Annotated in this window: 41 protein-coding genes and 1 pseudogene; 17 read left to right on the forward strand and 25 right to left on the reverse strand. The window is 41.3% G+C overall.

The genetic code is table 11. From position 1 onward, the window contains the following. Positions 1-240 precede the first annotated feature (240 nt). Positions 241-972 carry a RadC family protein gene (gene radC, locus HWQ23_RS15850; protein ID WP_292829793.1) on the forward strand — a complete coding sequence of 244 codons (732 nt, stop codon included), beginning with the start codon at positions 241-243 and terminating at the stop codon, positions 970-972. Between the two features lie 68 nt (positions 973-1,040). Here the strand turns inward: radC and HWQ23_RS15855 are convergent, their stop codons facing one another. Beyond that, entirely contained in the window at positions 1,041-2,585 is a 1,545-nt protein-coding gene (locus HWQ23_RS15855; protein WP_292829794.1) for a hypothetical protein, read from the reverse strand. A 599-nt stretch (positions 2,586-3,184) separates the two neighbouring features. Between HWQ23_RS15855 and HWQ23_RS15860 the strand changes: the two genes are divergently transcribed. Both HWQ23_RS15860 and HWQ23_RS15865 read left to right on the forward strand, forming a co-directional pair. Next, positions 3,185-3,532, forward strand: coding sequence for a DUF389 domain-containing protein (locus HWQ23_RS15860; RefSeq protein WP_292829864.1), 348 nt, complete (start codon positions 3,185-3,187; stop codon positions 3,530-3,532). A 71-nt stretch (positions 3,533-3,603) separates the two neighbouring features. Continuing rightward, positions 3,604-5,157 (forward strand): cation:proton antiporter, encoded by a 1,554-nt coding sequence (locus tag HWQ23_RS15865; protein WP_292829795.1) that lies wholly within the window; start codon positions 3,604-3,606, stop codon positions 5,155-5,157. A 164-nt stretch (positions 5,158-5,321) separates the two neighbouring features. Here the strand turns inward: HWQ23_RS15865 and HWQ23_RS15870 are convergent, their stop codons facing one another. The 4 genes from HWQ23_RS15870 to infC all read right to left on the reverse strand — a co-directional run bounded on the left by HWQ23_RS15870 (position 5,322) and on the right by infC (position 10,772). Then, positions 5,322-5,885, reverse strand: coding sequence for a DUF3124 domain-containing protein (locus HWQ23_RS15870; RefSeq protein ID WP_292829796.1), 564 nt, complete (start codon positions 5,883-5,885; stop codon positions 5,322-5,324). Positions 5,886-5,960: 75 nt separating this feature from the next. Continuing rightward, a complete protein-coding gene (locus HWQ23_RS15875; RefSeq protein ID WP_292829798.1) occupies positions 5,961-6,638 on the reverse strand; it encodes a potassium channel family protein in 678 nt (225 codons plus the stop codon). A 176-nt stretch (positions 6,639-6,814) separates the two neighbouring features. Then, on the reverse strand, positions 6,815-9,814 hold the full coding sequence (locus HWQ23_RS15880; protein ID WP_292829800.1) for an MFS transporter: 3,000 nt from the start codon (positions 9,812-9,814) through the stop codon (positions 6,815-6,817). Positions 9,815-10,238: 424 nt separating this feature from the next. Next, positions 10,239-10,772: a translation initiation factor IF-3 gene (infC, locus tag HWQ23_RS15885; RefSeq protein ID WP_292829866.1), complete on the reverse strand. Its 534-nt coding sequence runs from the start codon at positions 10,770-10,772 to the stop codon at positions 10,239-10,241. 1,134 nt (positions 10,773-11,906) lie between these two features. Here infC and HWQ23_RS15890 point away from each other — a divergent pair. After that, positions 11,907-12,548, forward strand: coding sequence for a tetratricopeptide repeat protein (locus HWQ23_RS15890; RefSeq protein WP_292829802.1), 642 nt, complete (start codon positions 11,907-11,909; stop codon positions 12,546-12,548). Between the two features lie 256 nt (positions 12,549-12,804). Here HWQ23_RS15890 and HWQ23_RS15895 read toward each other — a convergent pair whose 3' ends face one another. After that, a complete protein-coding gene (locus HWQ23_RS15895; protein ID WP_292829804.1) occupies positions 12,805-12,954 on the reverse strand; it encodes a hypothetical protein in 150 nt (49 codons plus the stop codon). Between the two features lie 263 nt (positions 12,955-13,217). Between HWQ23_RS15895 and HWQ23_RS15900 the strand changes: the two genes are divergently transcribed. Then, entirely contained in the window at positions 13,218-14,150 is a 933-nt protein-coding gene (locus tag HWQ23_RS15900; protein ID WP_292829806.1) for an alpha/beta fold hydrolase, read from the forward strand. 60 nt (positions 14,151-14,210) lie between these two features. Here HWQ23_RS15900 and HWQ23_RS15905 read toward each other — a convergent pair whose 3' ends face one another. Further along, complete coding sequence (locus HWQ23_RS15905; RefSeq protein WP_292829808.1) at positions 14,211-14,579, reverse strand: BON domain-containing protein; 369 nt, start codon at positions 14,577-14,579, stop codon at positions 14,211-14,213. Positions 14,580-14,848: 269 nt separating this feature from the next. On the opposite strand from HWQ23_RS15905, the gene ilvN reads away from it, so the two are divergent. The 3 genes from ilvN (at position 14,849) to HWQ23_RS15920 (ending at position 16,263) form a co-directional block, all read left to right on the forward strand. Beyond that, on the forward strand, positions 14,849-15,367 hold the full coding sequence (ilvN, locus tag HWQ23_RS15910; protein WP_292829810.1) for an acetolactate synthase small subunit: 519 nt from the start codon (positions 14,849-14,851) through the stop codon (positions 15,365-15,367). Positions 15,368-15,416: 49 nt separating this feature from the next. Beyond that, positions 15,417-15,569, forward strand: a complete 153-nt coding sequence (locus HWQ23_RS15915; protein WP_292829812.1) for a hypothetical protein — start codon at positions 15,417-15,419, stop codon at positions 15,567-15,569. Between the two features lie 493 nt (positions 15,570-16,062). Next, complete coding sequence (locus HWQ23_RS15920; protein ID WP_292829814.1) at positions 16,063-16,263, forward strand: heavy-metal-associated domain-containing protein; 201 nt, start codon at positions 16,063-16,065, stop codon at positions 16,261-16,263. A gap of 791 nt (positions 16,264-17,054) precedes the next feature. Here HWQ23_RS15920 and HWQ23_RS15925 read toward each other — a convergent pair. Next, the gene (locus tag HWQ23_RS15925; protein ID WP_375466565.1) at positions 17,055-19,103 is read right to left on the reverse strand and encodes a pentapeptide repeat-containing protein; all 2,049 of its coding nucleotides are present in this window, start codon (positions 19,101-19,103) and stop codon (positions 17,055-17,057) included. A gap of 225 nt (positions 19,104-19,328) precedes the next feature. After that, a complete protein-coding gene (locus HWQ23_RS15930; protein WP_292829818.1) occupies positions 19,329-20,336 on the reverse strand; it encodes a zinc-dependent alcohol dehydrogenase family protein in 1,008 nt (335 codons plus the stop codon). Between the two features lie 212 nt (positions 20,337-20,548). Between HWQ23_RS15930 and HWQ23_RS15935 the strand changes: the two genes are divergently transcribed. The 4 genes from HWQ23_RS15935 to HWQ23_RS15950 all read left to right on the forward strand — a co-directional run bounded on the left by HWQ23_RS15935 (position 20,549) and on the right by HWQ23_RS15950 (position 23,828). Next, positions 20,549-20,812, forward strand: a complete 264-nt coding sequence (locus HWQ23_RS15935) for a type II toxin-antitoxin system Phd/YefM family antitoxin (RefSeq protein WP_292829820.1) — start codon at positions 20,549-20,551, stop codon at positions 20,810-20,812. After that, positions 20,802-21,137 (forward strand): type II toxin-antitoxin system RelE family toxin, encoded by a 336-nt coding sequence (locus tag HWQ23_RS15940; protein WP_292829822.1) that lies wholly within the window; start codon positions 20,802-20,804, stop codon positions 21,135-21,137. Before HWQ23_RS15935 ends, HWQ23_RS15940 begins: the two co-directional genes overlap by 11 nt. Positions 21,138-21,521: 384 nt before the next feature. After that, entirely contained in the window at positions 21,522-22,076 is a 555-nt protein-coding gene (locus HWQ23_RS15945) for a hypothetical protein (RefSeq protein ID WP_292829824.1), read from the forward strand. A 3-nt stretch (positions 22,077-22,079) separates the two neighbouring features. After that, entirely contained in the window at positions 22,080-23,828 is a 1,749-nt protein-coding gene (locus tag HWQ23_RS15950) for a hypothetical protein (RefSeq protein WP_292829826.1), read from the forward strand. A gap of 347 nt (positions 23,829-24,175) precedes the next feature. Here HWQ23_RS15950 and arsS read toward each other — a convergent pair whose 3' ends face one another. From arsS to HWQ23_RS15975, 5 genes are all read right to left on the reverse strand, one after another. Beyond that, the gene (gene arsS, locus HWQ23_RS15955) at positions 24,176-25,189 is read right to left on the reverse strand and encodes an arsenosugar biosynthesis radical SAM (seleno)protein ArsS (RefSeq protein ID WP_292829828.1); all 1,014 of its coding nucleotides are present in this window, start codon (positions 25,187-25,189) and stop codon (positions 24,176-24,178) included. A 46-nt stretch (positions 25,190-25,235) separates the two neighbouring features. Then, the gene (locus HWQ23_RS15960; RefSeq protein ID WP_292829830.1) at positions 25,236-26,195 is read right to left on the reverse strand and encodes an inorganic phosphate transporter; all 960 of its coding nucleotides are present in this window, start codon (positions 26,193-26,195) and stop codon (positions 25,236-25,238) included. A 228-nt stretch (positions 26,196-26,423) separates the two neighbouring features. After that, positions 26,424-27,392, reverse strand: a complete 969-nt coding sequence (gene arsM / locus HWQ23_RS15965; RefSeq protein WP_292829832.1) for an arsenosugar biosynthesis arsenite methyltransferase ArsM — start codon at positions 27,390-27,392, stop codon at positions 26,424-26,426. A gap of 165 nt (positions 27,393-27,557) precedes the next feature. Continuing rightward, positions 27,558-28,232, reverse strand: a complete 675-nt coding sequence (locus tag HWQ23_RS15970; protein ID WP_292829834.1) for a response regulator transcription factor — start codon at positions 28,230-28,232, stop codon at positions 27,558-27,560. Between the two features lie 195 nt (positions 28,233-28,427). Beyond that, positions 28,428-28,715 (reverse strand): Mo-dependent nitrogenase C-terminal domain-containing protein, encoded by a 288-nt coding sequence (locus HWQ23_RS15975; protein WP_292829836.1) that lies wholly within the window; start codon positions 28,713-28,715, stop codon positions 28,428-28,430. A gap of 403 nt (positions 28,716-29,118) precedes the next feature. Here HWQ23_RS15975 and HWQ23_RS15980 point away from each other — a divergent pair, with 403 nt between their 5' ends. Further along, positions 29,119-29,742: a class I SAM-dependent methyltransferase gene (locus tag HWQ23_RS15980; protein WP_292829868.1), complete on the forward strand. Its 624-nt coding sequence runs from the start codon at positions 29,119-29,121 to the stop codon at positions 29,740-29,742. An 89-nt stretch (positions 29,743-29,831) separates the two neighbouring features. On the opposite strand, the gene HWQ23_RS15985 is transcribed toward HWQ23_RS15980, so the two are convergent. Beyond that, complete coding sequence (locus HWQ23_RS15985; protein ID WP_292829838.1) at positions 29,832-30,344, reverse strand: GNAT family N-acetyltransferase; 513 nt, start codon at positions 30,342-30,344, stop codon at positions 29,832-29,834. 267 nt (positions 30,345-30,611) lie between these two features. Here HWQ23_RS15985 and HWQ23_RS15990 point away from each other — a divergent pair, with 267 nt between their 5' ends. The 3 genes from HWQ23_RS15990 (at position 30,612) to HWQ23_RS16000 (ending at position 32,549) form a co-directional block, all read left to right on the forward strand. Then, a complete protein-coding gene (locus HWQ23_RS15990) occupies positions 30,612-30,806 on the forward strand; it encodes a hypothetical protein (RefSeq protein WP_292829840.1) in 195 nt (64 codons plus the stop codon). A 653-nt stretch (positions 30,807-31,459) separates the two neighbouring features. Continuing rightward, positions 31,460-31,789: a hypothetical protein gene (locus HWQ23_RS15995; RefSeq protein WP_292829842.1), complete on the forward strand. Its 330-nt coding sequence runs from the start codon at positions 31,460-31,462 to the stop codon at positions 31,787-31,789. A 211-nt stretch (positions 31,790-32,000) separates the two neighbouring features. Continuing rightward, entirely contained in the window at positions 32,001-32,549 is a 549-nt protein-coding gene (locus HWQ23_RS16000) for a GIY-YIG nuclease family protein (RefSeq protein ID WP_292829844.1), read from the forward strand. Between the two features lie 100 nt (positions 32,550-32,649). Here the strand turns inward: HWQ23_RS16000 and HWQ23_RS16005 are convergent, their stop codons facing one another. The 10 genes and pseudogenes from HWQ23_RS16005 to HWQ23_RS16050 form a co-directional block, all read right to left on the reverse strand. After that, on the reverse strand, positions 32,650-32,946 hold the full coding sequence (locus tag HWQ23_RS16005) for a hypothetical protein (RefSeq protein WP_292829846.1): 297 nt from the start codon (positions 32,944-32,946) through the stop codon (positions 32,650-32,652). Positions 32,947-33,183: 237 nt separating this feature from the next. After that, complete coding sequence (locus HWQ23_RS16010) at positions 33,184-35,277, reverse strand: TonB-dependent receptor plug domain-containing protein (RefSeq protein WP_292829848.1); 2,094 nt, start codon at positions 35,275-35,277, stop codon at positions 33,184-33,186. Positions 35,278-35,998: 721 nt separating this feature from the next. Next, positions 35,999-36,403, reverse strand: a complete 405-nt coding sequence (locus tag HWQ23_RS16015; RefSeq protein WP_292829850.1) for a hypothetical protein — start codon at positions 36,401-36,403, stop codon at positions 35,999-36,001. A gap of 386 nt (positions 36,404-36,789) precedes the next feature. Continuing rightward, positions 36,790-36,954: pseudogene (locus HWQ23_RS16020) on the reverse strand (Uma2 family endonuclease); the annotation flags it as partial. 128 nt (positions 36,955-37,082) lie between these two features. Beyond that, entirely contained in the window at positions 37,083-37,280 is a 198-nt protein-coding gene (locus HWQ23_RS16025; protein ID WP_292829852.1) for a hypothetical protein, read from the reverse strand. A gap of 60 nt (positions 37,281-37,340) precedes the next feature. Continuing rightward, positions 37,341-37,751, reverse strand: coding sequence for a type II toxin-antitoxin system VapC family toxin (locus HWQ23_RS16030; protein ID WP_292829854.1), 411 nt, complete (start codon positions 37,749-37,751; stop codon positions 37,341-37,343). 3 nt (positions 37,752-37,754) lie between these two features. Continuing rightward, positions 37,755-38,048, reverse strand: coding sequence for a hypothetical protein (locus tag HWQ23_RS16035; RefSeq protein ID WP_292829856.1), 294 nt, complete (start codon positions 38,046-38,048; stop codon positions 37,755-37,757). Between the two features lie 29 nt (positions 38,049-38,077). Next, positions 38,078-38,236 (reverse strand): hypothetical protein, encoded by a 159-nt coding sequence (locus HWQ23_RS33670; RefSeq protein WP_472850402.1) that lies wholly within the window; start codon positions 38,234-38,236, stop codon positions 38,078-38,080. Positions 38,237-38,282: 46 nt separating this feature from the next. Beyond that, entirely contained in the window at positions 38,283-39,674 is a 1,392-nt protein-coding gene (gene asnS / locus HWQ23_RS16045; RefSeq protein WP_292829858.1) for an asparagine--tRNA ligase, read from the reverse strand. A 95-nt stretch (positions 39,675-39,769) separates the two neighbouring features. Then, positions 39,770-40,132: a sll0565 family protein gene (locus tag HWQ23_RS16050; protein ID WP_292829860.1), complete on the reverse strand. Its 363-nt coding sequence runs from the start codon at positions 40,130-40,132 to the stop codon at positions 39,770-39,772. Positions 40,133-40,176: 44 nt separating this feature from the next. On the opposite strand from HWQ23_RS16050, the gene HWQ23_RS16055 reads away from it, so the two are divergent. Further along, positions 40,177-40,452, forward strand: coding sequence for a DUF6439 family protein (locus HWQ23_RS16055; RefSeq protein ID WP_292829862.1), 276 nt, complete (start codon positions 40,177-40,179; stop codon positions 40,450-40,452). Positions 40,453-40,504: the final 52 nt, after the last annotated feature.

Consider the following 40,504-nt stretch of genomic DNA (forward strand, 5'->3'; position numbering starts at 1 on the left):
GATCTATTTACGTAGTTTACCGCCGTAGGCATCGCAGGATAATTAAGAAAAGCCTGAAAACTTCCTCAATAGAATTTATTGCACATCACGATGCATTTGTACAGTGCGTAAGTCCTGAATGTACAGAAATAGAGAAAATTTCCTAAAATTAAAGATTTTATCAAATAAAGATGATTTTGAGAGCAAACAAGGGATAACTAAAGATAGTTCCATCTAGGGTGAGTATTCTCTTAGTTTCCTATGACCTATTGCCTCAGAATTGCCGACTTACCTACAAATGAACGTCCGCGTGAACGACTAATGACGCATGGTGCCAAAATTTTAGCCACAGCAGAGTTAATCGCAATTCTTCTAGGCACTGGACAAGGGCCGGGAAAACTCTCTGCTGTAGGTTTGGGACAATATATCTTGAGCGAATTAAGCAAACACCAACGTGATCCTTTGGCAGTTATGCGAGAAGTTAGCCCTGCTGAGTTGATGCAAATTTCTGGTGTTGGCCCGGCGAAGGCGACAAGTATCTTAGCAGCAATTGAATTGGGTAAACGCGCCTTTCAATCTCGTCCCAACGATGGCACATTAATTGATAGCCCACTTGCTGCTGCTGCTACCCTCAGTCAAGATTTGATGTGGCAGATACAAGAACGTTTTGCAGTGGTGCTATTAGATGTTAAAAATCGCTTATTGGGTACGCAAGTAATTACCATTGGCACAGCAACCGAAACCCTAGCCTCTCCCCGTGATATTTTTCGAGAAGTTATTCGTCAAGGTGCAACGCGGGTAATAGTTGCCCACAACCATCCTTCTGGAAACCTTGAACCTAGCCAGGAAGATATAGAATTGACGCGTCAGTTGTTAGCAGGGGCGCAGCTTTTGGGCATTCCGGTACTAGATCATCTGATTTTGGGTAATGGCAATCATCAAAGTTTACGGGAACTGACAACCTTGTGGGATGAGCATCCACAGGGGGATTAAATCAGCAGGAAGCAGGGATGCAGAGAAATTTAACAATTCAACATTCAAAATTTTTGAATTGTTAATTGTTAAGCTTCATTTACCCAATAAACATAATATCGTTCACTATCCACCCAGCCTCTCTGAAAATCCTTGATCGGAACAATCTTTAAATCATTGCGGTTGACATTCAGTTTTTTATTTAAAATAAGTAAAATTTTCTTTTGCTCATCTTGATTTTTGAGTAGAGAACTTATTTGGCTTAATATTTCAGGTTGTTCGACATCTTGACGACCTTTTTTAAATAGGGTAAAGCTTCCCAGTTTTTGAAGCTCAGGATAGTAAAACTTTCGATTGAGATAACCCGATAAAGGAGCCATATTTGCATCTCGACTGGCAACAATAAATTCATTATTTAACCCAGCTTTTTGAATATATTGAGCCGTTTCCCGACTGGCAGAAAATGGTACAACTAAATCTCTTGAGAAACTATAAATACCTCCCCCAAACTGGACATAAAGAATTAGCATCAAAGCGATATGATGCCATTTATTCACAAATGTAATTGAATTTGGACGAACAGAAAACTTGTTGAGCAAAACTGTAGAGTCTTGATAATAACTTCCCAGCCATAAAGCCGCTATCAGAACTAAATAGAAATGTCCAAAATGCCGAGGCATACCGATAAATCTCAAGTATGTAAACGCAAATATTATAGAATTACCTATAATGTAGAAAAAGAAAGCAACTGGCTTTTTAGATAATTTAATCAAGCTTAAAATTACAATTGATAGAGCAATTATCGCACAAACAATTAAATCCAGCCATTTTTTGTGTGCAGGAATAATTAATAAATAACTACCAAATATTCTACCTATGCTTCTCAAAAAATGACGGATATCTAATTGTATTATCCAACCATTCTTTAACCCACCATAAAGATAACTATCTGTCGGAGGAGTAAGAATATAAAGGGATAAAAGAAAACAAAATATGATAAGTACAATACTTAAAAATAAGTCGTATTTTTGGCTTTGATTAAAATACTGCTGGCGATGGTCGCTATCAAAAGAAAATTCAGCTAGCAAAGTCAATGATAAAGAAAATGATACCAATAAACCATAAGCACTACTATTAGCTAGTAAACCCAATAAAATTGCTAAATAAGCATAAGTTATTTTTCTGGATGAAAAAACCGTACAGAATGCAAAAATGAACAACATGCTAAAGGCATAATTTCGAGAAATTAAAAGATATTCATAAAAAGGAAAAAAACCAAAGGAAAACAGAAATTTTTGTTGGTAATTAAAAGGGCTATATAGGCAAAAAACAGCAACAGAAACAACTGTAATTCCCAAATGAAATATTTGCATAATCACAGGATTATCGACTATCCTTCTGAGAATCGCCAGAGAAAAATACCAGAGGACAGGATGACCTTCATAATGAATATTTGCAATTAAATCGCCGAAAGATTCACTATCTCTGACAATCAGCCAGGGATTTAGTTCATCTCGCCACATGGAATGGTTGAGAATACCTATTAAACCAAGAACAGAAAAAATAATGATAATAAACCAAGGAGAACGAAAAGGTAATTTTGAAGTATATTTGATGATTTTTTTGTTTAGCATTGTTAGTTCAGAATGAAATTTATCAGGAAAAACTTTTTTCGGATTATTCTACAAAATATCCTCAAACATAGACACTAATTCTTTATTTAATCGGTCAAATTTAACAAATGATCCAGAAGTATCTGCCTCAATTGCCAAACAGTTATCCTCAGAATTGTTCCGTTGTCAAGCTCTGAAGATTGGGGTACTCATCCTGTAATTTGTCAATTTTCGATTATTTTACCGTTTCTAGGTGGAGTTTCCTAGTCAACCTCGAATCAGAAGAAGCGTAAGCACTCTTGTAAGGACGTTTTAAACTTACACCGTAGAGTTAAATTAGGAAAACCCTAGATTTTTAGAAGCGGTTCGCAGCCGGAGCAAATTCAACAGCTACAAACAGATTTGCTGGCAGAATCAACCTTACGACTCAGCTTACATAATTTTGATTATTAGCTCCTGTGCCTTAGCGAAGTTCCTCTGAAGGAGATCGCTACTTTAGGTTTATTGTCCAACAGTACGGCCGTAATTATTGGCGCGATGATTATTGCTCTAATGTTGCCGATCGCGGGTTAGCTTTTGGCGCTTTAAGACCAGATATTACTTTTTTTAGCAAGGGCATAATTGCTGTAGCATTGGGCACAGTATTGGCAATAGCGATCGCCTTGACTCTGGGTTGGCTGGTGGGATTGCCTACCTATCGTAGCGACATACTGGCTCGCTCCAAACCAACGCTGTTAGATTTGGGAATTGCGGTAGCGGTTGGTGGTATCACTGGCTACGCGAAAGTTGAGACGAAAATCTCTGGTAGTTTAGAACTGCAATGTCTGAGGACAAGCCCCTCCGCGTCTACGCTCATCTGTGTCATTGGCTTAGGTTTGGCACAAGGAAATTCGCACTCAGTTTCGGGGCAAGCATTGACTCTAATTTTTGAAGTGGAGGAAATTAGAAGTTGTGAACCCACACCCTAAAGTTGCGAATTTGGCATGAATCAGGAGACAATCTACTCAGTCAAGTCAAAATAATTTTCCAAAACGTAATAGTGGATGTTACAGAATTAGTCAAAGTTTCAATTATTCTCCTGCTGCTTGCTACAGGTGTAGCTTTGCTATCCCGGCGATTGCGAATCCCTTATGTTATGGGTTTAGTATTAGCAGGTTTGCCCATCACTGAGCTATTATCTCGTCCGATTGGTTTAAATCCAACCCTTGTTTTGGATCTTTTCCTGCCAATTCTCCTCTTTGAAGCTGGTATTAATACAGATGTCAGCCGCCTACGCAGCACCTTTAAACCAATTGCTCTACTAGCTGGGCCAGGGGCTTTGCTTTCTAGCGCTATTATTGCCGTACTACTGAAATTTGGGCTGGGACTGAGTTGGATACCTGCCTTATTTGTAGGAGTTATGCTGGCAAACACTGATACAGTTTCAATGATTGCCGTCTTTAAGGAAATACCGGTTCCCGCCCGGCTTTCCACCATCGTTGAAGGAGAAACCCTATTCAATGATGCAGCTGCTCTAGTTTCGTTCAACCTGATTTTGCAAGTATATTCAACAGGCTCACTCACATTTATAGAGGGAATCCAACAACTGCTATTTATCTCTCTAGGAGGCTGCCTTGTGGGGTTAGTCTTGGGCTACTTGAGTATACCTATATTCCCCCGTTTAGATGATCCTCTTAGCAGTCTCTTACTGACGGTTGCAGTTGCATTAGGAACTTTTCAGGTTGGGCAATTTCTCGGTGTATCAGGCCCTGTGGCTGTAGTTGTAGCTGGATTAATTTTCGGGAATTTAGGGCTTTCTGGCAATACTTCTGCTTCTAATCGCATTACCTTGTTGAGTTTCTGGGAATATGCCGGTTTTACCGTCAACACCTTTATTTTTCTATTAATTGGTGTAGAAATAGACTTGGTAACGCTGTGGAGGACTTTACCTGCAATTCTACTTGCAGTTTTAGCTTATCAAATCGGGCGAGTTCTAACAGTCTATCCGCTACTAGCAGTGGTTCGTTGGATTGACCGCCCAATTCCGCTACGCTGGCAACATTTACTGTTTTTAGGCAACATCAAAGGTTCACTCTCAATGGCTCTAGCATTGAGCTTACCCGCTACATTACCAGGGCGAGAAGTCCTTATAGCTATAGTCTTCGGCAGTGTGCTGGTGTCGTTAGTGGGACAGGGCTTAAGTTTACCTTGGGTGGTAAAACGCTTAAAATTATCTAAATTTTCAGAAGCTCAACAACAGGTTGAAGAATTACAAGCCCAGTTGATGACGGGTAAGGCGGCACAAGATGAGTTAGATAGCCTGTTGAAATCAGGGGTGTTACCAAAAGCCGTTTATGAAGAGATGCGTTCAGCTTATCAGGTACGAATTGCCGGTGCAGAAAAGACACTGCGGGAACTTTATAATCGTCGCCCTGATCAGTTGGAAGGCAAAAGTGACAATAGCGGTAAACTTGATGCTATTCGCCGCCGTTTACTGCTGGCAGAAAAAGGAGCGCTGAATGAGGCAATGCGAAAGCGAATTCTCTCAGAAGAAATTGTGCGGGGGCGGATACAAACTCTTGATGAACAATTGCTGAAATTAGAAGATGATTAGTTTGTTGGGGATTGGCCAAACAGGGCATTGGAGATGGGGGATAGTCTGAGCTTTGTGAATGAACCTTTGAGCTTTGGCTGATTAGGGAGAGTCAGAGACTCAATGAATGCATTCCCATGCTCCGCATGGGAACGAGGAAATGATAAATTAGTTTTTTAAGATTTCTATTTTAAAGGCGATCGCTTATCGTTATTTTGATTTTTAATTACCCTACCAGGACTGATAAAAGAAATTCCTTGTTGAAAGTCAGTACCAATCATAACTGCCTCCACTATCGGTTCAGATATTTCTGTTTGGGCTACCCACTCTACAATAAAGTTTGCGCCTAAACCTCCAGTGGTATCATTTCTATTTATAAAAAAATCTGTAGAAGCTAGCGCATCAAGTTGAATAGGGCGCTCCAAATATTGTTTAACTAATTTCCCATCTGAGTTATAGTAGCGCACAGAAGTAATAACGATCGGATTGGTTAAATCTGTATTCCGAATACTGAGCGTAGCTGCTAACTCGAAAATCTCCTGCCGATTGTGATGATAGATATGAGAATAGACAGGAACATAAACAGTTTGACCGCTTGCTATCTTAAAGTTCTTATCCAGCGTCACTATTTTTTGCAATGGGGTTGCTTGAGTGGCATCGGGTTGTGACTTGGGTGGAATATTTATTGATTTACAAGATGCAAGAAAAATAACAGCGATCGCTAAATAAATATGTGGATACGGCTTCATCAAAACTATTTACACCAATTTTTTATGCATGTGTTGCTAACCCCACCTAATAAAGAGTTTAGGTAGGAAATGCCCTCAACATCTTTGTTCAATAAAATCAATGACTTGATGTAAACATCCTGGTTTAGTCACAATCAGCACAGTTGAATAAGGTTCCAGTATTGTACCGCCGTTAGGAATCATCAAATCTTCGTGAGGATGGGGTTGATAGCCAATAATTAGCGAACCAGTAGGGAATCGGGAATCCTGAGCAATTTCGGCAAGGCTACGACCAGCAACATAGCAATTGTTTGGGATGGAAAGTTTCAGAACCTCAATCTGTCCCTGCTCAAAATGCATCATTGAGTCCACTTGCGGATACTCAATAGCATTCACCATTGTTGAAACTGCTAGTTCAACAGTACTGATGATGTGGTTGGCTCCAGCTATACGCAGTGGTTCGGCAAAATCGGGGTGGCGCATCCGACTCAAAATATGAGGGGCACCGTAGTGTTTAGCAAGAGTTACCATTGCCAAGTTTAAGGCATCACTTCTGAGAACAGCTGCCAAGGAGCCGGCTTTGCGAATCCCAGCTTCTAACAATACTTCTGTACTCACAGCACTGCCTTCAAAAGCCATTGCTCCCACTTGTTCACGGGCGTAGCGGCAAGCGATAGGGTCAATGTCAATTACGGCAACAGTATGCCCTAGCTCTATCAGTTTTTGCGCCAAACTAAGCCCTACTAAGCCGGCTCCACCTATCAGTACGTACATGACTGTTCTTAATATACTTTGAATTTTTACTTCACTTTACAGGTTAACAAACAGATACATTGGTAAGAGTGTACATCTGTACGCCCTTATTATTCATTTGTTGTCAAGATTTTTGAACTAGTATGTCTTAGCAGCAATGGAAATAACAAAATAATTCCAGTACAGGTATTTCAATTCTAATTTTTAACCTGGTATTTTTCGAGCAACTCTTTAACTTGAGTAGCCACCAAAGGATGTGGATCTTTTTCTAACTGGGGTAGAATTTGCAGGAGAACACGATGTGAAACCATATTCAAGTATGCGATCGCAGCTTCCCTAACAAAGCCGGTTGGATGACGCAAACTCACTAAAATCTCAGAACTTGTCAGTCGGATGCGATTCACTTGAGCAAAATGAAAACAGCAAGCTAGACACCAGTCAGAAAGCAAAGTACCCAACTTCAGCAATCTGTGGAGGCGATCGCTAACTATCATATTCTCATATTCTATGATCTTGGCTTCTACAAGATGTTGCAATTTTTCTGAGTGCGGTCGGTTATCTAAAATATTCAGCAATAAAGACTTTGAAGACAAAGTTACGGTATGCTCTAAGATTTCTAACCCCCGCGCTAAGTTTATCACTGAGAGCGATCGCAGATTAAACGCTGCTGCCTGCATCTTTTCTGGTGAGTAAAGCAGTTTTAGTAGCAGTAGTAGCCGCTCTTTGACATCCAATTCTAATTCTAAAAGGGCGCGTTCCAGTAATTCACAAACAATCACAATCCTCTGACTGGATTGATGATTTTCTTTTTGGTCTAATGTTTTAAAGTCAATGTATGCAGCGTAAATCTCACCTAAAAACTTTAATTCCTGCTTGATTAAATTTTCTACCCGACTTTCATAAAACCGATCAACTAAACCTGTAATTCCTGGTTGTTTATGTATTTTTACTAAGCTACGAAGAATATGATCCCTGCTAGTACCCCAAGAGGTTTCCAAGTTTTCCCATAAAGTCTCTAATGCTTCTTGGGTGCCAATTTGAGCAATGGTTCGCCAAGCGTACATCCGCACTACTTCCGGTTTGTAAATATTCGTAGCCAACCGCAATAGCATTTCTAAAGCTTCATTTTCTAGTCCCACTAGGGCTGACATTGCTGTAGTGCGGGTTGATTTGTAATAAAGTGCTGCAATCAGCGCCGAATAGTACTCTTCTAAATGGGTTGCTGCGATCATTTCTAATACGGCACAGCGCACCCGTAAAGACTCATCTTGTAATAAATTCGGGATGTGAATCCGCAACGCCTGCAAATAAACTGCTTCTCTGAGCGCCCTGACTCCATTCACCCGTTCCCGTTCTAGCTTATGAGTCAACATCCGGCGCATGGTTTGGGTAGCTGCTACCTTTTGCATGGGCGTTCCCTGACGTAAGACTAAAGCGGCGGCGGTGGCGCGGATAAGCGAGTTTTGCCGGGGGTTCAGGTATTCTTCTAGGAGGCTTAAATTCGGATTTGGTTCAGCCAGCCAAACGTAGCGCAGCGCTAGGGCAAAAACTTCGGGGTTAGTTTCTTGGGATTGTTCTAACAAAGGACGGATGGCGGCTAGATAAACAGGATTTACACCTGCTATTAGCATCACTTCCAAACTTTGGCGCTGCAAATCTGGGGTTAACTTGATTAGTAGAGGCGCTAAAACTTCCGCAGCTCCAAGGGAATCCATTTGGGCTAAAAGTTCAATGCAAGACCGTTTATCAGCCTCGCTGCCTTTTTCTGCTAAAGCTTTGACTACCCCCTGTTTGAAAAATCGTAAGCCCACATTGGTTGCACTCAATTGACCCCGCGCTACACTCAAGACTAACAGTTCAACATAGCGCGATCGCAATTCCCAAACTACTGCTAAACAGGTGCCAGCTATCAGCATTGTTTCTGATACCAACACCCATTTTTGCATTGGTACAGGTACAAACCGCCCACAAAACAATAGAGTTACAAAAATTAGCGCTCCTGTCAAACCTGTAGCGATCGCTTCGGCAGTTCCGCCAGATAAAGTCTGCATCCGGCTGCGAATTCCCTCTGGAATCGGTTGGTACAGGATGGGGCCGCTACTCATGACAAAGGTGTAGCGCAGAAGTTCATCGCAGAATTTGACAATTATCAGACCCCAGAAAAAGCTTTGCGATTGCATGGCTGGAATTAAATGCAGCAATACCAGCACTCCTGGTAGGGAAAAGCCGACGGTGATTGGTAAAAGCGTGGCTGTGAAAAATACTCCCATCCGTTCGATGAGTCGGCTGGAAACAAACCACTGCAACGACAACTCACACAGTCCCAACATTCCCCCAAAAAGACCCAAGAAACTGGCGAGTTCTCGGTCGCTCAAATTCGATTGGAGTTCACGCAGATATTGAAAATCTACTAACAACCCAATGACTTGCAACAGACCCACAAAAGCAAACAACGAAAAGACATACCGTTTGAGCGGACTTTTAATGAAACGCTCTCGTGAGGCTTGGTGTTCAGGAATTAGTCTTTGGGGGGTTTCAGGAAAAGCTGCTCGATAGTGATTAGTTAAATAGAATAGAATCCCTGATCCTAATAAAATCACTACACAAGCGATGAGGATGATCTTATTTAGCGTGGTGTATTGTACTAGCCAAGGCAAACTAAAGCCACTGATTACATCTGCTACCAAAAGACCACTACTCACCAGTGGGTAAGTCCGCTTAATCTCCCGAATGTTAAATAGTTGGTTGGCGACGATGGAGGTGTTGAGGTCATTGACCACATAAAGTGCATCTACCCATAGCCGCAGCAGAAATACCGAAATCACTGCCAGGTAGGAAAAATGCGATCCCCAACGTAATAAAATTAATAAAACTAATGGCATCAACATGCAAGGTGCGATCGCCACAATCACCCGGCGTAAAGGAAAAATCCTTTGCAGCCAAGAGTATAAAAAAACCAGTCCTGCACTCATCGCGGCACTGGCAATATACATCCACGGCAGTAGGTTAGTCCCATATTCATCCAAAAACAGCGCCACCGTACTGTCCTCTGCCCACCGCAATCCTACAGATACAGTTGTGTAAAAAAGGAACATCAACTGAGTTCGTTCGCTCTCCTCTGGTCGGAGATTCACCCACTGTAGTAGTCGTGGTAAAGCAACTTTATTTGCAGCTAACCAGTGATTTTTCAGTTCCATGCAGTTTTATTTTCTGGTAGTATCACCGTGTAATGGGGAGCAGGGGAGCAGGGGAGCAGGGGGAGATGAGGGAGCAGGGGGAGAAAATACTTCCTCATCCTCCTCATCCCCCTCATCCCCTGGAAATAGCAAAAGTCCTGAGCAACTGAATACTATGTTTCCCATTCAGCCTTCAGGACTATCGATTTTAGATAAATTTAAACGACATCAGAGGTAGGGGCCCACAGATGTGCGCCCAAAGCCGATGTTGCATCCAAAAGACATACGAGTGAAAAAGAATTGTTTTGACGTAGCACTGCTACGTCTCTACAAGGGTTCTGGGTAACGCATATTTAATTTATGGAGATGTCTAAAGAAAAATGAAAAAATCCCCTAGCTAGAAGTCAGGGGATTTTCAAACTCGATCTATTAAACAGTTAGAGGATTATTTTTTAGGTGAGATCAGCATCATCATGTTTCGCCCTTCTTTTTTTGGCGCTTGTTGAAGCTCACCAAACGGCTCCAAATCCGTTGCCATTCGCTTGAGCAAATCTTCTGCTAGGTCACTGTGTTGAATTTCTCGACCCCGGAACATCACAGTAGCTTTGACTTTATCACCATCTTTCAAAAAGCGCTCTGCTTGCTTAACACGCACGTTATAGTCGTGTTCTTCTATTTTGTAGCGCATCTTAACTTCTTTGACATCAGCCGTGTGCTGCTTTTTCCGGGCTTCCCGCGCCTTTTTTTCCTGCTCAAACTTGTATTTCCCGTAGTCCATAACCCGGCAAACTGGCGGGTCAGCTTTGTCACTGATTAGCACCAAATCTAGCTCTTTTTCTTCTGCTAGTTGTAATGCTTCCTGTGGGGTCATAATTCCCAGTTGGGCACCGTCAGTGTCAATGACCCGAATTTTTGGGAAGCGAATTCGTTCGTTAATTTGGGGCAGATCGCGAGTTCTTTTCTTCTCAATCACAAGCATCATGATTTGTGGGAGCTAATGAAGGATTTAGTGTGGTCTAGATTGGTATGCCTCAGAGGCAAAATACTGAATTGACTTAAGACTGAAAAAATAGTCTACACTTCTAGGGTAGCTAATTCATAAAAGAGTTGTGTCGTTGTATTTGTCATTCTACTCACTCTGAGAGAATTTCTCTGCAAGAGTTAATCTAAATTACACAACTTAGACTCATGTTAAATATTATTACAGTTATCGAAACAGAATTCAGGAGTCAGGAGTCAGGACTTATAGGAATCGTAAATTGTTTTTGAAAAAACCTCAATAGTCTTGTAGGGTCGCCAGTTGCTACAAGGGATAGCGTCCCTTGCGCCTCTGGTAGAGAAGCGGTAGCGAGTCATATCATGTGCGTTTGATTACTTATTAAACCCAAAGAACCCCAAACAGCCAAAGCTACGCTTCGTCTCCCCTCCCGAAGAGCGGGGAGGGGATTAAGCAAAGGGAGTGCGTCAGTCTTGGTGTAGAGTACGAAACGCAGTCTAGTGAACGCGAATGTGTCTCGTAGGGAAAGTAATAGGCTGCGATCGCAATGACGAAAATAGTCTAGTTTGCGTAAGTCTTGCAATTGAGACAACCAAACCGAAAATTCTCGGAAATATTCACCTGAAATGCTGTAATTAACTTTATCCTAGTGATCAGGGTTGGGGTGAGGTTTTACAAGGCTTTTTACACTCATTGAGATGCTCCCAAAATAATTTCAGAACAGGAGAAAATATGAAAATAATCCAAGAGTTAAAGACTCGTATTCAAGAACTCAGTAAATAAGCTGTTGAATTTAGTAGAAAAGCATCCCAAGTGTGTTTAAATGACCGTCAGCAAGCCAAGTATTTTAGACAACAAGTAAGAGAAGCTAGCAAACGCACTCAAGTATTGATACACGAGTTAAAACGCCAGGAAGTTTAATTTTGTAGTCAACTTAGAACCCCGGCGAATGGAATTGCCTGCGGCACACTGCGTGTAGCTTGCTTCTCCGTAGGAGTACGCGGCTATACAAACTCTCATCCACCTCCGTGGAAATCATGAAAAATTGAGTGTTTATAACCCACGGAGGTGGGTTTTGCCTCGTGTAGACGCGGTTTCTAACTGCCCTTTTAACTTATGACAGACTCGCATTCACCAGAAGATGACCATGTAAACAGTGATCGCTCTGTTGCACAATTAGCATGGGCGATCGAATCCTCGGTGGGTAGTTCACTTCAAGAAGGTGAAAAGGAAGCCAGAACTGGCAATATTGATAATGCAGTTGCGACTTTTCACACAGCCTTCAAATGGAAGCCCAGTTTAAAATTTGACCCCAAGGTAAAAGCCCAAGAGTTTGCTAACAAAGGAAAGGCGGAACGTTTGATTGGTGAAGGAGAGAGAATTGTGAAAGGGGGTAATGTCAAGGAAGCGCTAGCAGATTATACCGAAGCTCTAAAGTTAGATCCAAAAGTTGAAATCTCCGCCGACTCTTGGAACTCACTTTGCCGATACGGTAGCTTACACAAACAAGCCACTGATGTCATGTTTGCCTGTGACAAAGCGGTTGCCCTTGCTCGTGAAAATGCCAGTATTTTTGACAGTCGGGGGCTGGCGAGGGCGCTGACAGGCAATACCCAAGGAGCGATTACTGACTTTGAGGCATACATCGCTCAGACTCAGGATAAAGATAGTAAAGCACGACGGCAGCGCTGGGTGAAAGATTTACGGGCGGGGAAGAATCCGTTTACAGATGCAGAGCTTGAAAAGTTACGGAAGTAGTTTTAACCTCTCTTCCATTCCTCTCCACTCTTAGGCTACGGTGTACGCACAAGTCGAAAAAGCCTCTACCCACACTTTTGTGAAAGTGAAACTGTAACGCTCACCGACATCCCGCCCAGAACTGAAGTTCAGGGCTGATAGCCCAAGTCCTACTTAAGTGGACTAAATGACGAGCAATTCAGTCCACTTGAGTGGACTTAGGCTATAAGACTCGGAATTCATTCCGAGGCGGGATAGAAATGCAGTGCGAGATTTATTAATAAAGATATGGCTGCGACAATACTTGTGGGATATAAGTAATCGGACAAAAATATTTACAGTCATTGCGAGCGATCGCGGAGCGTCTGGTAGAGAAGCGTTCGCGGCGGTTCTCGGTTGGGTGCAGTACACTTTGACCTCTCTCCAAACCTCTCCCCTAAGAGGGGAGAGGCTTTGAACGAACTTTGGGGGTTTAAGTCCCCTGCCTAATGACGGCAGCGCGTTTTGTGTCGGGGTCTAAATCCCCGTCACAAAACGTAATTGCGAATTGCGAATTGCGAATTGTTTTAATCTTACTCCCCTTCCCTTGCTCTTAAGGGGCTGGGGGTTAGGTTTCGCTTGATTTTTCCACATAACGTGAAAAATCAAAGTTTTATAATAGAATTTCACGCTGATGAATTAAAGGAGACTGTGACGACTACACTACACTGGCAGGAACGGGTTGGTAATCAAAGAGATTGGGTATGGCGCGGCTGGCAAACCCGCTACACTTACATTCGCCCTAGCCAAAATCACCACAAGACAACACCCCTGATATTGCTACATGGCTTTGGCGCTTCCATTGGTCATTGGCGACATAATTTAGAGGTGTTGGGTGCACATCACACAGTTTACGCCATAGATATGTTGGGTTTTGGCGCTTCTGAAAAAGCCGCAGCTAATTACAGCATTGAATTCTGGGTAGAGCAGGTTTACGACTTCTGGAAAACATTTATCCGTGAACCAGCGATATTAATCGGCAATTCCAACGGTTCACTGATTTCTATGGCCGCCGCCGCCACTCACCCCGACATGGTGCGGGGTATGGTGATGATGAGTTTACCCGACCCGTCACTAGAACAAGAAGCAATTCCCCCTGTGCTGCAACCAGTGGTCAGAGCAATTAAAAATATTGTTGCTTCGCCGTTGATACTTAAACCTGTGTTTAACTTCGTGCGCCGTCCTGGGGTGCTGCGTCGCTGGGCTAGTCTCGCCTACGCTAACCCAGAGGCGATTACCGATGAACTCATAGAGATTTTAGCACAGCCTGCCCAAGATAGAGGTTCCGCAAGAGCTTTTAGTGCTTTGTTCAAAGCGGCGATCGGAATTAATTTTAGTCCCAGTGTCAAGACAGTATTACCAACCTTAACAATTCCGATGCTTTTAATTTGGGGACAAAAGGATCGGTTTGTTCCCCCAGCCCTGGCTAGCCAATTTGCCCAGTACAACGAGAAATTGGAAGTGCTGAATTTAGAAAATGTGGGTCATTGTCCCCATGATGAATGTCCAGAACAAGTCAACCAAGCTATTTTAGATTGGATTGAGAGATGGGTTAGCAATCGCCAACCCTTGGTTATTCCCTAAATATTATCCAATGGGTGCGATCGCCACGCTTGAATTTCTTAATTTTTAATTCCTTAACACCTAGCCAATCGTGGCTTGGTTAGTGTCAACATCTGTAGCACCATTCACAGAATTGGCTACAGAAATCATTTTGTTGAGAATTTCTTGACTGGGAACTTTACCTTTCAATACTACAGTGCTGCCTGTCTGAGCAACCCAAAGGGTATCAACATCGTCGAGTTGGGGGTCTTGATCAAATGCCAACGCTACCCGCTTTGCTAAACCACTTTGGTCGTATTCTCCGTTTAATCCCAGACGTTCTGGCGGTGTTGATTGCGTATCAGTAGATGCAACGCTAGTACTCGGATCTTGCGCTGTTGCCTGTGCAGTCGGATTTATTTCTGCATTTTCAGGTTTTTCCATTCCAAATAGTCTTTTTAACCAACCCATATAAACTTTTCTCCGATTAGAGGCTCATCAAATCTGAGTATAGAAGCTTTACAAAAATGCCGCATCTGCCAATGAAAAGATATGCATCAATGAAATTCCTGCTTGCAGTATGATTTGGGCGAAATTTCTCTCTAGAAAATGCAATGAGTGTAACTATTAAGTTTAAAATAGAAGGTCGCACTAACTTTTTGAGTGCGGTAGTACGTCTAGCGTAGACCTTAACTAGTGTCTGCGTTCCTCAATTCCTGCTCTAGCCTCTATTGGCGAAGATGAAACATACCCTTTCAGTTCTCGTAGAAGATGAGGCGGGTGTTCTTTCCCGCATCTCTGGTTTATTTGCCCGTCGCGGCTTTAATATTGAAAGCCTTGCTGTTGGCCCTGCTGAACAAGGAGGAGTCTCCCGAATTACGATGGTTATACCTGGTGACGATCGCGTCATCGAGCAGCTCACCAAGCAACTGTACAAATTAGTCAATGTCCTGAAAGTACAGGACATTACCGAAACTCCTTGCGTCGAGCGGGAATTGATGCTTTTGAAGGTGAATGCTAGTACCAGCAATCGCTCAGAAGTAATCGAACTGTCTCAGATTTTCCGGGCGCGAGTCGTGGACGTGGCGGAAGATTCTCTCACCTTAGAAGTTGTGGGAGATCCAGGTAAAATGGTAGCGATCGTGCAGGTGTTGCAAAAATTTGGTTTGAGAGAAATCGCCCGCACTGGCAAAGTTGCCCTGACTCGTGAGTCGGGTGTGAATACCGAGTTACTCAAGTCTTTGGAAGCAAAAGTTTAGTTGCGAACTTAACTTTTGCTTAAGTGAAAAACCTGTCTATTATAGTTGGATGGGTCAAACCTTTCTATTCGGCTTTGAGTTAAAAGCCCTGAAAGTCCATCCCGCTTTTCAGGTAAAAATCAACCGTGATGCCTTAGCAGTCTCTCTCCGAATCCAGTCGATTGCAGAAATTTTGGCAGTTTCTGATGCCACTATTGCCTAACTCAAGGCTTTTGTTGCAAAGTCCACAGCATATCTATGCCATAAGATAGCTGCTTTTTGAATGTATATATGCTTTAAAAGTTGAATATAAGTATCTATAGCATAGCAATAAGTTAAAAACTACAGATAAAAGGTTTTATGACTTACGTATAGACACTTGTATGTTCAGGCAGCGCTTCGAGAACAACTATGTCGAACAAAAACGCCTATAGAAGAATCTGAAATGTCTGGTGGAATCCTCAGAACAAACTAAAAAAGCGGCTTTTTATAAATTAGTAGTACTAGGTGTATTTTCATAAATTACTTTATATATTTTGCCATATTAATTCGTTTTACTGCCAGCAAATTCTATTAATAACGATTTATGCACAGCTATTATTTACTGCTATTACTGTGATGCCCAATTACCTTACTTCAGCAAGATGTACGCTCCCTATCTCAACTGTTATTATATTTATTAAATGGAAATTCCAGTTGACGTAATGAGGTAAGTAATGGCAACTAAATTGAAAGTTACAAATATTAAAGGTGATGAGTGTGTCGAGAAAATAACTAAATCTATTCAGACTATGGTAGCTGATGCCAAAGTAGATGTGGACGTTAAGGGCAAAACCATAACTGTAGATGGTTCGGCTTCTGAAGAAACCATTAAACAGATAGTTCAATCTGCTGGTTATACTATAGAGGGCTATTAATTACATTTCTAAATTTCTCAGGAGATTTAGAAATGTAATTTAATTAGCACAATTCCTTGATCATAATATATTCGCCCGTTTTGCGGGCGGAATATTATTAGCAAATTACTTTATTTAATCAAGAATATCTTCCTCCTCAGACAGACTTGAAATACTTGGCTTTCTGCCTGACTTATAAGCCAATACGCTTGGCTTTGTGAAAAATAGCTTTGTTGGGTAACGCATTGCCTCAACCCAACCTACGAATATTCTTAACCGAACCGTATTGCAAGTGTATTGGTTTATAAGCTGTAACAGATACAGCTAAAGATCGTGGGATTTGAAAGTATAGCGTTTACTAATCACATGAGGTACATCGCACGCCCTCTTTTCGCAAGCGAGTAGGGGGTTGGGGGTGGGGTTCTTGTACCTCAATACGGTTCGGTTAAGGCAAGAGACGCGATAAATCGCCGTCTCTTGCATTGGACTGATTATTGTAAAGACGGCGATTTATCGCGTCTTTGCGATTAGCGGCGTGTGATCAAAAAACCTTATCCGAACCGTATTGTCTTGTACCTCACAAGGGCCGAGAAGCGCTATACTGCTGTATATTTATTTGCTATCACAAAATTGTGAAATTTTCCGATACTCCTTTTTCCTAACAGAGCTAGGAAAAAAATGGGTAAAATAAATTTAACTTTGTAGTGCGATGCCTGCGGCGGGCGTAGCCATCGCAAACCTTCTCCATAAGAATCGCTAGCCGCAGACAGAATCAATTGTTGCTAATTACTGATATTTAATCGCGTGGTCAGCTACTTCAGATAAATCAGCAAATTCAATCCTGGAATTGTGCGGGAAAGTGTCCACAAAACTAGGGTGATGTAAATTACACCCAAACTCCATTGATACCAAGCTAGTGCAGAGATGATACCTGGTAAGTGTTCGTCTCGCAAGCGAATATCGTTAAATCCTAATTTAAGTAGGTTATTGAGGCTAAAATCATAGTAGTTGAACCAGTTCCAACGGCGATCGCCCAACAGAGGCATATATCGTTCCCGAAATGTCTGATTCCTTGGTATCACTGGCAAACGTCCAATCAATAATCGTAACTGGCGAAATGTGCCGTCTTCTGTGAAGTAAGAAACGTCCATTAAATCGTGATAACGTCCTTGTTGGTAAAGTCGGATCAATAAAGCCACTGGGACGGGGACAATAATTATGAAAAGACACCCCAATGTCAGCCAAGGTTGTTCAGCATTGCGAAAGATAGCTAGTAAGCTGAAGAATTCTAAAACGCTAAAACTGACTAATATCGAAATGGTTTCGTAGGATGTAGGAATAATTGGTACGGGGTGCAGCCGACGATAGCGATCTACTAGCCAAAATAGTAAGCCGAAATAAGCGATCGCTAATCCTCCCACGCCAAAGACTAACCAAAAATTCGTACCATAGCCACTCAACAACAACAGTACACTTAATGCTAACCAACTCCAAGCTTGCAGTAACCATTCACCGATAGAAAGTGGTTCACCTACAATTAAGTAATCGCTCAATTGTGTATATTTTTCTAAATCGATGTCTGCTAAGGAGAGTAACTCACTGCTGTTGCGAAATGGTTTTATTAGACGATGTTGGGCGATCGCTTCGGCTTGAGGTGCAGAAAAACCCAGGTTAATCAAACTTGCAACGGAGGCACTATTAATATTTGTAGCCGTCAAACGGCGGCTCATTTCTACTAATCGCAGTTGCTGTTTTGTGTACTCCAGTTCATTAGCATCGCTAACTTGCTGTTGCTGACGAAAATTTTGCCCCAAATTCCGCAAGATATTTTGATTACCTTGCAATGTCGGGATGCAAAACATCTTACCAATCTGACCGGGATTTCCTAAAATTTTTGCTTGGTTGGAGTTAAAAGTTAAACCAGGTACGCTTAAACAAGCCTCTGTACTAAACCTCGCATCGCTAAAATCTGCTTGGTTAAGAATGTTCGCACCTTGCATATTTACGAATTGGTTAAACTCCGCTTCCCGGAAGCTCACAGCTTGCTCAAAAATCACTTCTGTTAAAAGGAGAAACTGATTAAAATTCGCTTTAGTAAACTGTACTTGATTCGCAAAGCGCACATCAGAAAAATCAGCATTTTCTTGCCACTGCACACTATTGAATTTAGCTAACTGTTTAAAATTTGCCTGGTTGAAATTGGCAGTTTTTTCAAAGATACTGCTTTGAAAATCAGCGATTTCCTGAAATCTGATTTTTTTAAAATTAGCTTTTTCAAAAAAAATACTGCCCTGAAAATTGCTTGGTTGGTAGAAGGTAGCGCTGGTGAAACTAACGGAACGGCCAAATCTAGTTTCAGTCCAGTTAGTGGGTTGGAGAAAAGTTGCACCTTGGGCATCTACAGACTGAAGAAAGAACGTATTAGGGAACTTTACTTCGCCATTGAAGCGAGTTTGCACCAGTGTCAATGCACCACGAAAGACGGCGATTTCACTCGATGGAGTTGACTGTGTTCCTAATAGCGATCGGCAATCTTTCGAGTTGGGTAAAGCGTAGGCGTAGCCCGTCGTAGATATAGCGAGTGACTGCAAGCAAACAAAGCGCAAACGTTCTAGTTCTTCTTGTTCAGTGGCGGTGAAAATGGGAGCGATCGCTTGCGAGTACAAGGGTGTTCTTAAACCCAAATCACTACCCACAAAATCCCCCAGAATCAGGGCATAGCTGAGGTCTAAACCCAGAGGTTTTGCACCTAACTCTTTTCGCAGCAGTTGGTAAAAAGCATCACGGAAGCTGGCATTTTCTGACCGTAAATCAATCACCATCTTCTGCAAATCTACGGTCAAATTGCCTTCACGGAGCATTGGTGTGCGTAGTCGTTCTTGTAATAATTCTAGAGTTAAGGGTGTGCGTTCTGGTTGCGTTTGTGTTGCCGAAGCAGGGAGGGGGAAGAAGAGGAGAAGAATTGATAAAACGCAAAGGAACGCAAAGGGAAGCGCAGAGGTACGCAGAGAGAGCTTTCTGGGTATCTTTGCGTTTAATTTCTGCGTGCCTATGCGTTTAAAAAATAAATTATGCAAATTGTTCGATCATTCGTCGCTAATAAGTAGAACAATTTTACCTGTCACAGAACCGCTTTCAATTAATTGGTGCGCCTTAGCCGCTTCTTTCAAGGGAAATTTCTGGCTAACATGGATTTTTAATTTGCTTTCATCGATCCAGGTGGCACATTGTTCGAGAATTTCTGCATGGTGCTGGAGGCTGTCTTCCAATCCTAGCAACGCTGGTGTCAACATTAATTCTAAACCAATGCGGAGATTACGTAGTCTAGCAGTTTTCCAAACAGTATTGGCATCTGGTTCGAGAATCGTCACAATATCACCATATACTCGCACTGCGGGGAAGGTTTTGTGAAAGGTTTCGCCGCCTATGGTATCAAAAGCTAAGTCAACGCCTTCGCGGTTAGTCCAATCTAATACCGCTTGCACAAAGTCTGTTTGTTTGTAAAAAATTACATGATCAGCACCGAGTTGTTTGACGAAATTAGCTTTTTCCTCAGAACCGACTGTGGTGGAAACAGTTGCACCTTTGAGTTTCGCCAATTGAATTGCTACATGACCGACACCACCAGCACCTGCATGAATCAAAACCCGTTCCCCAGGTTCCAATCGTCCCCGTTCATATAAAGCTTCCCAGGCGGTGATTAACACCAAAGGCGCTGCTGCTGCTTCCGCAAAGGAGATAGAAGCAGGTTTACGTGCCACAAACCGCTCATCCACAACGGTATATTCAGCATAATTTCCTTGGTGTGCGCCCAAGCCGCCGTAGCAAAAATATACTTCATCGCCTGGGCGAAAACGCTGAACGCCAGCACCTACCGCTTCGACAATACCTGCACCATCACATCCTAAAATTGTCGGCGTGCGATCGGGGTAGAAAGTGCCTCGGCTACGAAGTTTTGTGTCAATGGGGTTAATGCCAGCCGCCACTAAACGCACTAAAAGTTGATTATTATCTACAGGAACAGCAGGGTTTGGCACTTCCTGTTCTTGCAAAACTTCGGGACTGCCAGATGCTGTCATCAAGACTGCTTTCACGAATCTTTCCTCCTGGCTTTAGATGCACGTTCATTTGCAACTTTAGCGCAAAAGGGTGGACACAGAGCTATGTCTGAGGGAAAACTGTGTCACCGATAGCGTAGCGGTAGCGAGTCCGCGTTTGCGCAGCGTCTCGTAGAGAGCGTCATAGCCCGTCGTAGACATCGCGCTAACGCTATAATAAACGTACATTTAAATGTACACTTATCTAGATGCCAAAATACCTAAGCATAACGGAAGCTCGACGACAATTGTTAGATTTGCCGGATGAATTGAAAGATGAACCAGTGATCATCACCAAGCATGGTAAACCTGTGATGGCAGCACTTAGTTTTGATCAATTTGAATCTCTGTTGGAAACTCTAGCAATCTTATCTGATCGGGAGTTTGCCCATCAGCTACGGGAGAGTATAGATCAGGGAGAACGAGGAGAAACCATTAACTGGAAGGAAGCAAAAGCCCAACTTGGACTCTGATATACCACAACCCGCCAATATAGAGTATGAAATTGAACTGACACCACTAGCTTTAGAAATGTTGGCTGGTGTTAAAGATCAGCGTCATCAGAAATCTTTGAGCGATCGCATCGATAAACTCAAAATAGATCCAGAAAAGCAGGGAAAACCTCTAATTGACAAGCTTAAGGGATATCGCAGTGTCAGGGCTGTCGGTCAACGGTACAGAATTATTTATAAAGTAGAGCTAGAGAAAGTCGTGGTTTTAGTGGTTGGGGTAGGACTACAGAAAGAGGGTAGCAAAGGAGATATTTATACACTCTTGCAGAAATTGTTGGAGGAATGAGTAATGTATGACGATAAGCTTCTTTGCATATAAGCACTTGTAGAAAAGTGGTTTCGGATTTGAAGCGCGTCCCTTGCGCGTCTCCAAGAGTTGGGCACGAAGTAAGAAGGAAGGGGCGATGCCTGCGGCGGTAAACTACGCGCTTTTGATTAGCAAATTATACAAGGGCCGATTACTTTTGGTAATGTTATTTGTATCCCCAAGATTAGTAATTTGGGGAGTTCTGTATATTTACTCCTCGGTAAACTGACGCAATGTAACAAATACTATTTACATTTAAGTATTATATGTTACTGTGGTCATACTATTTATGTTTATCAAAGGAGTCTAAGTAAAATTGTTTAAAAGGAAGAGTAATTTATGACTAAACTCTCCATAGAGCAAATGCTTTACTTGCTTTATACAGTTGCCTACTCAGATGAGGGTACGGTAACTCAAGGTACTGTCAAAGAGCATTTGTCTAAAGAACTCAGAAAAAATGCTGATGATATATACAACAGTTTATCTCAGCAATATTTACTAGAATCTCCCAAGAGAAGGCGGATTTCAGTCACAGAAGAGGGCAGAAAAGCGCTTGTCGCTAATCTACAAACTACAGACTACAAATTTGACTCTTCAAAAGGGCAAAAAGTTCTAAACACTCTTCTGCATTGCCTTAAGCTGACATCTTTGAAAGACTATGTTTCTTCTGTGCCTATAGAAGACATGGACTTTGACACATTTGTAGAAAAGTTTAAAGAACTATATTTTGCAGAAAGAAAGCAACAAGAATTGCGTGGTGTTGTTGCTATTTACAGTCGAGATATTGTCCTTAAATTTAGGGATAATCACCCTATTTCTGAATCTAGATTGGATAATTACTTCAATACACTTAAATTAACTGGGAAAGTTTTTGCTGTTACCGAAAAAGAAGAAGAAATAATTCAATGGGTGGAGTAAATAATGCCAGAAGATGCAGGTAAGAAAAAATTTATAAAAGACTTTTTGCAACAAGTTAAAGGAGGTGAAGGTTTCATAGAAGATATTTGGATTGAGCGTGTTGTTAGACCTCCAGGGTCAGATGGTGAGGGATCTACCGCTCTCAGTCTTTCTATGCGATCAATATCTAATATAACTCAGTTACTGGAAGACGATCTAAGATATACCTTTGATGAGGGCTACTTTGCCTTTAGATTTGTTGCAGCTGCGCTTGGTAGTGGTAAGACTTCACTTCTAACTTATTTACATGAATTAACCAAGACTCAACGTAATTACAGAAGTCTTTCTTTAGTAGTTCGCTTCCCACTTTCTGACTTGCTAAGGGTGGGTGGAGATCATAACTTTGGGATCAAATTGTACTGTTATATATTAGCTCACACTTTTTGGGAGTTATTACACAACCAAAACTTATCTCCATCAGTTAAAGAAGTAGCGAAACGTATTCTTAGCGATTTATTAGAAAGAAGCCGAGTTGCTGAACTTGAATCGGCAAAAAATTTCAAAATCCAATTTTATCCTAAGTTTAACAAGTATCTTGTTGACAGTGGAGTTAGTTTTGAAGATTTTTTCTTTTATGTTATCTCTGAGGTCGCAGCTTTAGAGCCAGCTTTTACCTTTGTATACCTTACAGATGAGCTAGATCATCTCCAAGAATATCCCAATTATATTCTAGACACTAGATCACTTTTTAAGGCATTAATTAAGGGAGTGCGCCAGCAGTTTAACTCAAAAGTAAATCTCCTAATCTATCTGGTAGGCACTACAGACAATGTAAAAGGTTTTATTGCTGGAGATATTATATTAGAAAGCATCGTAGATAGAGCGGTTATCAATCTACATAAGGGCTATAGCAACGAGCTTGAGATGATTAGAGCTAAGATTGATGAGCGGATTCAAGGTGCTTATCAGGGATATAATAATTTTGCAAAAGCATGGGAAGAAATTAAAAATATCCCCTTGAACCCTACTAATAATTTAAGGAAGTTTTGCCAGGACTACGCATCATCAGTACTGGAAATACACGAAAGATATTTTAGCGAAGCACCTGAGCAGTTATTTGAAGGCAATGCCCGCGAGTTAGTGGAAGCGCAATCTAGAACAAAGTGGGCAAGTTATTTGAGTAAATCTGCATATACTTTATCGGCAGTTTCAACTACAACTGTGCTATCGGGTCATGCATTTGACTGCTACGTGGAATTGTTGCATAACGGTACAAGTGTAGCTAGAGCTTTTGGTGAAGCAAAGAACTATGAGCTTTTGAGTGGACACTTGCAGACGTTTGAGAAATGGTTAAGTGATGTTAATTTCAAGTCAAACGCAAACCCACCTGAGCTAGCTTTTATGATTGCCCCTTCATGCCCATCTTTGTTACACCGAAAGTTAGAGCTTAAAAATATTCAATTTATTGAATCTAAAAAAGTATCTCCAATATCGGCATCAGCCTCAACGCCTACACCAACGCCTACACCCACACCAGACTCAACATCAGCATCACCACCTACTGCTATCAATATTAATAAGGCTGACAAAGATAGACTTATTGTTGCTTTCAAAGGTACAGGTGTAAAACAAACAACTATCGATAAGCTAATAAACCTTAGACAACGTAAAAGCTATATTCGCTTAGAAAGTCTGGCATCTGATCTGAAATTTACCGATGCAGTCAGAAAAAAACTTCAGGAAAAATTGAATAAAGCGGAGATTTGCTTTTGAAAGGAGTGATAATTTTTTAGAAGGGGTAGAAAGATGCGAACGTCTCACTGTCTACGCCCCTAGGCCAGTTTTGAAAAAGGAAAAAACCGCGAAACATTATGTTTCACGGCTTTCGGTGTGGTGTGAGGAGCTTAACTAAATATCATGATAAAGTAACTGCCTAACAACAATGCACTCGTAACAATTTTGGTAACAGACTTTTTTTAGCGATCGCACTCTCAGATATAAATCCGGTGAGTCAAAAACTCCCAATCGTTTGACCAGCTTTGAATGTGCAGGTTTGGTGGAAACAAGTGAGTCTCAAGGATGAGTTCAAAATCTGACTGCTTCTAACTTTAATCCTTTACCTAACTTTCAAGCAAAGCACCACCACAACTAGAACCACACCCAGCAGTACAACCATAGCAATAAGCAGCAGTTTGTATCTCACTAATCAGGTCTAAACTGCCAGCTTCTAAAAGTTTGCTAACTGTCAAGGTTTTACCATTGCGATTTTTCGCAGGTAAATTCATCATTTGGTTAAAGTCACAATCATATACATTGCCCAGATAGTCAATCGAAAGTTCATCACGACACATTAAATGTTCAATCGTGCTGGGATTAAAATGTGACTCTAAAAACTGCAAATAGCTAGTGTACAGTTTTCTCCGCTCTAAATACATTTTGGTTCTACCAACTGGTAAGTTGGTAATGGTGAACAGGTTGTTAAACACAATATTAAAATGTTCTTGTAAGAACATTTTGTAATCTCGTTCTAGGTTGGTCTGTTCAGGAGCTAAGGAAAATTTTTCACCCGTGGGTAGCAGGGGGTTAAATACCAAGTCCAAAGTTAAATTTGGCTCTTTACCATAGCCGAGTTGATTAAGCCACTGCAAAGCTTTGACTGAACTATCAAAAACACCAGCACCGCGCATTTTATCAACATTATCTGCTAGGTAGCAGGGTAGGGAAGCCACAACTCTTACTTGGTGTTTAGCAAAGTATTCTGGTAAATCAGCAAATCCATCTTCAAAATAAATGGTCAAATTAGACCGGACAATCACTTGTTTGCCAGTTGCTCTTGCTGCTTCTACCAACGGCTTAAATCCATAATTCATTTCTGGTGCGCCACCAGTCAAATCCACAATTTGAATTTCGGGAAATTTATGGATTAGCGAAATCAATTGTTCACAAATTTCAGGAGAAAGTTCTTCTGTACGTTTTGGCCCAGCTTCCACATGACAGTGTATACAGGCAAGATTACAACGCTTACCTAGATTAATTTGTAAAACAGAGATTCCTTTTTTTGTCAAAGGGGAATTGAGTTTGCTTTTAAATGGTGTGACTGTTGAATCTAATGTAACTTTTGATTGAGTTTGCATTAGTTACTACTCCTTTAACATAGCAGAAATATATTCAATCAATTTTTTACCCTTGCAATAATCTGTAGGTTATTGCACTAATAATTGCAGCAGTTGGTAAAGTTAAAATCCACGATAAGAGGATTTGATAAAAAACACGCATATTGGCTTTTTTGCCAGTCAACCCTACTCCAAAAATAGAGCCAACTGAAACGTGAGTGGTGGAAACTGGAAGCCCAAAGCAACTAGCTGCAATCACCAGAAATCCAGTTACTATATTTGCTGATAAGCCTTGAGTATGATTCATTGAGGTAATCTTTTGACTCATGGTGACAGCAACTTTTTGGGAGTTAAGTAAACCGCCAAGTGCCATTGCGATCGCAATCGTAATCATTCCTCCCTGAATCGAAAAATACTCAATAACTAGAATCATTGAGAAAATCTTGGGAGTATCATTTAATCCTCTAGCAAAACTAACAATTCCAGCGCTGAGAAAATGGCAAGTATCAATTATTTTCTGATTGACTGATAGATTCCATTTTGAATTGATATAGCCAGATAAACTGTAAATTCCTGCTCCCAAAGGAATAGCAATGATTGGACTGAGTAATAGAGGCAAAATAAAAGAACTTCCCAAAGCTGCAAAATTAACTTTGAGTCCGATCGCAACTAATCCAGCGCCAACCAGCGCACCTGTTAAACTATGAGTTGTGGAAATGGGAAACCCCATGAAGGTAGCTATTAGCACTGTTAAACCAGCTGCGATCGCTACTGCCAGATGAAACTCTGGGGCATTAGCGATCGCATCAGGCACTAGTCCTTTTCCAGAGAAGTTTTTAATTAGTGTACTTGCCAAAAAAGTCGCAGCTACTGCACCAGCAAAAGTTGTAAAAGTTGCCCATAAAATTGCTGTTTGATAGCTACTAGTTCGGCTACCAAACAACGTTGCTACCCCTTTAAAGTTGTCATTTGCACCATTGGAATATGCTAAAAAAAGCGTGGCGATAAATAGACTAATTAACAACATTTTGGGGTTTTTGAAGAAGAATGCAGAATCCAGAATTCAGAATTCAGCAATCTTTCAGTCGGGGATTCAGACCCGCTACTGAATTGTTGCATCACCAAATCGTAGATTTGGTGGGGGTCTAAAAAGAGGTTATTCATCCGCCAGTCGTACAAAATTCATTCTGAATTCTGAATTCTGACTCCTGACTCCTGACTCCTGACTCCTGACTCCTGAATTCTGTTCGATAAATTAACAGCAACCACCACCGCTATAGTGCCAGGTTGAATTGGTAACAATTATTTCTGCTGGCTTGATAGCCGCAAGTTTAGCAGCAGTTTTATCACACACTGCTGCGGGAATTCCTCGCTGGAGTAGATGACCGGCTGAGTCGTCGAAGAAGGGTTCCAAGCCAGCATAAACTGCTGTTTTTCCTGTAAAGATACAAGCACCATCTTCTGGAATAGCAACTTTAAAGGAAACAGAATCGAGGCTTTCTAAAAGTAGATGTTCTTCTAAATTATAAGTGTGGGAATCTAGTAGACGATAAGGACGACGGGCGCGAATTTCAACTTGACCAAAGCCAGCATTTGTAATCCGTTCAGTATACTCTTCATAGGTGAGTGCGCCTGATAAACACATGGCTCTGAGTCGTTCATCTTGTTGGAGATGTGCTGGAATTTGACTAGTGGCAATTGGATCGCTCATCTGCAACCGTCCGCCTGGTTTTAATACCCGATAGGCTTCTTTTAAAGCACGGGTTAAATCTTCTGGCTCAAAGATGTTGAAAAGGCAATTTTGCGCCACAATATCGACGTGAAGATCAGCAACGGGTAAGTTAAAAGCATCACCTTCGCGGATTTCTACAAAGCTGGTGTCAAACCACGGGTTTTCTTGAGCAGCAATTTCCAGATTGCGTGCGGCTGCTTCCCGCATCGCCCCAACTGGTTCAACGGCAATTACAGCACCTGCATGGCGGGAAAAATAAGCGAATTGCAACGCTTCTAAGCCCCCGCCAACACCGACATACAGCACAGTCGGTTGATTTCCTAGTTCGGTGGGGTGAACGGTAGTGCCACAACCATAGTTCATTTCCTGCATTGGTAAAGGAATTTTCAATCCTGGTAGTTGCAGGGGTGTACTTTGCACACAACAAAGTCCAACTTGCGGGGTTTCGGCAGCTTCGCGGTAGAATTGCGCTGCTGTTTCTAGATAGGTCATGCAGTTTTAGATTTTAGATGATGACAGCTTTGTGCATCCTAATATAATTAGCTCTGAGTTGGATGAGTCTTTGCTGAGATTGCCAAAAACCCGGAATTCTCATATAATCAGACGCTTTGGAGCATCTGCATTAGTGTGAACTACCTACACTGCCCCATCCCAAATTCAATCATGCAATGTGTAGCCAACACCACTCACAGTTTGAATGAGGCACTTTTCGTTATTGGCTTCAAGTTTCAGCCGCAGGTAACGAATGTAAGCTTCGATAATGTTGGCATCGCCCATGAAGCTGTAACCCCAGACATCCTCTAAAATGCGATCGCAGCTAATTACCTGTCGCGGATGGGCTAGTAAATATTCTAGTAAATCAAATTCCTTAGCAGTTAACTCAATTAACCGTTGATCTCGGTATACTTGGCGCGTGCGACGATTTAAACTCAGGTCTTCAAATTCTAAAACATCTGCTTTGTCTGCTTGCTGGCTTCTTCGCAGGTGAGCGCCGACTCTGGCTAATAATTCATCAACGCTGAAGGGTTTGACGAGGTAATCATCAGCACCAGCGTCTAAGCCTGCAATGCGATCGCTCACTTGATCTTTGACGGTTAATAAGATTATCGGCACTTTATCACCAATACTTCGCAGGCGGCGGCAAATTTCCAATCCCGACAAACCTGGCAACATCGAGTCTAAAATTACTAAATCTAGATGTAACTCACGCGCTGCGGTGAGTGCAGTTAATCCATCGTAGGCAATACTGACTTGATAGCCTTCATAATTCAATTCCAATTCCACAAATCGTGCCAGTTTGACTTCATCTTCAACCAGTAAGATGTGCGTCATGATGATGTTAATGATTTCAGCAGGGTACGGTAAGCAACAATACGGTCTGGAAACACTGTCTTCGATGTGCCAGCTACTTAAATAGCCAAACATCTAAATTAGGTGTACGTTAGCTTAGTATAAACCTGAGTAAGTAACAACCGTAAATCTACAATTACCGATCGCTGCTCGATCAAAGAACGATCCAACTGGCTATTAGCAATAGACTGTGACATCTTCACCGCATTCATCGGCAAGATAACAGAGCGCTTTAAAACGTAAACCAACCACTTCCTCGTATAGGGGATTTAATTTACACATCGGAGGAATGTGAAATAGCTTCCGGCTAAAGAGCGTGATGTCTCGCTCAAAGGGACACTGAGCAGGAATAGCTTTGCACAGGAAATGAGCCAATTTGGAGTTATGAATTTCTCTCGTTTCCAACCACTTGCGGACTGGATGCAGTAGATCATTGTGTAACCGGGTTTGAATAAAACTTGTCATAATTTTTCACCTTGATAATTTTAAACTAGATTGAGTTTGTTGTATTTGAACCTCTATAAATACATACAGTCAAGTTCTATAGTTTTATGCAGCGATTACTCGTTGTTTAGTTCTCTACAGAGATAGAATGAGTCTTTAGGCACACTGTTAACTACAGATTAAATTGCCAAAATTCCGGATGATTTATACCATTGCCAAAAATTTTTGCAATAAATGAATCGCTTGTAGGGGCGTAAAGCTATAAGCCCCTAGCAACGTATTTTTAACAAGAATTCCGTGAAATGGTATTGTGCCAAACGCTAGGCTAGATATTGCCGAACTGCAAAGCTATAACCAACTTCTTGGAGGCGCAGTTAAACTTCCCCAAAAAAAGCATCAAGCTTCAGGGAAGCTGCGGAAACTAATGACCAATGACTTTTTTAGTCACAAAAAGTTCCTTTTTGACCTATGGGCACCAAGTTACGACTGGCTCTTTCCTTCAGTGTTTTATCGAGCCGTTCACAAACGGTTGCTGGAGTACGTCGATTTACCAGACTCAGCAAATGTACTTGATATCGGCTGTGGTACTGGACGCTTACTTGAGCGCCTTGCTACTCATTTTCCCGACCTGCGAGCCACCGGATTGGATTTATCTGCTAATATGTTGCGGGTAGCAAGACAGAGCGATCGCCACCGTCCACGTTTAATTTATATTGAGGGCAAAGCTGAGTCTCTTCCCTTTGCTGATGGTCAATTTGACGCTGTTTTCAGCACTATCAGCTTCTTGCACTATTTGGAACCTAAACAGGTGGTTACTGAGATAGCGCGAGTACTTTCTCCCGGTGGACGCTTCTACTTGGTTGATATTACTTCCACAAAAGAGACAGAACCTCAATTATTGCCAGTCCCTCCCCGTGGAATTAGACTCTACAGCCCTAATCAACGTCAACTTCTTGGCTCCTCTGCTGGGTTATTGTGTTTGAATCACCACTATTTATTAGGGCCTGTCTTACTAACGATTTTTGCTAAACCTCCGATTTCAAAATAGGGAGTGGGGAGTGGGGAATGGGGAATAGGGAAGGGGGAAAGTAAAGGGTTGGAAACAGTTTATATCAATCCTTTTCCTGCATATCTTAATTACGAATTACCTCGATGTTCCATGAACACCACAGGAACTCTGAGCAGCCTTTTAGCTAATTGCGAGAATCTAAATTTCTCCTTGAGCGTAGACAAGGCTCTTGTCCTGGGAAATTGTGGCAAGTCTTCAAAAGATATTGGCACAAAACCAAAGCGACTGTAAAACTGCGCCAATCGTTCACCTAAACATTCAAGATAAAGTGGTTGCGTTGCTGTATTAATCAAATGCTGCGTTAGCAAAGTACCCAAACCGCGACCTCTCCAAGCTGATGCAACGACCAAACTACCAAGTTCTTGTGCACCTGAGAAATTACGTAGCTGTCCACAAGCTACCAGATTGTGTAGGCTTTGCCCGCCGTAGGCATCGCATTCAATTACCCAAAATTGCTGCCAATTTAATTGGGTTGGGTCGAGTTTCGCTGAAAACACCAGCAATCGAATCGACCACTGATCCGCAGAGGTTGCCTTGCGAAGGACACATCCAGATGGTAACGATAGATTGCTCTGGTTCATTAATCACACTTTGATAGTTTGTATCACAATCATCACATCGTATTATTCACCTAGTACAGGCAGGCGGAAATAAACCTCCCTTAACCATAGAAAGCGCTGTAAGGTTAAAAAACTCTACATTTCTGGATTTTTTCAGCATACATGAGTAGTACTAAATAATACTTCCGATAGAGGTAGAAATCAGCCATAACTATATCTGGATAGATGCACTTACACTCCTAATCTTCTTAAGATAATACCAACAATAAAATTATTAGGAATGTAATAATGTCTGAACCACAAAAAGCTGGTAGCCAAGAAAATACACCCGATTCTTCTGGTAATTACGAAACCACTGTTGACGAAAGTAAGCGCAAAACTGGCGATGATGAAAAGAGCGATGCTAAACCCACTGCTACACCAGAAGCACCAGAAAATGATTCTGTAGCAGGTAGCCCCAATCAGGGAACTGAGTCACGTTAATTGGTTTGAAGTTTGCCAAGTTTCAATAATCTACTTGGGTTTTTCTAGTGACCCCGATTTACTAAACTTTGAGTGGATAATTGTGGTTTATATCACGATTATCCACTCATTTGTCTTGTGTGAGGATCGTTTTTAGGGAGGGTGGGCGCTGTGGTAAGTCCGTAGGCGCAGCCCGCCTTCTCTACGCTGGGTTTCAGTGCCGTATCCCTACAATACAAGCAAGCTATAACCCAACCTATATTGATAGATTTTATGATAAGTAATCACCCGAACTTGATACTATTTTAGTGCCATATTATACTTTTATGTTTTATTTTACTCCACACTGAAGAAATGATTTTCCTTACACTTTGTTATTTAATTGACATTAATTTTCTTAAGTATAATATCTAAAGTTTGTCAGCACAGCGTTAAGCAGAAATCACCTATCCCTGAAAATCTGCTAAACTTCACGATTCTTAATCATGTCAGCTTCCTTCTGTGGCTGACAGAAGTCCCACAATCCAATAGGCTGATCTTAAAGTGGTGATTTTTCACAAAGCTCATCTGCACAAAAAGGTAGGCTTTGTTGACTAGCATTTTTTGATCAGCATGTGCAACATGTTGCCTATCCTCTATCATCACTTAGTTGTTAATAACTACCTATACAGAAAATGCCCCTTAAAATCGTCCAGAACTTTGATGGCAGTTTCACTCTTGAAGCACAAGCTCAAGAAGCTCTATTCAATTTATTGACAAGCGTTGCTTTCTTAAACCAAATTTGTCAGCAGTTGCGGTGTGAGCAAGTTAAATTTACGGAATTAGTTTTCCAACCAGTTCCTTACAGCTTAACTACCACTAAAGGAATGCCAGCAGAATTTGAGAAGTATCATGAATCTGATGAATATGCCATCATCAACGTCCCACCAAATTTCATGTTTAGTGCTAAGATTTTTAAACCCAGTCGCCTTTGTGCAATTTACCAAAAATTTGGTAATGGCTAATTTCAAAGAGAATTTTTTCCTAATTATAGCCTTTGCCAATATAGTAAGGTACAGCTTAACTTCCCCCTGATAAAGCTGTGCATTATCTCCCCTCTTTGAACTCACAAAGAGGGGTTGGGGTGAGGTTTTGATATGATGTACTTTATGCACCTGGGAACCGCTATAGCAATTCTCAATTCTGAAGGCAAATAGTAAGTTTAATATTTGATGTATGACTCTTGAAACAAATCTTTCTTCTTTGGCATCACTAGAATACATTCCTTACATTGACGATCGCGGCCAATTACCCGAACAATTTCAAAGTAAAATCGGGGTATATGCTATTTTTGACCAAGAAAAAGTACTCCAATTTGTCGGATACTCTCGTGATGTTTACCTTAGCCTCAAGCAGCATTTAGTCCGTCAGCCACAGCAATGCTATTGGGTCAAAGTTGAAACTATTGAACGCCCTAGTCGCACAATTTTAGAAAATACTGAAAATGCTTGGATTGCTGAAAATGGCAGTGTGCCTTGGGGAAATGGGGATAACAAGGAAAAATGGACTCATCCCATTGATGTCAAAGTGGTAATGACACCTGAAGAACAGGCAAAATATCAAAATCCGGCTAATGATGAATTAGCACAAATAAAAATTATTAAAAATGTGGCACGGAGAGTAGAAGCAGAAATTTCAACGCAATTGCTAGAAGGGCGTGGTTTGCAAATGCAAATTCGCTTCAATCCTAAATTGAAAGAAGAAGGTCTACTAGATTTGAAATGAAGGTAGTTATGGGGAAAATTCGCTACTACACAAAGCTTAGTCCACCTCCGTGGATTAATCCAAAATCAAGGGTTTTTCTAACCCTGACAGCTATGCATCCCTACTCCCAAGTGGACACATCTCGCAGCAAATTAGGAATTTCCCCTTGAGATAAAGGAAACTCCAGCAAGGTTTCTCTAAGACCCAAATACCCAGATTCAGCAAACGACAAAAGCATTCGTGAAAGCGCTAGCCAAACCTCCGGTTCGTATTCCCAATCACGATAACGCGAAGCTTTACCAGCAATTGAACGTAGCGCCCAGAAATATGAATTTCTCACCACAGAGCCACCTTTCTTAAACTCTGGCAAATCTTCGTGGTGGATAAAAAGCACTTTATTTTCTATTTTGGCTCTCATAGCAATTTTGGATTTTAGATTTTAGATTTTAGATTAAAAGTAAATCTTAAGTAGAGTGCTGCGTCGTCTTTAGAAACTTACAAATAAAAAAATACTCAACTACTTCTACTTCTTGTGGGGTGGGCGTCTCCCCCGCCCTAAGCCCTCGTGTCGCCCACCCCACAAAATTGGATAATTTATCTGTTGGAAATCCCTAATGTAGAGACTTTGCAATGATAAAATCTCTACATTTAATACCTAAAAGTTGGCGCTTAAACCCACACGAAAAGTGAATCCAGGGCTATAGATGCGATTAACTCGTTCATATTGCTCACCGAGTAAATTTTCTAAGTAAACTGTCAGTCCTAAATTGCTAGTTAAAGGTATACGACCGCTTAAATCTAAATTCACGAAAGATGGTGCAAAATCTGTAGCCTTGTCACCAGGGTTAGCAAAAATCGATCTACGAGCGCCACTATTGTAAGTAACATACAAGTTAGCCTGCCATCCCGCATTTTCATAACCAACACCACTTTGAAGTACAGAGTAGGGAATCAAACCTAATTGTAAACCTCTCTCTGAGCCTGTTTTTATTTGGGAATCTGTATAAGTATAGTTGAGGAAAGTTGACCAGCCCGCCGCAATTCTTAATTGCAATGCAGCCTCTAAACCATTGGTATCTACTAATCCAATGTTTGCCCATTTTCCGGCGATGACTCCCAAGCGATCGCCTATACTACTACCAAAGTAAGTAAACTGTCCAATCAGATTTTCAGAAAAATTGACATCTACTCCCGCACTCCAAGTTGAGCCAGTTTCCGGTCTTAAATCAGAATTAGGTTCCCAACCATGAACTGTATCATAAACATACAACTGATCTAACCCAGGATTGCGTTGTGCCCCTGCCCAACTTCCACGCACTGCTACTATTGGTGTGACGGCATAACGTAACCCAACACTAGGGTTGAGATAATTTCCAAAGTGGCTATCAAAGCTTTGCCTTAGCCCTAAATCTATCAGAAAGTTATCGCTAATATTCCAAGTATTGACAGCAAATAAAGCTGTATTGAACAAACTCCTATCTTCAGTTCCGTTTTTGGCAATACTAGTAGGATTTGTACTCAAAACATCGCCGCTTAAGTCGGTGTTTTTCAAATCTAATCCCCAGCGCAATTTATTATTGGAAGTAAGTTTCCACTCATGATCTACCCTGGCTGTAAGTTGTTGCGTATCTAAAGCTCCTGTACGGTAAAATGCTCCTGTGGGGCCATAGGTACTGAAATAATCTTGGTTATAACCAATTGAGGTTGTAAGATTAGAGCTTTCCCCATTACCTAGTCGAGTTTTCCAAGATAAGCCAATGTTTAAACCATCGTGGTCTAATCTATCTCTTTGGAGAGGAAAACCGAAATAAATTAAACCGCGACGACTGCTGAGTTTAGTAACATCTAGATTCAAAGAATTTTTCTGATCTAAATCTACTCCAATGCTACCAAAGTAGGTACTTGTAGCTGTGTCTGCATTTGATAAAAACCCTTGTTCATCACGATTTGCTGCACCTACGGGGACGCGGTAACGGTTATCTGTAAAGAATCTTTCAAAGCTGAAGTTGTACCTGACATTATCAGATGAACCCCCATAGGTCACTTGTTGATTATTTAAACTCAATGAGCCAAATTCTGCACTAGCGCTCAATTTAGGTTTGCCATAACCTTCTTTGGTGATAATATTTACAACTCCCCCAAAGGCTGATGAACCATACAATGCGGAGGCTGTACCGCTATATAATTCCACTCGTTCAATAGCCTCTACGGGAATACTATTTAAGTCAGTTCCACCATGATAAGTGTTGACGTTATTGTTAATTGGTCTACCATTAATCAAAAATACAGATTGATTAATTGAGGCTCCCCGATAGTATGTACCTGTGTGAGTATCTGCACCATGACCTGCATCATTGATCGCAAAACCAGGCATTCTTTTCAAAATATCGGCTAAACTTGTAGCGCCCTGCTTTTGAATTTCTTCTTTATCAATTACGTAAGTTGGAGTAGATTGAGGTAGGTTGTCTGGTTCTCCGATCGCTTCAATGGAAATGTCTGGATCATCGCTCGGAGTTTGCTCTGTTTCTGGCTGATTCTCTGGCTTAATTTCACTGGGCGCAGATTGTTGAGTTAATAATTCGGCATTAGTGGCGGGTAGCTCGATTTCACTCAAACTCGGAATATCTAAAATGGCTTTGGTTGATTTATCAGTATTTCTCTGCTTAATTTCAGTCTCAGCAGCAAAGCTAGGAAACGCTATCAGTAAACTGGGTAAAGCAACTGTTAGCAACAAAAAATCCTTTTTCACGTTCTCTTTCACACCAAGTAAAAACAGTCACTACGCTACGTAGCATTGTTGCTGTAATAGTAAAATCGTGTCAAAAGACACGCTGTCATATTTCCACAGTTGAGATGAGACTGTTGGTAAATTTACTCTGGGTTAAAGCCGTTTGCTGCACGTAGCGCATCAACTAAATTTGTCAGGCGTGGGTTAGTGCGATCGCTAGCCATAACGTACTGGCTGAGGTCAATTAGTTATACTAAATAAAAAGAATCACGTTGATCTTTCTTTTTGAAACGCGGTTGTTGCGACACTTTTTTAAAGCATCTGGCCCAAGCCTGACGAACATTTACAAGTGCTTTTTGTGGAACGTTTTTGTTAGTTTCGTAGTCCCATTAATTAGCAGGTTTGACCTCAGCAATTAAGCGCTTATGTAAGTCGATTGCTGATGGTACTTTCTGCTTTTCATCCCAGCACTTTTGAATAATTGCGTTAGCCCAGTTATAGTATAGGCGTGTCTTGCCACTCTGGAAGCTTTCCTAAATGCTGTGACTTGCTTGTTGTTTAGAATTAGTTGAGTTTTAAAGCTGAGTAGCATTGGGTAGAAATTACCGAACAGCTACACAGCCCAAACCTCCCTTCCTAGTAAGGAAGGGAGGTTGCGTTTGCTCCTTTTAGGAAGCAGAGGAATTAGGAAAGGATAAGTTCGTTAAGCGTTGGAAAGTATTTCAACTGATGAATTTACGAATTATTTGCCATTGGTTAATACATGGATTACTCCACCTACTGCGGCACCATCAACAGCATTGCCAAGAGTATCTCTCTGATCGCCAGTAATTATGCCAGTTACTGCGCTAGCTCCTGCACCAACTCCGACATCTTGACCAAGGTTGCGGTGACGACGATTGCGAGTGTTTCTCAGACCATTTGCACCATTGACTGCTGCGCCAGTGACACCACCTTTGACAGCATTGCCTAATACACTACCATTTCCTCTAACAGCTCCTGTTACCACATTGGTAACAGCCCCAATACCTGCATCTCTTAGTACTTGGTCATCAGCAGCAGCCGGTTTCGCGGGAACTAAGGTGACACCAGCTAAACTTGCAGCCATCAGGCTGGGTAGAAGTGTGCGCTTTAGGATTTTATTCATTGTGTGTTACCTTCTCAAAACATCAAACAATTGGCTAAAAACCAAAGTCGCTCGATTCGGATAAAATCTGATTTTTTATCTGAACAACAGCAACTATTTATTGTTCGAGAACATATATATTATGGCATTTGCAAATTCATAACTGTATCTACTGAAAGCATGAATATAAAGTCAGCCCAGAGAAGCCCTTACTAATTTATTATGCAATATTGGAGATTACCTATTGACAAAGTAACTTAAATATGCAGTAAATATTTTTAGAGGTGTAAGTGGCATTTTTTGATTACAGCAAGGGATTTATGATTAGAAATAGCGTAGTGTTTACCCTATCTATCTAAAGGTAGTTGCCAAATTGAATTCTCTTAGTTAAGTAGCCAAGCGGTGCGTCACCGAATAGCCCGTCGTAGACATTGCTCCCATCCTGTTTGTTGCAAATTACTCTGATTATCCCACCAGCGCAGCCAGGGTAATTCTAGATTCTAATAGCGGCCTTGCCAAATTCCTAATTCTACACCCATCGGTTCAGTAGCTGCGTATGATCCGGTAGGGTTGATTCAATGCCTAAAGGTGTTTGTGCTGAGTTCATGGGAACTATCCATAATAAAGATATTTTAAGAATCTGTTTACACATAGTGGGTAGTTTAGTGCATAAAATAAGCGATAAATCGCTTACTACGAGCTATACAATGTGTGGTATTTCTTTGAGCGAATAACAATCACAAATATCTAGTTCCTGTAGATTTACAAAATTGCCAATACTATCAGGTAAATATTCCACGTCGTAGCAATCGTAAATCTGAAGTTTTATTAATTTAGGTTGATAAGTAATAAATTTTTCAAGTTCTTCTAGAGTGTATGCAGTGGGAATATAAGTCATATAGATCAGTAAATAATCATTAATAGTTAGCTTAAAATTCACTTGCCGAAGCTCTTATTTCTAAGAATCTGTTGATAGCCAATTCTCCAAGCTTAGTCCTTCAACTCCTAGCAAGTCAGAGTCATTAGAAACCAGAGTTAAGCCGCGTGCGATCGCTGTCGCTGCTATCAATATATCTGCCTCTTGTATCGGTGTACCTTTTCGTTTTAAATAAGCATGGATTTCACAAGCTGTTTCTATAACTTCTAAGTTATCTAAAAATAAAACTCTATAAATTCGAGAAAATTCATTTAAATCAGATATCTGTCTGGTAGCGTTTGCATAAAGCAATCCTCTTTTTGATTCAAAATAGGTTATACAACTTATAAATACATCTTCCCCGATAAAACGCACCTCCTCTAGCTTATTATTTATCTTTTGATTCTTCTTCAAAATAGCCGTTAATATATTCGTGTCGAGAAGATAACCCATTTGCTATCTCCTTTCTACTGCTGCATCAAACATCTCTATTTGCTCTGCTGTTAAATCATTTAATGTCCCAGAAACTGCCTCTATTACTAAAATACTATCAATTCTGTCTGTCAATTCTCCATCAGAAAGAGCATTTATAAATTCTGGTGAAAACTTATCCAATAAATTAACTAAATGTTGAATAATTTCTGGTTTATCTAATCTTTCCTGATAGAGACTATTACCTAGAATCAAGTTATCGACAATTTTTGATATACGTGCGATCGCTATATCTCTTTTTCGCACAACTTCCTGCATAAAGACCTCCAAATTTGGGATTAAATATATTATATTTCTGATATTAACACCCAATTTTCTAAATTAATCCCCTGCACTCTGAACAAATCAGAGTCATTGGAAACCAGAGTTAATCCGCGTGCGATCGCTGTATTTGGTCTTGTAGACTGATGATAAATATATTCAGTTGGATTTCTGTTTATCCACAATAGTCAAACACCTGGCTATTTCCAATTGCCAGGTGTAAAATGTAAACTAAAACTCCGCACTTTGCGGTGTACGCGGAAACGGAATCACATCACGAATATTTCCCATACCCGTTATAAATTGCACGAGTCGCTCAAAACCCAAGCCAAAACCAGCATGGGGGACAGTACCATAACGACGCAAATCAAGATACCACCACAAGTCTTCTGGGTTTAATCCTTGCGCTAACACGCGGCGTTCTAAAACTTCCAAGCGTTCTTCTCGCTGCGAACCGCCAACAATTTCGCCAATTTTCGGTGCGAGAATATCCATTGCACGGACGGTTTTTTCATCGTCGTTTAAGCGCATATAAAAAGCTTTGATTTGCGCTGGATAATCTGTAACGATCGCAGGCTTTTTAAATAATTGTTCAGCTAGATAGCGTTCGTGTTCTGATTGTAAATCTAAACCCCAACTCACAGGATATTCAAATTTAACATCAGCTTTTTCTAAAAGTTTGATCGCTTCTGTATAAGTTAACCGCTCAAACTGATTATTAATAATATTTTCGGCTGTTGCTAACACAGATTTATCAATGCGTTCATTGAAAAATTCCATGTCTTCTGGGCAAGTTTCCAACACATATTTAAAAATGTGTTTGAGAAACGCCTCAGCTAAATCCATATCGCCTTCTAAGTCACAAAAAGCCATTTCTGGCTCAACCATCCAAAATTCTGCTAAGTGGCGGGAAGTGTTGGAATTTTCTGCACGGAAGGTAGGGCCAAAGGTGTAGACGTTAGAAAACGCCATCGCCATAACTTCCGCTTCCAACTGGCCGCTAACTGTTAAATATGTGGGTTTAGCAAAAAAGTCTTGGCTGTAATCTACTGCTTGGTTTTCTGTGCGCGGAATATTCTTTAAATCTAAACTGGTAACACTAAAAAGTTCACCTGCACCTTCGCAGTCGCTAGCAGTGATAATAGGTGTATGTACCCATAAAAAGCCTCTTTCGTGGAAGAATTGGTGAATTGCTGTCGAACAAGCATTTCTGACGCGGAAAACTGCACCAAAAGAATTGGTGCGCGATCGCAAATGTCCAATGGTTCGCAGAAATTCAAAAGAATGCCGTTTCTTTTGCAGAGGATATGTATCGGGATCAGCTTCCCCGTAAACTTTCACTGTCTCGGCTTTCAACTCAATTCGCTGTCCTTTACCAAGAGAAGCCACTAATACCCCTGTCACCTCGACAGCAGCACCTGTATTCAGTTTTTTCAATGTAGCTTCGTAATCTGGCAAATCCTGATTAATAACGACTTGCAAATTAGCTAGTGATGAGCCGTCATTGACTTCAATAAAAGCAAACCCTTTGGAATCGCGTTTAGTCCGCACCCAGCCTTGCACTTGGAGGGACTCATCAGGTTGACCACTTCGCAATATTTCTGCAATCCGTCGATTTACCATATTTTACAACTTGTATTTAGTCAACGTAAGGAGTACAGATATTAAAGAATGTTAATCATTTAACCCAATCCAAAATCTAAAATCCAAAATTGGGATTATCCAGCACAAGACTTTAATATCCAGCCTATGATAACGCCCATTCCACCAAAGCGGACGGCTTGCCAGAAAGGTTTTTTGAGGCTACGCCAAGAAAATAACTGGCTTTCTAAGTTTAGTTCTAGCATTTCCAACTGCTGTTGAATTTGCCGTAACTCTGCTTTGATTTCTGGTGTCTGAGATTTATTGTGCTTGAGTTGATCCCGACGCTGTTGCCATTGTGCCTGTTGTTGGCGATCGCTTTGCACTTGATCATAACGTTCTTTTAAGGACAGGAGCGATCGCTCTACTTCCTCTAATTCTTGCCCAAAATCTGGTTCTGGATTTTCCCCTGGCGGTTGTGATTGTTTAGACGGCTTCATTTACAAGTAGTAAAGTAGAAGTAAATGCAAATGTACCAATAGTCATGTCTCAATCTACCCAGCTGCCTAAAACCAGTCAACTGAATGAACTTAGTACTCTGGAACTAGCTCAAGCCCTCATGGAAAGGCTGACCATTTCCCCTAACGATTGGCATCGCCTCAAGTCTAACCGCAATTCCCGCGCTAATGAACAAGTGGCAGCAGCTCTTGTGTATCTTTTAAAGAATCAGCCACAAGAAGCTCAAGCTAGATTAGAACAAGCAGTTGGTTGGTTAGATAAGTCTATTTCTGCCCCTCCCTGTCCGTCTCATGGAAAATAGGGAGTAGGGAGTAGGGAGTAGGGAGTAGGGAGTAGGGAGTAGGGAGTAGGGA

Origin of the sequence: Nostoc sp. JL33, from assembly GCF_017114985.1 — a bacterium.
Lineage (GTDB): Bacteria > Cyanobacteriota > Cyanobacteriia > Cyanobacteriales > Nostocaceae > Nostoc.

Coding starts and splice junctions, on each gene's coding strand:
- radC (WP_292829793.1), top strand. CDS start 241: ATGACCTATTGCCTCAGAATTGCCGACTTACCTACAAATGAACGTCCG.
- HWQ23_RS15855 (WP_292829794.1), bottom strand. CDS start 2,585: ATGCTAAACAAAAAAATCATCAAATATACTTCAAAATTACCTTTTCGT.
- HWQ23_RS15870 (WP_292829796.1), bottom strand. CDS start 5,885: ATGAAGCCGTATCCACATATTTATTTAGCGATCGCTGTTATTTTTCTT.
- HWQ23_RS15875 (WP_292829798.1), bottom strand. CDS start 6,638: ATGTACGTACTGATAGGTGGAGCCGGCTTAGTAGGGCTTAGTTTGGCG.
- HWQ23_RS15880 (WP_292829800.1), bottom strand. CDS start 9,814: ATGGAACTGAAAAATCACTGGTTAGCTGCAAATAAAGTTGCTTTACCA.
- infC (WP_292829866.1), bottom strand. CDS start 10,772: ATGCTTGTGATTGAGAAGAAAAGAACTCGCGATCTGCCCCAAATTAAC.
- HWQ23_RS15890 (WP_292829802.1), top strand. CDS start 11,907: ATGACAGACTCGCATTCACCAGAAGATGACCATGTAAACAGTGATCGC.
- HWQ23_RS15905 (WP_292829808.1), bottom strand. CDS start 14,579: ATGGGTTGGTTAAAAAGACTATTTGGAATGGAAAAACCTGAAAATGCA.
- ilvN (WP_292829810.1), top strand. CDS start 14,849: ATGAAACATACCCTTTCAGTTCTCGTAGAAGATGAGGCGGGTGTTCTT.
- HWQ23_RS15915 (WP_292829812.1), top strand. CDS start 15,417: ATGGGTCAAACCTTTCTATTCGGCTTTGAGTTAAAAGCCCTGAAAGTC.
- HWQ23_RS15920 (WP_292829814.1), top strand. CDS start 16,063: ATGGCAACTAAATTGAAAGTTACAAATATTAAAGGTGATGAGTGTGTC.
- HWQ23_RS15925 (WP_375466565.1), bottom strand. CDS start 19,103: ATGCTCCGTGAAGGCAATTTGACCGTAGATTTGCAGAAGATGGTGATT.
- HWQ23_RS15935 (WP_292829820.1), top strand. CDS start 20,549: ATGCCAAAATACCTAAGCATAACGGAAGCTCGACGACAATTGTTAGAT.
- HWQ23_RS15945 (WP_292829824.1), top strand. CDS start 21,522: ATGCTTTACTTGCTTTATACAGTTGCCTACTCAGATGAGGGTACGGTA.
- HWQ23_RS15950 (WP_292829826.1), top strand. CDS start 22,080: ATGCCAGAAGATGCAGGTAAGAAAAAATTTATAAAAGACTTTTTGCAA.
- arsS (WP_292829828.1), bottom strand. CDS start 25,189: ATGCAAACTCAATCAAAAGTTACATTAGATTCAACAGTCACACCATTT.
- HWQ23_RS15960 (WP_292829830.1), bottom strand. CDS start 26,195: ATGTTGTTAATTAGTCTATTTATCGCCACGCTTTTTTTAGCATATTCC.
- arsM (WP_292829832.1), bottom strand. CDS start 27,392: ATGACCTATCTAGAAACAGCAGCGCAATTCTACCGCGAAGCTGCCGAA.
- HWQ23_RS15970 (WP_292829834.1), bottom strand. CDS start 28,232: ATGACGCACATCTTACTGGTTGAAGATGAAGTCAAACTGGCACGATTT.
- HWQ23_RS15975 (WP_292829836.1), bottom strand. CDS start 28,715: ATGACAAGTTTTATTCAAACCCGGTTACACAATGATCTACTGCATCCA.
- HWQ23_RS15980 (WP_292829868.1), top strand. CDS start 29,119: ATGACCAATGACTTTTTTAGTCACAAAAAGTTCCTTTTTGACCTATGG.
- HWQ23_RS15985 (WP_292829838.1), bottom strand. CDS start 30,344: ATGAACCAGAGCAATCTATCGTTACCATCTGGATGTGTCCTTCGCAAG.
- HWQ23_RS15990 (WP_292829840.1), top strand. CDS start 30,612: ATGTCTGAACCACAAAAAGCTGGTAGCCAAGAAAATACACCCGATTCT.
- HWQ23_RS15995 (WP_292829842.1), top strand. CDS start 31,460: ATGCCCCTTAAAATCGTCCAGAACTTTGATGGCAGTTTCACTCTTGAA.
- HWQ23_RS16000 (WP_292829844.1), top strand. CDS start 32,001: ATGACTCTTGAAACAAATCTTTCTTCTTTGGCATCACTAGAATACATT.
- HWQ23_RS16005 (WP_292829846.1), bottom strand. CDS start 32,946: ATGAGAGCCAAAATAGAAAATAAAGTGCTTTTTATCCACCACGAAGAT.
- HWQ23_RS16015 (WP_292829850.1), bottom strand. CDS start 36,403: ATGAATAAAATCCTAAAGCGCACACTTCTACCCAGCCTGATGGCTGCA.
- HWQ23_RS16025 (WP_292829852.1), bottom strand. CDS start 37,280: ATGACTTATATTCCCACTGCATACACTCTAGAAGAACTTGAAAAATTT.
- HWQ23_RS16030 (WP_292829854.1), bottom strand. CDS start 37,751: ATGGGTTATCTTCTCGACACGAATATATTAACGGCTATTTTGAAGAAG.
- HWQ23_RS16035 (WP_292829856.1), bottom strand. CDS start 38,048: ATGCAGGAAGTTGTGCGAAAAAGAGATATAGCGATCGCACGTATATCA.
- asnS (WP_292829858.1), bottom strand. CDS start 39,674: ATGGTAAATCGACGGATTGCAGAAATATTGCGAAGTGGTCAACCTGAT.
- HWQ23_RS16050 (WP_292829860.1), bottom strand. CDS start 40,132: ATGAAGCCGTCTAAACAATCACAACCGCCAGGGGAAAATCCAGAACCA.
- HWQ23_RS16055 (WP_292829862.1), top strand. CDS start 40,177: ATGTCTCAATCTACCCAGCTGCCTAAAACCAGTCAACTGAATGAACTT.